This window comes from Nitrosomonas aestuarii (assembly GCF_003046585.1).
GTDB classification, from domain to species: domain Bacteria; phylum Pseudomonadota; class Gammaproteobacteria; order Burkholderiales; family Nitrosomonadaceae; genus Nitrosomonas; species Nitrosomonas aestuarii.
The window spans coordinates 1-57671 of the sequence record NZ_QAAE01000018.1 but is presented as its reverse complement, the minus strand read 5'-3'; the positions used below and the strand labels follow the sequence as shown (position 1 = coordinate 57671).

64 protein-coding genes, 1 other RNA gene and 1 pseudogene (1 of these 66 running past the window's edge) are annotated in these 57671 nt (G+C 43.4%); 37 read left to right on the top strand and 29 right to left on the bottom strand.

Translation table 11 applies throughout. The features are described from left to right. From C8R11_RS13075 to C8R11_RS13060, 4 genes are all read left to right on the top strand, one after another. Nucleotides 1-359, top strand: the 3' portion of a protein-coding gene (locus C8R11_RS13075) for an ATP-binding cassette domain-containing protein (protein WP_107796087.1). It extends 1591 nt beyond the left edge of the window; the window shows 359 of its 1950 coding nt (coding positions 1592-1950); the start codon falls outside the window, past its left edge; the stop codon is at nt 357-359. 99 nt (nt 360-458) lie between these two features. Next, on the top strand, nt 459-782 hold the full coding sequence (locus C8R11_RS13070; RefSeq protein ID WP_107796086.1) for a c-type cytochrome: 324 nt from the start codon (nt 459-461) through the stop codon (nt 780-782). A gap of 27 nt (nt 783-809) precedes the next feature. Then, nucleotides 810-1139 (top strand): c-type cytochrome, encoded by a 330-nt coding sequence (locus tag C8R11_RS13065; RefSeq protein ID WP_090702432.1) that lies wholly within the window; start codon nt 810-812, stop codon nt 1137-1139. A 671-nt stretch (nt 1140-1810) separates the two neighbouring features. Next, nucleotides 1811-2113, top strand: coding sequence for a hypothetical protein (locus C8R11_RS13060; protein ID WP_107796085.1), 303 nt, complete (start codon nt 1811-1813; stop codon nt 2111-2113). Nucleotides 2114-2180: 67 nt separating this feature from the next. Here the strand turns inward: C8R11_RS13060 and C8R11_RS13055 are convergent, their stop codons facing one another. The 3 genes from C8R11_RS13055 to C8R11_RS13045 all read right to left on the bottom strand — a co-directional run bounded on the left by C8R11_RS13055 (nt 2181) and on the right by C8R11_RS13045 (nt 5428). Then, nucleotides 2181-3767, bottom strand: a complete 1587-nt coding sequence (locus tag C8R11_RS13055) for an adenylate/guanylate cyclase domain-containing protein (protein WP_107796084.1) — start codon at nt 3765-3767, stop codon at nt 2181-2183. Between the two features lie 48 nt (nt 3768-3815). After that, entirely contained in the window at nt 3816-4616 is an 801-nt protein-coding gene (locus tag C8R11_RS13050) for an HDOD domain-containing protein (RefSeq protein ID WP_244907686.1), read from the bottom strand. A 149-nt stretch (nt 4617-4765) separates the two neighbouring features. Continuing rightward, nucleotides 4766-5428: a dioxygenase family protein gene (locus tag C8R11_RS13045; protein WP_107796082.1), complete on the bottom strand. Its 663-nt coding sequence runs from the start codon at nt 5426-5428 to the stop codon at nt 4766-4768. A 197-nt stretch (nt 5429-5625) separates the two neighbouring features. Between C8R11_RS13045 and gdhA the strand changes: the two genes are divergently transcribed. The 3 genes from gdhA to C8R11_RS13030 all read left to right on the top strand — a co-directional run bounded on the left by gdhA (nt 5626) and on the right by C8R11_RS13030 (nt 10497). Next, nucleotides 5626-6969: an NADP-specific glutamate dehydrogenase gene (gene gdhA, locus C8R11_RS13040; protein WP_107796081.1), complete on the top strand. Its 1344-nt coding sequence runs from the start codon at nt 5626-5628 to the stop codon at nt 6967-6969. Nucleotides 6970-7203: 234 nt separating this feature from the next. Continuing rightward, on the top strand, nt 7204-9168 hold the full coding sequence (locus C8R11_RS13035) for a lytic transglycosylase domain-containing protein (RefSeq protein ID WP_244907685.1): 1965 nt from the start codon (nt 7204-7206) through the stop codon (nt 9166-9168). A gap of 87 nt (nt 9169-9255) precedes the next feature. Next, nucleotides 9256-10497 (top strand): multifunctional CCA addition/repair protein, encoded by a 1242-nt coding sequence (locus C8R11_RS13030; protein WP_107796080.1) that lies wholly within the window; start codon nt 9256-9258, stop codon nt 10495-10497. 141 nt (nt 10498-10638) lie between these two features. Here the strand turns inward: C8R11_RS13030 and C8R11_RS13025 are convergent, their stop codons facing one another. The 4 genes from C8R11_RS13025 to C8R11_RS13010 all read right to left on the bottom strand — a co-directional run bounded on the left by C8R11_RS13025 (nt 10639) and on the right by C8R11_RS13010 (nt 15885). After that, nucleotides 10639-13395 carry a valine--tRNA ligase gene (locus C8R11_RS13025; RefSeq protein ID WP_107796079.1) on the bottom strand — a complete coding sequence of 919 codons (2757 nt, stop codon included), beginning with the start codon at nt 13393-13395 and terminating at the stop codon, nt 10639-10641. A gap of 152 nt (nt 13396-13547) precedes the next feature. Beyond that, on the bottom strand, nt 13548-13883 hold the full coding sequence (locus C8R11_RS13020; RefSeq protein WP_107796078.1) for a hypothetical protein: 336 nt from the start codon (nt 13881-13883) through the stop codon (nt 13548-13550). 25 nt (nt 13884-13908) lie between these two features. Continuing rightward, a complete protein-coding gene (locus C8R11_RS13015; RefSeq protein WP_244907684.1) occupies nt 13909-14346 on the bottom strand; it encodes a DNA polymerase III subunit chi in 438 nt (145 codons plus the stop codon). Between the two features lie 42 nt (nt 14347-14388). Then, nucleotides 14389-15885 (bottom strand): leucyl aminopeptidase, encoded by a 1497-nt coding sequence (locus tag C8R11_RS13010; protein ID WP_107796077.1) that lies wholly within the window; start codon nt 15883-15885, stop codon nt 14389-14391. A 534-nt stretch (nt 15886-16419) separates the two neighbouring features. Here C8R11_RS13010 and C8R11_RS17180 point away from each other — a divergent pair. From C8R11_RS17180 to serB, 3 genes and pseudogenes are all read left to right on the top strand, one after another. After that, nucleotides 16420-16734: an HDOD domain-containing protein gene (locus C8R11_RS17180; RefSeq protein ID WP_181258260.1), complete on the top strand. Its 315-nt coding sequence runs from the start codon at nt 16420-16422 to the stop codon at nt 16732-16734. Nucleotides 16735-17226: 492 nt separating this feature from the next. Then, nucleotides 17227-17700, top strand: a pseudogene (locus C8R11_RS13000) (GGDEF domain-containing protein); the annotation flags it as partial. A gap of 16 nt (nt 17701-17716) precedes the next feature. Then, on the top strand, nt 17717-18562 hold the full coding sequence (gene serB, locus C8R11_RS12995; RefSeq protein ID WP_107796074.1) for a phosphoserine phosphatase SerB: 846 nt from the start codon (nt 17717-17719) through the stop codon (nt 18560-18562). A gap of 30 nt (nt 18563-18592) precedes the next feature. Here the strand turns inward: serB and C8R11_RS12990 are convergent, their stop codons facing one another. Beyond that, a complete protein-coding gene (locus C8R11_RS12990; RefSeq protein ID WP_107796073.1) occupies nt 18593-20197 on the bottom strand; it encodes an NAD-dependent malic enzyme in 1605 nt (534 codons plus the stop codon). Between the two features lie 483 nt (nt 20198-20680). Between C8R11_RS12990 and C8R11_RS12985 the strand changes: the two genes are divergently transcribed. Together C8R11_RS12985 and C8R11_RS12980 are read left to right on the top strand one after the other, a co-directional pair. Then, nucleotides 20681-21106 (top strand): group III truncated hemoglobin, encoded by a 426-nt coding sequence (locus C8R11_RS12985; RefSeq protein WP_107796072.1) that lies wholly within the window; start codon nt 20681-20683, stop codon nt 21104-21106. Between the two features lie 127 nt (nt 21107-21233). After that, nucleotides 21234-22907: a sensor domain-containing diguanylate cyclase gene (locus C8R11_RS12980; protein ID WP_107796071.1), complete on the top strand. Its 1674-nt coding sequence runs from the start codon at nt 21234-21236 to the stop codon at nt 22905-22907. On the opposite strand, the gene C8R11_RS12975 is transcribed toward C8R11_RS12980, so the two are convergent. Further along, complete coding sequence (locus C8R11_RS12975; RefSeq protein WP_181258259.1) at nt 22904-23599, bottom strand: SH3 domain-containing protein; 696 nt, start codon at nt 23597-23599, stop codon at nt 22904-22906. The genes C8R11_RS12980 and C8R11_RS12975 overlap by 4 nt on opposite strands. Before the next feature lie 302 nt (nt 23600-23901). Continuing rightward, the gene (locus tag C8R11_RS12970) at nt 23902-24750 is read right to left on the bottom strand and encodes a cytochrome C assembly family protein (RefSeq protein ID WP_090702390.1); all 849 of its coding nucleotides are present in this window, start codon (nt 24748-24750) and stop codon (nt 23902-23904) included. A gap of 137 nt (nt 24751-24887) precedes the next feature. On the opposite strand from C8R11_RS12970, the gene ffh reads away from it, so the two are divergent. After that, a complete protein-coding gene (ffh, locus tag C8R11_RS12965) occupies nt 24888-26237 on the top strand; it encodes a signal recognition particle protein (protein WP_107796069.1) in 1350 nt (449 codons plus the stop codon). Nucleotides 26238-26345: 108 nt separating this feature from the next. Here the strand turns inward: ffh and C8R11_RS12960 are convergent, their stop codons facing one another. From C8R11_RS12960 to coaBC, 3 genes are read right to left on the bottom strand one after another with little or no spacing between them, the layout of a single operon-like run. Further along, entirely contained in the window at nt 26346-26798 is a 453-nt protein-coding gene (locus C8R11_RS12960; RefSeq protein ID WP_244907682.1) for a DUF192 domain-containing protein, read from the bottom strand. Continuing rightward, entirely contained in the window at nt 26798-27247 is a 450-nt protein-coding gene (gene dut, locus C8R11_RS12955) for a dUTP diphosphatase (protein ID WP_107796068.1), read from the bottom strand. Before dut ends, C8R11_RS12960 begins: the two co-directional genes overlap by 1 nt. A gap of 12 nt (nt 27248-27259) precedes the next feature. Continuing rightward, nucleotides 27260-28501: a bifunctional phosphopantothenoylcysteine decarboxylase/phosphopantothenate--cysteine ligase CoaBC gene (gene coaBC, locus C8R11_RS12950; RefSeq protein ID WP_107796067.1), complete on the bottom strand. Its 1242-nt coding sequence runs from the start codon at nt 28499-28501 to the stop codon at nt 27260-27262. A 164-nt stretch (nt 28502-28665) separates the two neighbouring features. Here coaBC and radC point away from each other — a divergent pair, with 164 nt between their 5' ends. The 3 genes from radC to rpmG all read left to right on the top strand — a co-directional run bounded on the left by radC (nt 28666) and on the right by rpmG (nt 29902). After that, nucleotides 28666-29340, top strand: coding sequence for a RadC family protein (radC, locus tag C8R11_RS12945; protein ID WP_107796066.1), 675 nt, complete (start codon nt 28666-28668; stop codon nt 29338-29340). Nucleotides 29341-29452: 112 nt separating this feature from the next. After that, nucleotides 29453-29689, top strand: coding sequence for a 50S ribosomal protein L28 (rpmB, locus tag C8R11_RS12940; protein WP_090701388.1), 237 nt, complete (start codon nt 29453-29455; stop codon nt 29687-29689). A gap of 57 nt (nt 29690-29746) precedes the next feature. Beyond that, nucleotides 29747-29902 carry a 50S ribosomal protein L33 gene (rpmG, locus tag C8R11_RS12935; protein ID WP_090701391.1) on the top strand — a complete coding sequence of 52 codons (156 nt, stop codon included), beginning with the start codon at nt 29747-29749 and terminating at the stop codon, nt 29900-29902. Between the two features lie 77 nt (nt 29903-29979). Here the strand turns inward: rpmG and C8R11_RS12930 are convergent, their stop codons facing one another. The 11 genes from C8R11_RS12930 to C8R11_RS12880 all read right to left on the bottom strand — a co-directional run bounded on the left by C8R11_RS12930 (nt 29980) and on the right by C8R11_RS12880 (nt 39381). Then, entirely contained in the window at nt 29980-31170 is a 1191-nt protein-coding gene (locus C8R11_RS12930; protein WP_107796065.1) for a DesA family fatty acid desaturase, read from the bottom strand. 446 nt (nt 31171-31616) lie between these two features. Beyond that, nucleotides 31617-32162 carry a pseudouridine synthase gene (locus C8R11_RS12925; protein ID WP_107796064.1) on the bottom strand — a complete coding sequence of 182 codons (546 nt, stop codon included), beginning with the start codon at nt 32160-32162 and terminating at the stop codon, nt 31617-31619. Nucleotides 32163-32207: 45 nt separating this feature from the next. Next, the gene (gene sixA, locus C8R11_RS12920) at nt 32208-32669 is read right to left on the bottom strand and encodes a phosphohistidine phosphatase SixA (protein WP_107796063.1); all 462 of its coding nucleotides are present in this window, start codon (nt 32667-32669) and stop codon (nt 32208-32210) included. 126 nt (nt 32670-32795) lie between these two features. Continuing rightward, nucleotides 32796-33083: a DUF167 domain-containing protein gene (locus C8R11_RS12915; protein ID WP_090701399.1), complete on the bottom strand. Its 288-nt coding sequence runs from the start codon at nt 33081-33083 to the stop codon at nt 32796-32798. 7 nt (nt 33084-33090) lie between these two features. Next, the gene (locus C8R11_RS12910) at nt 33091-33666 is read right to left on the bottom strand and encodes a YggT family protein (protein WP_090701402.1); all 576 of its coding nucleotides are present in this window, start codon (nt 33664-33666) and stop codon (nt 33091-33093) included. Between the two features lie 72 nt (nt 33667-33738). Next, a complete protein-coding gene (gene proC / locus C8R11_RS12905; RefSeq protein WP_107796062.1) occupies nt 33739-34578 on the bottom strand; it encodes a pyrroline-5-carboxylate reductase in 840 nt (279 codons plus the stop codon). Nucleotides 34579-34672: 94 nt separating this feature from the next. Further along, the gene (gene mutM / locus C8R11_RS12900; protein WP_107796061.1) at nt 34673-35524 is read right to left on the bottom strand and encodes a bifunctional DNA-formamidopyrimidine glycosylase/DNA-(apurinic or apyrimidinic site) lyase; all 852 of its coding nucleotides are present in this window, start codon (nt 35522-35524) and stop codon (nt 34673-34675) included. Nucleotides 35525-35557: 33 nt separating this feature from the next. Beyond that, nucleotides 35558-36409 carry a DUF4340 domain-containing protein gene (locus C8R11_RS12895; protein ID WP_107796060.1) on the bottom strand — a complete coding sequence of 284 codons (852 nt, stop codon included), beginning with the start codon at nt 36407-36409 and terminating at the stop codon, nt 35558-35560. A gap of 14 nt (nt 36410-36423) precedes the next feature. Then, nucleotides 36424-37782 carry a GldG family protein gene (locus tag C8R11_RS12890; RefSeq protein ID WP_107796059.1) on the bottom strand — a complete coding sequence of 453 codons (1359 nt, stop codon included), beginning with the start codon at nt 37780-37782 and terminating at the stop codon, nt 36424-36426. 69 nt (nt 37783-37851) lie between these two features. Next, nucleotides 37852-38595: an ABC transporter permease subunit gene (locus C8R11_RS12885; RefSeq protein WP_107796058.1), complete on the bottom strand. Its 744-nt coding sequence runs from the start codon at nt 38593-38595 to the stop codon at nt 37852-37854. 39 nt (nt 38596-38634) lie between these two features. Then, the gene (locus C8R11_RS12880; protein ID WP_090701415.1) at nt 38635-39381 is read right to left on the bottom strand and encodes an ABC transporter ATP-binding protein; all 747 of its coding nucleotides are present in this window, start codon (nt 39379-39381) and stop codon (nt 38635-38637) included. Between the two features lie 539 nt (nt 39382-39920). Here C8R11_RS12880 and C8R11_RS12875 point away from each other — a divergent pair. From C8R11_RS12875 to C8R11_RS12830, 10 genes are all read left to right on the top strand, one after another. Beyond that, a complete protein-coding gene (locus C8R11_RS12875; protein ID WP_107796057.1) occupies nt 39921-40604 on the top strand; it encodes an OmpA family protein in 684 nt (227 codons plus the stop codon). 81 nt (nt 40605-40685) lie between these two features. Beyond that, nucleotides 40686-42014, top strand: a complete 1329-nt coding sequence (locus C8R11_RS12870) for a TRZ/ATZ family hydrolase (RefSeq protein WP_107796056.1) — start codon at nt 40686-40688, stop codon at nt 42012-42014. Between the two features lie 53 nt (nt 42015-42067). Next, complete coding sequence (gene ubiG, locus C8R11_RS12865; RefSeq protein ID WP_107796055.1) at nt 42068-42772, top strand: bifunctional 2-polyprenyl-6-hydroxyphenol methylase/3-demethylubiquinol 3-O-methyltransferase UbiG; 705 nt, start codon at nt 42068-42070, stop codon at nt 42770-42772. A 27-nt stretch (nt 42773-42799) separates the two neighbouring features. After that, nucleotides 42800-43459: an HAD family hydrolase gene (locus tag C8R11_RS12860; RefSeq protein WP_107796054.1), complete on the top strand. Its 660-nt coding sequence runs from the start codon at nt 42800-42802 to the stop codon at nt 43457-43459. 78 nt (nt 43460-43537) lie between these two features. Beyond that, nucleotides 43538-43897, top strand: a transfer-messenger RNA (tmRNA) gene (gene ssrA / locus C8R11_RS12855). A 137-nt stretch (nt 43898-44034) separates the two neighbouring features. After that, nucleotides 44035-45723, top strand: a complete 1689-nt coding sequence (locus C8R11_RS12850) for a replication endonuclease (RefSeq protein WP_244907681.1) — start codon at nt 44035-44037, stop codon at nt 45721-45723. A 22-nt stretch (nt 45724-45745) separates the two neighbouring features. After that, nucleotides 45746-45970, top strand: a complete 225-nt coding sequence (locus tag C8R11_RS12845; RefSeq protein ID WP_244907680.1) for a hypothetical protein — start codon at nt 45746-45748, stop codon at nt 45968-45970. A gap of 69 nt (nt 45971-46039) precedes the next feature. Then, the gene (locus C8R11_RS12840; RefSeq protein ID WP_107796051.1) at nt 46040-46441 is read left to right on the top strand and encodes a hypothetical protein; all 402 of its coding nucleotides are present in this window, start codon (nt 46040-46042) and stop codon (nt 46439-46441) included. Continuing rightward, the gene (locus tag C8R11_RS12835; RefSeq protein ID WP_107796050.1) at nt 46438-46632 is read left to right on the top strand and encodes a MerR family transcriptional regulator; all 195 of its coding nucleotides are present in this window, start codon (nt 46438-46440) and stop codon (nt 46630-46632) included. Before C8R11_RS12840 ends, C8R11_RS12835 begins: the two co-directional genes overlap by 4 nt. Next, entirely contained in the window at nt 46608-47693 is a 1086-nt protein-coding gene (locus C8R11_RS12830) for a tyrosine-type recombinase/integrase (RefSeq protein WP_107796049.1), read from the top strand. The genes C8R11_RS12835 and C8R11_RS12830 overlap by 25 nt, the downstream gene beginning before the upstream one ends. 57 nt (nt 47694-47750) lie before the next feature. Here the strand turns inward: C8R11_RS12830 and C8R11_RS12825 are convergent, their stop codons facing one another. Continuing rightward, the gene (locus C8R11_RS12825; RefSeq protein WP_107796048.1) at nt 47751-47993 is read right to left on the bottom strand and encodes a type II toxin-antitoxin system ParD family antitoxin; all 243 of its coding nucleotides are present in this window, start codon (nt 47991-47993) and stop codon (nt 47751-47753) included. 223 nt (nt 47994-48216) lie between these two features. Between C8R11_RS12825 and C8R11_RS12820 the strand changes: the two genes are divergently transcribed. From C8R11_RS12820 to C8R11_RS17175, 7 genes are all read left to right on the top strand, one after another. Further along, a complete protein-coding gene (locus C8R11_RS12820) occupies nt 48217-48903 on the top strand; it encodes a hypothetical protein (RefSeq protein WP_107796047.1) in 687 nt (228 codons plus the stop codon). A gap of 2 nt (nt 48904-48905) precedes the next feature. After that, complete coding sequence (locus C8R11_RS12815; RefSeq protein WP_107796046.1) at nt 48906-49412, top strand: hypothetical protein; 507 nt, start codon at nt 48906-48908, stop codon at nt 49410-49412. Nucleotides 49413-49578: 166 nt separating this feature from the next. Continuing rightward, nucleotides 49579-49941: a CCCH zinc finger protein gene (locus tag C8R11_RS12810; RefSeq protein WP_107796045.1), complete on the top strand. Its 363-nt coding sequence runs from the start codon at nt 49579-49581 to the stop codon at nt 49939-49941. A gap of 27 nt (nt 49942-49968) precedes the next feature. Next, entirely contained in the window at nt 49969-50244 is a 276-nt protein-coding gene (locus C8R11_RS12805) for a hypothetical protein (protein ID WP_107796044.1), read from the top strand. 29 nt (nt 50245-50273) lie between these two features. After that, nucleotides 50274-50417 carry a hypothetical protein gene (locus C8R11_RS16255; protein ID WP_181258258.1) on the top strand — a complete coding sequence of 48 codons (144 nt, stop codon included), beginning with the start codon at nt 50274-50276 and terminating at the stop codon, nt 50415-50417. Then, on the top strand, nt 50407-51153 hold the full coding sequence (gene istB, locus C8R11_RS12800; protein WP_107796043.1) for an IS21-like element helper ATPase IstB: 747 nt from the start codon (nt 50407-50409) through the stop codon (nt 51151-51153). The genes C8R11_RS16255 and istB overlap by 11 nt, the downstream gene beginning before the upstream one ends. Nucleotides 51154-51211: 58 nt before the next feature. Beyond that, entirely contained in the window at nt 51212-51481 is a 270-nt protein-coding gene (locus C8R11_RS17175) for a Tn3 family transposase (RefSeq protein WP_107796042.1), read from the top strand. 44 nt (nt 51482-51525) lie between these two features. On the opposite strand, the gene C8R11_RS12790 is transcribed toward C8R11_RS17175, so the two are convergent. Continuing rightward, complete coding sequence (locus tag C8R11_RS12790) at nt 51526-52074, bottom strand: carboxymuconolactone decarboxylase family protein (protein ID WP_107796041.1); 549 nt, start codon at nt 52072-52074, stop codon at nt 51526-51528. Nucleotides 52075-52206: 132 nt separating this feature from the next. Between C8R11_RS12790 and C8R11_RS12785 the strand changes: the two genes are divergently transcribed. The 4 genes from C8R11_RS12785 to C8R11_RS12770 all read left to right on the top strand — a co-directional run bounded on the left by C8R11_RS12785 (nt 52207) and on the right by C8R11_RS12770 (nt 55294). After that, nucleotides 52207-53106 (top strand): LysR family transcriptional regulator, encoded by a 900-nt coding sequence (locus C8R11_RS12785; protein ID WP_107796040.1) that lies wholly within the window; start codon nt 52207-52209, stop codon nt 53104-53106. A gap of 725 nt (nt 53107-53831) precedes the next feature. After that, nucleotides 53832-54368: a carboxymuconolactone decarboxylase family protein gene (locus C8R11_RS12780; RefSeq protein ID WP_107796039.1), complete on the top strand. Its 537-nt coding sequence runs from the start codon at nt 53832-53834 to the stop codon at nt 54366-54368. 260 nt (nt 54369-54628) lie between these two features. Next, the gene (locus C8R11_RS12775) at nt 54629-54961 is read left to right on the top strand and encodes a Tn3 family transposase (RefSeq protein WP_107796038.1); all 333 of its coding nucleotides are present in this window, start codon (nt 54629-54631) and stop codon (nt 54959-54961) included. Between the two features lie 84 nt (nt 54962-55045). Next, nucleotides 55046-55294, top strand: a complete 249-nt coding sequence (locus C8R11_RS12770) for a type II toxin-antitoxin system RelE/ParE family toxin (RefSeq protein WP_107796037.1) — start codon at nt 55046-55048, stop codon at nt 55292-55294. Between the two features lie 183 nt (nt 55295-55477). Here C8R11_RS12770 and C8R11_RS12765 read toward each other — a convergent pair whose 3' ends face one another. From C8R11_RS12765 to C8R11_RS12755, 3 genes are all read right to left on the bottom strand, one after another. Beyond that, entirely contained in the window at nt 55478-56626 is a 1149-nt protein-coding gene (locus C8R11_RS12765; protein WP_107796036.1) for a hypothetical protein, read from the bottom strand. Nucleotides 56627-56733: 107 nt separating this feature from the next. Further along, entirely contained in the window at nt 56734-56883 is a 150-nt protein-coding gene (locus C8R11_RS16250) for a hypothetical protein (protein WP_181258257.1), read from the bottom strand. A 197-nt stretch (nt 56884-57080) separates the two neighbouring features. After that, nucleotides 57081-57671 (bottom strand): HAD-IC family P-type ATPase (locus tag C8R11_RS12755; RefSeq protein WP_146159114.1); only part of this gene is annotated, 591 nt, incomplete at its 5' end.

Here is a 57671-nt window from a genome sequence, read left to right as displayed (position 1 = left end):
CAAAAAAACAGGACAAACGGATTAAAGAAAAACAAGCTCAAGATGACACAAATGTTAAACAACCCCAAAGCCTATCAGCAAAAGAAAAAAAATTATCCAAATCATTATCACAAAACAAGAAACTCAGCTATCAAGAAACTCGGGAATTGATCGCATTACCTGATAAGATTGAAACACTGGAACAAGAACAGGCCAATATTGTCCAGCGCTTAAATATTGCAGATATTTACCAGAACAATCCAGACGAAGCAAAAATACTGCAAAAACGTTATTCAGTAATAGAAAAAGAAATAACCGATTGTCTTGCAAGATGGGAAGAATTGGAGTCAAAATCAAGTAAAATAAAAGGGGGGTTGTAACGTCAATTTCCCTATACACAACATGGACATAGTTCACAATTCATTGACCAAATTGAGTACATCGTTTAAAGTTCAACTTTTGAGAGGAGGAGGCTTACAATGAAACAAAAAACACTAATTAATTTATTACTTGCCTCGAGCATGCTGTTTGCATTTTCGAGTACAGTTCAAGCTGGTGACGCAGCTGCGGGAAAAGAAAAGAACTCTATGTGTGTGGGTTGCCATGGAATTGACGGTTACCGCACCGCTTTTCCAACAGCTTATAATGTTCCTAAAATCGGTGGTCAGCATGCTGAATATTTAATCAAATCACTTGAAGGCTATAGAAATGGCACACGCAACCACCCTTCTATGACCGCGCTTGCAAAAACACTTTCTGAGCAAGACATCAAAGATCTCGCAGCCTTTTACGCAGGTAATTAATTCAGTCATTTACATAAGGAACAAGTTATGAAGAAATGTATTATTGCCGCATTGAGTGGCGTTGCCCTGATAATATCGGGACAGGTAGTTGCAGCGGATATTGAAGCTGGCAAAAGCAAAGCTGCTGAAGTATGCGCCTCATGTCATGGCATTGATGGGAACAGTCCAGCACCTAATTTTCCACATATTGGTGGTCAGTACAGAACATATCTAGAAAAAGCACTGAAAGACTATAAATCCGGTAGTCGCACCGACCCAGTTATGAACGGTATGGTAGCAGCATTAAGTAATGACGACATTGAAAATCTCGCATTCTATTATTCAAGTCTGCCAGGCAAACTGAATTCAAACAGATAATAGTTATTCGGTATTCTCACGAATATCAGTATTTCTTATTATTGCTAGTGAACGCTGAATAATTCTGATATTTTTTTATTTTTGAATCAGCCAAGGTTCTTTGTCTAGTTTAGGAACGGGATACGTCAATCATGAAATGAGGTCGTGTCCCGTGTCTATTTATTATTTCCTACTGACATAGTATCTATCCCGAGACTAATACGTGGCAAAAGCAGACCAGAGAACTGCTTGCTTTTGATAACCAATCACAGTTGAGACAATTTAGTCAATAGTCAAGTCTATAGATATAGACAATTATTGCCTTGATCTGATCCGAATATCGTATTTCAGGGTGAATAATAATCACTATTGCCCTGTATACCGGATTAAGTGCGTAACATCTTTAAATAGTATAGGATAGATGATGTTTACCAGACACGTTAATATCAACTATAAATCAGAAATTTTCAATTATTACCTTCAGAATTTCCAGTTTTTTACTTCGTTTTCATCACCAACCGAAACGATTAAGCTAAGATCCTGATTTTGTGGGACAGAAAAGCAACAACTCAAAGTAAAAATTGTCTCAAGAAAGATTTTACATATGGCAAACAAGCATTCCGATAAAATCTTAAACACAGAAATTGCAAGCGATAGCCACTCAATTAGTCCGTTTTACATGGAAATTCAAAATGACAGATTTAAAATATGCCGGTATTGATCAAGACAAGAACAATGGTCTGACACACCTTGGCCGTATTGTGAGAGACGCTTGGGTATTCGGTATTCTGCCGGAAACAGAGACCTGCAAAGGCTGGGATTATGCGAAGATGCAAAATTTATATGAAAGAGTTTACGCTGCTTGGGAACCCTATGCGCACTTACCAAGCCGTCTACCTGAGGAATTACAAAACAAGCATACGCGAATTTATGATCAGGCGATTACAACGGCTAAAGAGAAAGGCTGGAACCCCGAATTGAATGATGAAGACTAAGCATCGATAAGTCATCTCATCAATTGAAAGAAAGATTACCAGACGGAGTATCGGCAACTGCACCCCTTTAATCTATTGAATACGCATAACAGACAGCCAGTTTTTCTTGTTTTCCTTTTACATTAATATAAAACGTATCGCCATATTTAAAATCCATTTTTTCTGCAAGTTCTATCGCTTCACGCATTCTTTCACTTATCAGCACGCCGTCAGGCTGACAACATTTCTCTATGCGTGATGCAGTATTCACAACATCTCCAATTGTTGTCCAGTCCAATCTTTCCGGAGTGCCGACATTACCAATAATGACTTTCCCCCAGTGAATCCCGATTCGTAACTGTAATTTAGGCTGTTCTGCACGCTGACGTAACAGATTGATATCATAAGAATGTTTCTGCATGTCAAGTGCTGCTATCACCGCATCATGTGGACTGCGAAATAACACCATAATGCAGTCACCCATAAATTTGTCGATATAACCACCATATTTCTTTACCGAAAAGGAAACTCTGCGCAATACTGAGTTGAGTATATGGATAATTGATTCTTCATTTTCATTTTGTTCGACAAATGAAGTAAAGTCCACAATATCACAAAAGAGCACTGCAATATTACATTCTTCGTTGCTGAGCAGATTACTGCCCAGCCTTACCACTTCTCTAGCTTTTTTTTCTACAAGCTGCGGGACGTAATTGCGTGTTATATTATGCACCCTTGCTTCATTCAAAATTCCTCCTTCAGAGAGGTTATCAATATTTCCTCCGTCCAGCGTTATTTTTTGCCATAATGTATGTATTATGGAATTATTGTCACTAAAACCACTGACATTAAAAAGTACCGATTTTTCAGTATTTTTGTGCATCTTAATACGAACTCTGTAGTTCTCAAACTTACCGTCAGGTTCCTGCAAAGCCATACCCCATATCACATCATTATAAAAATGTATGGAAATTGACCGGGCGAATATTTCGATTGACGCATTGCTTTCTTCCAGATTCAACTGAGCCAAAATGGATGGTGATATTGCTTGAATCGTTCCTATACTGGAAAAACAAACAACACTGTAAGATAGCTTTGAAAAAATTGCCTGAGTGCTATTCAACTCATTTTGTAGCGTCATCAAAGTCGGCGATACAACTGCTTGTTGCAGTACTTCATTTTTTACAAGCTTACCTGAGAAATTATTGGAACCCTCGAATATTTTTTGTTCCTGAAATTGGTATCCGAGTGTTTGAATCATTTTATTACTTAAAAGAAACGCATCACTGCAAAAGCTTGGCGCACTTATTGAGACAAAGGCGTCTTCAATATCGTGAAAAGATAACAAAATGTGAAAGTTATTTACTTCACAGAAATTAGCGATATTTTTGTCACCATGCTCAGCCAATTCACAATTGAATAATGCATTCAGATCAGTTTCGCTGTTGATGCCGCCAAAGCCAAAATCAACTTGAACGATTTGTTTAAACACATTTTGGTGCATGGCACTTACCAGATTTGTAACCAGCTGGTGCAGCAGAAAAAAGGTAGGCTCAATCAACTGTTCTATATGAAGTCGATTGAGAGACAAAGCAGTATGCTCTCTAATGTCATCCCAAACGTTTTGCTCTATAGAGGTGACGACAATACTATGAGTTGAGTTTGGTTCGGCCATTACAGCTATCAGTAAGCACTGTATTGTTTTTTTATATTTATCATTCCATCAAACGCACAAACGATAAATTTCGTTTTGAACTAATCGCTGCATGAATGACTCTTCCAACAAGTGAGCAATAAGCTTTTCGCCGGCACCCATACGCATCAATTTTTCTTTGCTACACGGAAGATCTGATGGAGATGCGCCGAAGCCCGCATCCTTTATCAGACTGTTAGCGATAGCAAGAAAATGTAACACCTTATCTTGCGTTTGATCAGGCAAAATCTGTTCCAGACAGATTGCCGTATAATTCTCAAAATACACGGGCAGCTTCCACTCCCAAATGGTTTGCTTACCGACATCGTAATGATCTATTTTTAGGAATTTTTGTTCTGCTTCGGCGCATGCGCATGGTTTTTCCAGAGCATAACCGAGTATTTTAATATAGCCATTTGGGTTATTGTAGAACAACAACACTTTTCCGATATCATGTAACAGACCCGCAACAAAAGCTTCTTCGCTGAGTTCTTTTTCACCCATTGCAATACATATCTGCTGACACGCAAGTGCTGTCAACAGAGAGTGCTGCCAAACATGTTTCTTAATCAGTTTGTTCTTAATCTGTGTAAAAATAGATCGCGAAACGGATAGAATTGCTAAAGAGCGTATAATATTTATACCAAGCAAATTGATAGCATGCGGAATCGTCTTAATATGTCTGCCCCGACTATACATGGCGGAGTTGGCCACTCGGAGTATCAGTGATACCGCCCCCTGATCGGAACGTAAAAGACTATCCATTTCTTGAAAACAATTATCAGAATCCGCATTGATTCCAATAATTCTGGCAAGAAAATCAGGTTGCACAGTGATAACTTTATAATTGATCGAGTCGAGTTTCATTTATAAAAGTGACAGAATAAATAACATGTATTACTCTATTTCGGCTTAAAATGCTATTTATTGACATTATAGAAACTGATATATCAATTAGAGCATACTGATTATTACAATGTTTAGTGTCCGCGCAACACAATATTATACGTGTAAGCCATCAAACCTTCATATCCTCCTGTCTCTTGAGCAATCATTGCCGCCTGTTCCGTTCTATTTTTGTTGTTAAATAATAAATCAGTCGCATTTAGCGATTCATCCGGGAAATACATTTGCGTGATCAGTTTCGGATACCCCTGCCTGGATATCTTGAAATGGATATGCGGAGGACGTGTCCATGTTCTTGTAGCCGGATAAGCGCCGGGCTTTACTGTTTTAATACGATACTGCCCATTATTGTCACTGTGAATAACAGCCCAGCCCTGAAAATACGGATCTAACGGCGCCGAATTAGAATCTCTTGGATGGTCATATCGACCTGCAGCATTCGCCTGCCAGATATCAATAACCGCATTATTTATTGGTTGACCGCTGTCATCCTTAATAAATCCGCTAATGACGATATATTGACCTTTTGCCGAACTGTTCTGACCCGCAACTCGAGTGAGATCAGCATCCTTATCTCGTTGGTCCGCGACCGGATAAAAAGGTCCCTCAACCTCCTGCGGCGTTGGAATGGTAACCATCTCACTCCAGCTTTCCGACGCGCCGAGCGCGCCCGTCACAGTACCCGCCATTCCCAACTTGATCAATTTTCTTCTGGATAATTTGTTCTTATCAGTCATCTCAGCCCCACCATGGCAATCATTTAAATATTACGACACAATGTACATCTTCAATCTTATTGTCATTAAAAGACAAATATAATTCAAAAAAACTGTTCTTTTCTCTTTTTTTTACAAAAATACTGTGCACCTTATGAATTTATTTGGCAGAATGAAGAGTTCAAGAATAACCTTTGTTAAACCGGGGAAATTAAAACATGAAATATAAAAGTTTTCAGGAATTCTGTAACTATGTCGCAGAACGTAATCCAGTTCAACCAGAATTTATACAAGCTGTTAAGGAGGTCATGGAAAGTTTGTGGCCTTTTATTAGTGAACACCCACGTTACGCCGAGCATGGCGTACTTGACCGTCTGGTAGAACCAGAGCGTGCCATCATTTTTCGTGTAGCCTGGGTCGATGATCAAGGTGAAGTCAAAGTCAACCGCGGTTATCGGATCCAGCATAGCTCAGCGATCGGTCCCTATAAAGGCGGCACACGCTTTCACCCATCGGTTAATCTTTCCATTCTTAAATTTCTTGCCTTTGAACAGACTTTCAAAAATGCTTTAACCACGCTACCGATGGGTGGCGGCAAGGGTGGATCTGATTTTGACCCAAAGGGAAAAAGCCCGGGTGAAATTATGCGTTTCTGTCAGGCTTATGCCAGCGAATTGTTCCGACATATCGGTTCGGATACAGACGTACCAGCTGGCGATATAGGTGTTGGTGGACGTGAAGTCGGTTACATGGCCGGCATGGTAAAAAAACTGTCTAATCGTTCTGATTGTATTTTTACGGGCAAGGGTCTAAGTTTTGGGGGCTCATTGGTACGGCCTGAAGCAACCGGATATGGAACTGTTTATTTTGCTCAAGAAGTACTCAAACATGCTGGCCGTTCGCTTGAAGACATGAGAATTTCCATTTCCGGTTCTGGCAATGTAGCGCAATTTGCCATTGAGAAAGCCCTCACGCTAGGCGGCAAAGTTGTCACCGTTTCAGATTCAAGTGGTACTGTTGTGGATGAAGACGGCTTTACTACCGAGAAACTCGCCATATTGTCCGAAGTCAAGAATCATTTATATGAACGCGTCGACGAATACGCCAAACGCGTCAACGCAACCTTTTTACCCAACACCAAACCCTGGCATGTGCCGGTCGATGTCGCCCTGCCTTGTGCGACCCAAAACGAAATCAGTGAAGAAGATGCACAATCATTGGTTAAGAACGGTGTCATTTGTGTTGCCGAAGGCGCCAACATGCCTTCTACCGCTGAAGCCGTTGAATGCTTCGAACAAAATAAAGTGCTTTATGCGCCAGGCAAAGCAAGCAATGCGGGTGGTGTCGCTACTTCAGGCCTGGAAATGAGCCAACATGCAATACGACTTGCCTGGACACATGATGAAGTTGACGCACGTTTATTGGAAATCATGCAGGCTATCCATAAATCCTGTCTGGAATATGGCAGCAAGCCTGACGGCAGCGTAAATTACGTTGATGGCGCGAATATTGCTGGATTCGTAAAAGTTGCTGATGCCATGCTGGGGCAAGGTGTTACCTGATCTGTTATCCCGGAAAGGTACTGAGTCGTAACATGCGCGAGTAAATCCAGCAATCAATTCACTCAGTACTTTTTTGAATTTCAGAATGCAAATACTCTAGCAAGTGCATTCGTAAATAATTGTAAAGATTGCTATGATTTATTAATAGTTGTCGAGACAACTCTATTTTGCTACGGTATTGCCGATACAACCTATGCAGTTTTTTAAAGCGGTTTCATAGCGTTCAGTTTCGATATGTTTAGTTTGTATCTTTATGCCATGATCAAATTCCTGACAAACATAATTTTTCTTTTTTATGCGTGTACGCTGGCAGCCAGCCAAGCTATTCCATCCAATCTATCTGGACTAGATAGTGATTTCATCGCTGCACGTAAAGCATTTCAACAAGGTAATGCCACACAGCTGGCCGATTACGCCAAACGCTTGAACCATCATGCACTGGCTCCATATGTCGAATATTATCAACTTCGTATGTATTTGCGATCGACCAGTATTGAAACGATACAGGCTTTTCTGGCGCGTCACGAAAACAGTTTGGTTGCCGAACGGTTACGTATTGACTGGTTAAGATTACTCGCCAATAATCAGCAGTGGAATCTTTTTGAAAACGAATTTGAGAAACTGGCAAACAAGGACAGCGAGCTGCTCTGTTACGCCTATCAGCACCGCGTTAAAACACATGATAATAACGCACTCAACGAAGCCCGCTTGCTTTGGTTTACTGCCAATAGCATGCCTGACAGCTGCACTCCTGTTTTCAACACATTAATTTCTAGAAAAATCATCACAGTCGAAGATATGTGGGCACGTATCAGACTGGCGCTGGAAGCGGGACAAACCGGCATGGCACGTTATATCAGCCGCAGCATACCTGTCGACGAAGCATTAAATATAGACGAACTCAATGCAGCGGCACAAAATCCACTTTACTATCTCAAAACACGCCAGGGCAAAATAAAAACACGTGCTGATCGTGAAATTGCTCTGTTTGCACTACTGCGCTTACTAAGCAATGATACCAATCCCGCGCTGGTCAAATGGTTGGAAATCAAAGATAAGCTATCCGATTCCGATCAATCCTATTTTTTAGGCAGACTCGGATACCGTGCTGCAATGCGGCATGATTCGCGCGCACTTGGCTGGTTTCAGGCAGCCCAGAATACTAAGAACCCGCATCCCCTGACAGACACACTACTGGCATGGCAAGTTCGTGCGGCACTTCGCTTAGAACGCTGGGACAGCGTGCTGGATAGCATACATCGCATGTCAGCCACAGAGCAGGCAGACAGTACATGGCAGTACTGGAAAGCACGGGCACTCAAGAAAACAGGCAATGTGTCCGGTGCCAACAGCATACTGATTTCACTTAGTAAGGAGCACAATTATTACGGACAATTGGCCAAAGAAGAACTAGGCACAATTCTCACTGCGGCAAAAGAATCCACTCCCGTCAGTAAAGAAGAAGTTATTGCCATGGAAAAAATGCCCGGCGTACAACGTACTTTGGCCTTTTACCGCTTGGATTTACGCACAGAAGCTTATAGAGAATGGGTGTGGACTATCCGTAATTTTAATGATCGGCAATTACTCGCTGCGGCTGAGGTCGCACGGCAACATGGACATTATGACCGTGCCATCAACACAGCCAATCGAACCATACAACAACACGACTTTAGATTACGCTTTCCAACACCACATCGCGAAACATTACAACCCATTTTGAAAGAACAAGCTATTGATGAAGCCTGGGTTTATGGTCTCATCCGCCAAGAAAGCCGCTTTCTGACCGATGTCACATCAAGTGCAGGTGCTAAAGGGCTAATGCAACTGATGCCGGATACAGCGAAATGGGTAGCCAGACAACTCGGCATTGTCAATTTTCAGCAAAATCTGGTCACACAAATTGATATCAACCTAAAACTCGGCACCTATTACTTAAAACATGTGCTTTCAACGCTGGATAATCAACCATTATTAGCATCTGCTGCTTATAACGCCGGCCCGGGACGCGCGAAACGCTGGCGAGACAACGATAAAAATCTGGAAGGCGCGATCTACGCCGAAACAATTCCTTTCAGTGAAACACGTGACTATGTAAAAAAAGTACTTAAAAACTCTGTCTATTATGCAAATGTATTGGAACATGATCACACTGCGCCGACGCTCAAGGATCGCCTGGGCGTTGTTTCAAAAAAATAATCAGTTACAGTAAAATGAAATACGCCAGATGTTCTTTGCATACAAGCAAACGCAATTTATTTATTTGTAATTCTTAGTTTTTCTACCTTGAAAATTTATTTGGTAGGCGGTTCAGTGCGAGACGAATTGCTGGGCCTGCCTGTAAAAGATCATGATTACGTAGTAGTCGGCAGCACGCCGGAAGAAATGGAACAATTAGGTTATCGTCCGGTTGGCAAGGATTTTCCGGTTTTTCTACATCCGAAAACCAAAGAGCAGTATGCGCTGGCCCGAACCGAACGAAAAATTTCGCGTGGTTACAAAGGTTTTGAAGTTTTCACCACACCGAAGGTCTCGCTCCAGGAAGACCTTGTCCGACGGGATTTAACCATTAACGCTATCGCCAAGGACAAAGACGGCAATATCATCGATCCATTCAACGGTGTTGCTGATTTAGAGGCGGGTATCTTACGCCATATTAGTCCGGCTTTCTCAGAAGATCCGGTTCGCATTCTCAGAATCGCACGATTTGCGGCGCGTTTCAGTTTCCGCATTGCACCCGAAACTCTCGCATTAATGAACGACATGGTACATAACGGTGAAGTGGAAGCGCTGGTGCCAGAACGCGTTTGGCAGGAAATTTCCAGAGGATTAATGGAAGATAATCCATCACGCATGTTCTACATGTTACGAGAATGCGGTGCACTGTCTCGTATTTTGCCTGAAGTTGACGTACTATTCGGCGTTCCCCAATCAGCACATACACACCCGGAAATCGATACCGGCTTACATACCATGTTGGCCATTGATTATTCCGCAACAAAAAATTACTCTCTACCGGTTCGTTTTGCCGTACTACTGCATGATCTCGGAAAAGGAACAACGCCACCTGAAGAATGGCCTCACCATATCGACCATGAACAGCGCAGTCTGCAAATTATTATGGATTTATCTGAACGTATCCGCATCCCCAAAGAGTCACGTGATCTTGCCATATTGGTCGCACAATTGCATGATAAGGTGCATCAGGCAGAAGCACTCAATGCAAAGGCTATTGCCGACCTGTTGCAGGCTGTTGATGCTTACCGCAAACCGGATCGTTTTGGAGAATTTTTACTGGCCTGTGCTTGTGACTTTCATGGTTTCCCCGGTTACGCTAACAGAGCTTATCCACAAACAAGGTTATTACACAAAGCGCTCGCCGCAGCACAGAGCATTAACGCTGGCGAAATTGCAGCAGCCCTTCGTGAAAGAATCAACGATAACACGTTACTATCCACCGCCATCAATACCAAAGTACGTGAAGCACGTATCGCCAAAATAAAGCAAGTACTAAACAAAACCGATTAACCTTGAGTGTTCCGTTAAAGTGATACTTACAGAATACTGACTAGAAACTGAGACATCTAAAAAGTGCAAGAGCTGTCCTTGAAATATTCTCAATAACAGCTTACTTATTCACAAGATAGCATTTTCCTCGCTCAAGCATGATTAATGCAACTTTTGCAATTGTTCGTTCAGACTGTCCAGTTTTGTATTAAAGCCTGTCAATCGATCTTTTTCTTGCGCCACGACAGCTGCCGGCGCGCGCTCGACAAAATTAGGATTTGACAACTTCGTTTCAGCCTTGGATTTTTCTGCTGCTATTCGCGCCAGTTCTTTCTTCAGACGTTCACGCTCAGCTTTAACATCAATTTCTATTTTCAGCATGAGCCTGAAATCACCCACAATGGATATCGGCGCATCGACGTCTGGCAAGACATTCTGAATTTCAATATCTGACAATTTAGCCAAGGATATGAGATAAGGTGTATATTCAACCAACGTCTGCGCATTACCGGTGGCCAGCAATGGTACTTTTTGTGCCGGTGACAAGTTCATTTCGCCGCGCAGTGTGCGGCAAGCATTCACAATTTCCTTGAGTAATTGAATTTTCTCAATTGAATTCTGGTCAATTTTTACCGGTTCTGCAAGTGGATAAGGTTGACACATGATGCTAGCACCACTTCTCCCTGCAAGGGGCGCCACTTTTTGCCAAAGTTCCTCAGTGATGAAAGGAATAATCGGGTGTGCAAGACGTAACATCACTTCGAGCACACGCACCAATGTCCGGCGTGTTGCATGTTGCACTGATTCGCGGTCACTGCTCAGCTGAACTTTCGCCAATTCAACGTACCAGTCGCAATATTCATCCCACACCAGTTCATAGATTTCTCTTGCCGCCAGATCAAAACGATAATTTGCAAAATATTTTTCTATTGCATCTTCAGCTTGTTGCAAACGACTGATGATCCATTTATCCGTATTCGAATACTCATACTCCAGACTGGTATCCAACCCTGTATTCTTCCCTTCGCAGTTCATCAGCACATAGCGGGTCGCATTCCATAATTTGTTGCAGAAATTACGATAACCCTCACAACGTTGCAGATCAAACTTGATATCTCGCCCATGTGAAGCCAGACTGGCAAAGGTAAACCGCAGCGCATCCGTACCAAAAGCCGGTATTCCGTTGACAAAATGTTTACGGGTATTTTTTTCGATAGACACTGCCTGTTTGGGATTCATGAGTCCTGTTGTACGTTTAGCAATCAGATCATCAAGCGATATTCCGTCAATCAGATCAAGCGGATCCAGCACATTCCCCTTGGATTTACTCATCTTATGACCTTCCGCGTCTCGAATCAGGCCAGTAATATAAACCTCTTTGAATGGTACTTTACCTGTAAAATGCAGCGACATCATCACCATACGCGCCACCCAGAAAAATATAATATCAAAGCCGGTAATCAAAACAGATGTCGGCAAGAAGGTTTTTAATTCTTGAGTATCGTCAGGCCAACCCAACGTTGAAAAAGGCCACAACGCAGATGAAAACCACGTATCCAGCACATCCTCATCCTGCTTCAATTCTGTTTTACCGGACAGTTTCTGTGCTTCTTCCAAGCTATGGGCTACGATAATATTGCCGTCTTCGTCATACCATGCAGGTATACGATGCCCCCACCAAAGTTGACGCGAAATACACCAGTCCTGAATATTTTCCAGCCATTGGTTGTAAACGTGTGTCCAGTTTTCCGGAGTAAATTTCACTTCACCGGTTGCCACCACATCCAAACCACGCTTGGCCATGCCTTCCATGGACACATACCACTGGTCAGTCAGCATGGGTTCGATAATAGTATTGGTGCGATCACCTCTTGGCGCCATCATTTTATGTGGCTTGGTCTCAATCAGATAGCCATTGATATCAAGATCGGATACGATTTTTTTTCTTGCGTCAAAACGATCCATGCCTTGATATTTTGACGGTGCAAGGTCGTTGATTTTGCCGTCCAACGTAAAAATATTGATAGGAACCAGTTGATGGCGTTGTGCCATCTGATAATCATTAAAGTCATGCGCCGGTGTAATCTTGACGCAACCGGTGCCAAACTCTGGATCAACATAACTGTCCGCGATAACCGGAATACTGCGTTCACATAATGGCAGTCGCACATGTCGCCCAATTAAATGCTGATAACGTGAATCTTCAGGATGCACTGCAACCGCAACATCACCGAGCATTGTTTCCGGGCGGGTAGTTGCCACAGTAATGGTCTCATCTATAGTAATCGAACCATCAGCTTGTTCAAGTGGATACCGAATATGCCATATCGAGCCATTTTCCTCTTTAGATACGACCTCTAGATCAGATACAGCGGTCTGTAAAACCGGATCCCAGTTAACCAGCCGTTTGCCACGATAAATTAGTCCTTCACGATAAAGACGAATAAACACTTCAGTGACTGCACTGGATAATCCCGCGTCCATGGTAAAACGCTCACGTGTCCAGTCACAGGATGTACCCAATCGTCGCATCTGACGAGTTATAGTCGAACCTGACTCTTCTTTCCAATGCCAGACACGCGCTAAAAAAGCATCTCGTCCGAGATCACGACGATCAATACCTTGTTGATCGAGCTGGCGCTCCACTACAATCTGGGTTGCAATCCCGGCATGATCGGTACCCGGTTGCCAGAGTGTATTTTCACCTTTCATACGATGATAACGGGTTAACGCATCCATCAACGTATGCTGAAATGCGTGCCCCATATGCAATGTTCCGGTCACATTCGGTGGCGGCAACATAATGCAGTATGCATCGGTGTGTTCGATATGATTTGGCTTGAAATAACCGGCCGACTCCCAGACTGAATACCACTGGTGCTCTATTAGTTTGGGATCAAAGCTTTTCGCAAGTTCCATGTATTTAAAATAAGAATAGGTTGTCAGTGTTTAAAAATACAAAACAAAAAACCTATTATTATAAAGGAATAACGTGTGATTTGCGTACACTACCTCATAAAACGACATACACGCATCCGAACGTGCCGAGCGCAAACAAAGTCGCTTAAGCTTTAAGTGTCCAATAAAACTTTTTCCTGTACGACAATACGATTTTCAAGTGCATGCACCAAAGCCAGTCTATCCGATGGTTTAAGGTCTATTTTCGCATCAATCAGCGCAGCATCCAGCAGCAAACGCAATGGAGACAGTTCATCAAATTGCGCTTGCAAACTTTTCGATCGCAAGGTGACGCTTTCAGTCAAAACGGGTATTTTGTCAATATCTAGAACGTCTTCTGCAGCAATAATCGCACTATCATAATGATGGTACTTATCGACCAAGAAGTTAAATTTCTCCAGAACCCTGTCATTATCTTCGTCCACTTCTGTTTTGACTGTATCAATCATATGTATCACATATAAGATATCAATATTAGCCTGCTGTTTCCGCCAGATTATGGTGGTACAGCTCATATCCGGCCTGTTTATAAAAACGATAACGCGCACGTGCCGAAAATTTATCCTCGGGAGACTGCCCAGCGACCTCAATCACGCGCTTGAATTGATCAAAAGCAGACGGACAGTGTTCATGCAGATTCACCAACATGTCAAATGTATGTTCATTAACTATCCTGTTACTCAGGACAATCGGCGTTGCATTAACCAGCGTTTCATTTTCATCAATATAGCAGTGCGGCAAAAAACTGGTTGACTGAAAAGTCCAAAGTAGTTTATCCAGTTCATCCAGTTTATCTGCGTCAGGCGTATACACAATCACTCTGTTATCTTGATTTAATGCTTTGGCACACAATCTGCATACCACCCGCAATCTGTCAGCAGCACCCGAGTAAAAATATATTGCTGTCATCATCCAACAAGTGACTTATCATACAAGAAAATAACCAAAAAGACGCTATTTGGACATGTTTGCTTGTGACATCAAAAATTGAGTCAATAACGGCACAGGTCTACCGGTAGACCCTTTCTCTTTGCCTGACTTCCAGGCCGTACCCGCTATATCCAGATGCGCCCATTGATACTTCTTTGTGAACCTAGACAAAAAGCAGGCGGCAGTAATGGTGCCACCCGCACGACCACCAATATTAGCCATATCTGCAAAGTTACTCTTCAACAGATCCTGGTATTCATTCCATAAAGGTAATTGCCACACACGATCAGCCGCCTCCTCGCCTGCTTTGAGCAACTCTTGGGACAATGTTTCATCGTTACTCATTAAGCCAGTTGCCACATTTCCCAATGCAATCACGCATGCACCGGTCAGGGTGGCAATATCAATTACGGCTTTTGGTTCGTAACGTTCCGCATATGTTAGAGCATCACATAAAATCAAGCGACCCTCGGCATCCGTATTCAATATTTCAATAGTCTGGCCGGACATGCTCGTCACCACATCCCCAGGTTTTGTTGCACTGCCGCCAGGCATATTTTCAGTTGCTGGAATAATGGCCACAACATTGATGGGTAAATTCATTTCGCCAATGGCTTTCATTGTTCCAAGCACACTTGCAGCCCCGCTCATATCGTATTTCATTTCATCCATTTCAGCCGCTGGTTTCAATGAAATACCACCAGTATCAAAAGTAACACCCTTACCCACCAAAACAATCGGTTTTTCTTTCCTCCCCTTTCCCTGATATTCCAGTACAATCAATTTTGCCGGTTGGTGGCTACCGCGGGCGACAGCCAATAATGCCCCCATCCCCTGCTTCTCCATATCTTTCTTATCCAAAATCGTGGCCTTGAATTTATATGTTTTAGCAAGTTCTTTTGCCTTATCAGCAAGATAGGTAGGTGTGCAGATATTGGGCGCCAGATTACCCAGATCCTTGGTCAAGCTCATTCCGTGTGCTATAGCAGCGCCTTGTTTGAGCGCTTCTTCCCCGATCGACATATCAATGCGGTCACGAATACAGATTGTTATTTTGCGCAAAGCATTATTGCCTTCATCCGGTTTACTCTTCAGCATGTCAAACCGGTAACTGCAATCAACAGAGAGCCGAGCAAGCTGTGTTACTTTCCAGGCAATATCACGTTCATGAACGGATATATCCGTCAGATAAAATGCGCAATCTGTGGTGCCCGTGTTTTGTAATGCACGAAATGCCGCTTGAACAGCGTTTATAAACGCGCTGTCTTTAAACTCCTGCTCTTTACCTAAACCGACTAGCAACACGCGCTTGCACAACACGTTTGGAACCTTATGCAACAACAAGGCCGTGTTGGCTTTTCCTTCCATATCACCCTGACTGAGAATACTTTTAATATAACCCTCAGAAAGATTATCCAGGTCTTTCGCAGCATCCGTCATTTTTTTTGACTCGAAAACACCCACCACCACACAAGCACCACGCTGCTTATCCGGGGTCGCTACTTTTATCACCAAATCCACGTTTTACTCCTTGTTATCGATAATCTTATTATTACTTGAAATTTTTTAAACACCCTAAACAGCTTGAACATATATTGATATAAATCAAGGTATTTATAAACAACTATAACACTTCATCGCTCATGATTGAAGAAGTGTAAAGTACGTCCTTATAATACTCATGGCATTGTGGTTCTTTACTAAAAATGAACAAATGACACTATCCTTCAATATACCCTTTATTTCATATTGTTATGATAAAAAGTAAACAGTTAAATCGCCAACGACATCAACAAAATATTGTTAATGCTCTCCACGAGTGATTTAACGCCAAAAAGATGTTGTTAGAGTAATGTATTCAGGCGGAAAACAAGTTGGCACCTATCGTCATCAACATAGTACTGATGTGTACCTGAAGCAGACAGGTTTCAATCAAGCAATAATGTTCAAAATTCAATAATAATCTTTAACTCAATCAGAGTCATGCAGAATGACTAACAAAAAATTGGAAGCCATAATTAACACAAACACAGATCCGATAAAATTGTTACATCTTTGCAAGACATTATCCACCTTGCGCCGGGTGTCGCCAATGATCCTGATACCGATATATTGACAGTATGTGGATACACTTCGCTGGATCCTGTGTTTTCAGAAAAAATACTTAAAACTGCCTACTCTCCTTTATTTATAATCAAAAGAACTGCAACAAATATAAGGCAGGCCGTCAACATATTAGAGACACATAATGTTATTGTAATTGTATTATCTTTTTCTCTCTCCAGCTCTTTAATCCAGAATGCGGAGCAATATAGCAAAACATTTGTCAACAATAAATCTGGCGACATTTCAGTACATTGCACTTGCTAGTCGCGCGCTTGGTGAACGTGAAATTTTAGGTATCCGGTGTGATGAACTTGGATACAAACTGCTTTAGCAGTTGCATATCCCGAGTCATATTGCAATAGCCTGTACAGTCAGCCATAACAAATCAGAGTTATTACAAAAAAACCGACTCTGCATGTCTGTGTTGCCATATCACAATATATTGCCAGTTATATTATTAATCTTCAAACTATCGAGAAGATGACTGAGTTACTCAAAGAAGAAGCGCGGTCATGGCTTAAGACTGGAATCCCTTCTTGTTAGAGTTATAGACAAAATGCAAGAAAAACTCCATGCTATTGAAGACTTGTTCGATATCAGTGTATTCCAGCCTGCAAAAGCATCTGATATCATGTCTGAATTTAAAGAGTTGCTTACAATGCACAACTTAGTCAAATGCAGGAATTAGAGCAAAAATCGCAGTGCGACGGCCTTACGGGCCCACCTAACGGGCGCGTATAATCGAGGTTTTTAGAAGAAGTTATTCAACTTGAATTTAACCTATATAAACAACTCGGCGCACCATTGACCATTGCCCTGCTAGACTTGGACCATTTTAAAGGAATCAATGATATTTATAGGCACGCTACGGGCAATACCTTGCTGTTCTGCGTAGCATATACGACTCATAAATTGATTCGTCATAACAATCATCTGTGTCGATACGGCGAAGAAGAATTTACAATGATTTTCCCTGGCATGTTATTAATGGAAACTGAGAACGCTATCAACCGCATAAAAGACGCAATTTCACGCATTTCATTCACATCAGAAGATAATCCTGTTTTTAATGTAACAGCATCGGCAGGTGTTGTGGCTCTTAAAAACCATTCAAATAGTTTCAGTTCCCTACAAGACATGCTGAAAGCAGCAGATCAGGCGCTCTATACTGCAACAATGGTCGCATTCGCGTATTTCTATGGCACAATACGCTTAATCCTTAATAATTAAATAACAAAAACAGCATATGCATTTAATCATACAGGGTTCTGAAATAGAGAACCATGACCTAAGAGAATTGGCAAAACTGGCCTGTGCAGATCAAATTGAAAGAATTACAGGACAAGCTTTCAGACTTAAAAACGCATCACAAAAAGATGGCATCGCACCTTACTGTGCCAAAGTAAATCTTGATTTCGCATTCGTCGATTCCGCACAGTATCTGTCCGATTTCAAACTGATTGCGATGGATATGGACTCAACACTACTGGCTATTGAATCAATTGATGAAGTCGCCGACATCCATCATGTTAAACCACAGGTTGCCGAAATCACACTTAAAACAATGCGGGGAGAAATCAGTTTTGAAGAAAGCCTGACACGGCGAACAGCACTACTTCAAGGACTGCATTCCGACGCACTCCAAAAGGTCTATGACGAACGTGTGCAATTAAGCCCCGGCGCTGAAATCATGCTAAAAAAGGCTAAAAATTCTGGCCTAAAAACCATGGTCATTTCTGGCGGTTTTACATTTTTTACCGACAGAATCAAGGAAAAACTGCATTTGGACTTTGCAGCCGCCAACACACTCGAAATACGAGACAACCAACTTACCGGAAAAGTATTAGGAACAATTTTAGGTCGGGAAGGTAAAGCCGAGGCTTTAAAAAATATATGCAGCGAACTCGGCATTCATCGCGAGCAGGTCATTGCTATCGGTGACGGCGCTAATGATTTAGACATGATGGCAGAGGCAGGTATGAGTATAGCTTACCACGCAAAACCAATCGTACAGGAAAAGGCAACCTACTCAATCAGCCATGTCGGTCTGGATGGCGTTCTTAATTTGTTCAGTGAAGAAAATCTCGATTAGCGAGCAGCATAATAAGCCCTATCATCTTATCTAATAATTGGGATCATACATAAATGACCGGATGTATTCTTCCAGATTCTCCGGCAACTCTTCATCAACAAGCGCTTCTTTTATGGCAACCTGACAAACAGCTTTCGCAATTTCCCTGGAAACTTCGCGAACACGCACAAGAGATGGGTACACCGCTCCTTTAGCGATTTCCTCTTCGGTCACCAGATTAGACAGCACTTTTGCAGCTGACAGAAACATATTTGGCGTGATGAGTCGTGCAGAACTGACACAGACACCGAGACCAATACCTGGGAAAATATAGGCATTATTACCCTGCGCCGGCTCATAGCATTGATTTTTATAGCATACTTTTTCAAATGGGCTGCCACTTGCGAAAATAACACGTCCGTCGCTCCATCTGTAGGCCTCCTCTGCCGTACATTCGGTATGCGATGTTGGATTCGATAATGCAATAATTACAGGTCTCTCATTAACCGCTGCCATTTGCCGCACAACTTGTTCGGTAAAAGTGCCGGCTACCCCTGTGGCGCCAATCAGAACATCAGGCTTGATATCGGCAATTGCGTCAACAAAATCACAAGGCACATGCGCGTGTGCATATGGCTGGATTCGCGGTTTGATGTTTTCATTTGTCGACACAACCAGCCCCTTCCTATCGATGAACCAGAGTCTTTCACGCGCTTGCTGCTCGCCAAGTCCTTGAGCACGAAAGGCTGCCACCATTAATTCAGCTGTACCACCCGCCGCAGACCCCGTTCCCAGAAACATAATCGTTAAATCTGAAAACTTCTTTTTTGTAATACGGCATGATGTATAAACACCTGCCAGTGTCACTGCGGCTGTACCCTGAATATCATCATTAAAACAGCGCACTTCCGTTCCATAATTGTCAAGAAAACTAAACGCGTTTGGCGTCAGAAAATCTTCAAATTGAATCAAAGCCTTTGGAAATCGGGTTTGCACTGTACGCACAAACTCATCAACTAGTGACAAATAGGCTTCCCCTTCCAGGCGCGCAAAAGGATATCCCAAATAGAGTGGATCTTCACGCAATGATTGATTATTTGTGCCCACATCCAGCATAACAGGCATGCAATGAGCCGGTTGAATTCCGGCGCAGGCAACATATAATGCGACTTTACCAATCGGAATACCCATACCATTAGCACCCAAATCACCCAAGCCTAAAATCCGTTCTCCATCTGTAACTACGATGACACGAATATCTTTCTCAGGCCAGTTTCCAAATACGTCCCCGATTCCCCCACGATCTTCCGGCGTAATATAAAGCCCCTGTGGTCTTCTAAAAATATGAGCAAATTCTTTGCAGGCCTCTCCGACCGTCGGCGTATAAACCAATGGCAGAATTTCTTCCATATGATCTATCATGGTCCGATAAAACAGCCTTTGATTACGATCCAGCAACGCGCTTAAAAAAATATACTTTTCAATATTATTGTTTTTACGTCGCATGTTTTCGAGTGCGCGTTCTTTTTGTTTGCTGATACTGGCCACATCGTAAGGCAGCAACCCACGCAAACCAAACCGTATACGCTCTTCCCGCGTGAATGCAGTTGATTTTGTGCAGGCCGGATCATCTAATAACGTTTTACCTACCTTCATATTGCCGTCCTCTAACCAATTTTACCTAATTTTAATTGCTCAATTTTTCGTTGCCACGTTGCCAAATATATTGACATATTTCTTTGCAGGTAACTACAGATGGTACTACTATCACATGCTCGTTTACACCAACTTTATCATTCATCCTTAGTGCAATATGATCGACTATACGAGTCTACCTTGCCGCACACACTAGCTATACAAGCCTGCTATTGAACTTCTTATACATTTCACACTCGATATTGTTTAATCACGACACGGGCAAGCGATAGCATTATGTTTATATCCAGCGCAGACAATATAATAAAATTTCAACAACCAACATGCTCAGTCAATGTTGGACAGTCAGACCTTCGTTAGTTAAACTTGCCAGACTGACGAACTGCTTAATTTTACCTTTATTACATGGCAGCTCTTTTGAAAAACTTTTACTTAATTTAAACAAGCTTCTTTTCTTATTAATCAATTTTATTAATCTTAAATATGAGCCAATCACCTTTTCCAATACCAAGCCCTGACTTATATACTGAAGAAGAGATCTCAAAACTCGTGCATGAATTCTATGGCAAAGCCAGAAAAGATCCTTCGCTCGGACCAATTTTTGAAGAGCATGTTATCGACTGGGATGCACATTTTGTTCAAATGATCAACTTCTGGTCCGCTCAATTACGAGGCACAAGCCGATTTCGTGGCGCCCCCATGCCAAAACATATTGCATTACCTGAGTTATCAGCCAAACTGTTTGAACGCTGGCTTGCACTTTTTAAACAAACAACCCACGAACTGGGTAACACTGCACTTGAACATCACGCCAATACTATCGCCACATTTATTGCAAACAGACTCTGGCAAGGCTATCAAATGAGCCACTACCCTGACAGAGAGCCGGCTGCACTGCATACTGGTTAATTGTTTTCGATTGATCGAATGATTAAAACGACTTTTTCGTATCTTTTTCTACATCTTTTTCTAAAATTGACACTGTAAAATCAAATGATAAAGGACGTTTAACAATTTTCCTGAGCAGGATAGTCTATTGAAAAGCATCAAAAGCAAGATTTTTGTTTTCGCTTTATTATCAACGCTGATTCCTTCACTTGTACTGGGGTTACTTTCGTTTCATCTAAATGAAAATTTAATCAAAGATAATGTCAAGCGCGAATTGCGTATTTTAGCCAGTCATGCCAGTCATGAGCTTGATGCTTGGGTTAATCAAAATATCCATGAAGGAAAATCACTAACCTCGGCTAAAATAATCATCGATGCGCTTTCCACCGCTGCCAACCTTCAAAATGGCTATATTAAGGTATCACCAGAAATTCTCACGCACTACCTAAGTTCCGTTCATAAAAAACTTGAAACCATTCTGGAACTGACCGTAGTCGATATTAACAAAAATGTTTTCGCGAGCAGCTCTGATCAACATATTCTTACAGAACCATTAAAAAACCTTTGGCTGGACAGCAACACATCGCACCAGCCACTGGTTTCACCGCCACTTTGGAGTGAGCAATTTGAAACTATCGTAGTCAGTATCGCTTTACCCATCGTCTCCTATGATGATTATATTTTGGGTCAGTTAGTACTTACCTATGATTTGCAAAACATCAAGCCTTTATTAAAAGGTTCAACAAAGTCACCTCGTGGTGAAATTTATTTATTTGATTCGAATGGTAGTGCGCTGCTAGCCACTCACACTGACGTGTCATACCCATCTTTTTTTGACTCAAGAACTTTCCAGTATTTGCGGAATAACCCGGGAGAATCCCTGACTTTCCGGAGTTTTTCACAAAAAAATGTAATAGGACTGGCATACAAGGCAGAAACTCTGCCAGTTACCATAATTGCTGAGAAAAATCATAAAGATGTTTACGCCGCGTGGACAAAACAGCGCAATCTATATTTTATCTTGGTAAGTGTATCAATTTTCATTGTCGCCATTATTGCAATTTACCTCGGTCACTCCATAGTCACGCCACTGCAGCGTTTGATTAATGCAACAGGACAGATTGTCAAAGGCAACCTCGATATTTCTATAACTGTTGCTACACGACAAAAGGATGAAGTTGGAAAGCTCGCACAAATGTTTAATTTGATGACGGAAAAACTGCGTCGGAGTCAGACAAAAATTTTAGCTGCCAACAAGACCATGCTACAAAAAAATCAACAACTGGAAAAATTATCTATTACTGACGGACTGACGGGATTATACAATCGAAATAAACTCAACCAGATTATTAGTGATCAACTTTTAAGATTTCAACGTAACAAGCGGCCCTTTGCCGTACTCATGATTGATGTCGATTATTTCAAAGTACTCAACGATAAACTTGGTCATGTTATCGGTGATGAAATTTTAGCAGCTACTGCGGGCACCTTGACGCAATCCATTCGAAGCATTGATTTTGCCGCTCGTTATGGTGGCGATGAATTCATTATTATCTTAACTGAAACTACCGTTAAAGAAGCCGTCATTACTGCAGAACGTATTCGCTCTCAAGCTTCCGAAATACACTGCAAAACAATTGACAAGATTATTAATATTACACTGAGTATTGGAATTATACAGTCTGAGCCGAAAGATATCTCTCCCACCGCCCTTATTTCACGCGCTGACCAAGCACTTTACGAAGCTAAGCATGCCGGCCGCAACCAAGCCTATACTATCAGTCCTGACACTGAATACGTCGCAAGTTTAAATTCGGATTAATGCTTCTTGTCCAACATAGTTTCAACCAATGTATTAAATATCCATCCCTCTCTATCATCGTCTGTTTGAACCATCAGCCAATTCCCCTGATAGGCATTCGCTGTCAGAACAGTACCTTTTTCTAACACATCGATAATTAACGCATGCCTTCCGGGCGCGCGGCGTAAATTAGCATCAGCTATCGCCAACAACATAATCGGCGTATTAAATCTAATCGTAACACGATTAGGAAGAGCACGATCCTGATCCGCAATCATATTCATAAACTCAAGCGCTTGAGAAGCATAATACGTTGCGTTGGCATAGTTGTCGCGCCTGTAGTAAAAAACTGCCATATCCAGCAATCGTTTTGCTTGTTCATACAGGTCTGTGTCAGATGGGATTAGAATCGATTGCTGTTTGATATATGCCATAGCAACTTCCGCTTCCGCAATCAAAGAAGCCGAACTCGGTTTTGTTGCCAGTCTGCGTAACCTTACCTGAGTATGGGCTATTTCTTTACTGGATGCTTGTATGATTTGTGTCTGATCCTGCTCTCGGGCGCTGATTTGTTTGATCAGTGCTTCCTTTTCGGCTAGTTTTTCCGCCAATTGCTCTATTATTATCCGCATACTATCAATTTGCTGCTGATGCACGCTAACTGGTATCTGCTCTATATGCTGTTCTGTTAGCGGCTCGGGCGGTTCTTTCATAGCCACGCATCCCGACAAAAAGATGCTTGACAAAGCATACAAATATATACTGAGACGAGAATTATTCACTATCGTTGCAAAAAACAATGACAGGGTCTGTTGTATTAACAAGCGCATAATGAATTACTTAAAAACATGATCAATCGGAACTGCTGCTAACAACCTGAACTGTTATTGCGCATGAGTTTTGCTAAAAATTATAACTCCCCGATCATACGACAAAGAAAAAAATCAAGGCAATGCTTTTTATGTCACTTTAGACAATATATTAAATCCAGTATTACACAATTTGCATCCTGAATTTAACGATTCAATACAATTTCCAAAACAAATTTACTGCCGACATAGGCAAGCAGCAACATGGCAAACCCTACCAACGTCCAACGTATTGCAATCCTGCCTCGCCATCCATAAAATTGCCGCCCAATCAACAATGCGGCAAATGTTCCCCACGAGATAAAACCAAATAACGTCTTATGTGTAAATGTCAGAGGCTGGCCGAACACTTCTTTGGAGAACACAACACCACTGAGCAGCGTGAGCGTCAATAATATAAACCCAACCCAGATGATATTGAATAACAGCTTCTCCATTGCCAGCAATGGCGGCAAATTAGTTAATAGTGAATGTGCTACTGGATGATGCAACTGGCGCTCAACAATCGTCATCAATGCCGCATGCAAAGCCGCAATAGTTAAGAGACTGTACGCCATCATCGCGACAACCAGATGCGCCCTAAATGCGGGCAATTCAGTGTTCTCCAATGGTTTTAACGATGGAAAAATTAACGGCAGCACAACTGCTACAGCAGCAGCAGCGGCAATTGGTGCAAGTAATGTCTGCATTCCCTGGTAGCGGCTAAAAAACCCTGAAAACCAGTAAATTAATGCGGTTAACCATACAATCAACGAAATCGCGCTACCGAATCCAAGATTTAATCCTGCACCTGAAAAAATAGACTGATAAAGTATTATAGCATGCAGCATTAATGGAAACAGCATGGTGTAATGAATGCGCCGGGCAGCGGCTGACGATTTATTATCCTCTTTATTCTTAAATGACGAAGATTGATAATGAATATTACGCCATATCAACCAACCCACCAGTATATAAAGCAAAAATGTCGCAAGATAAGTTAAAATGTCAAGCATCGATATGATCATAAAAAATATAGACAGTTGTTAAGTCTACATGGCGCTTAAACAAATTCAAAGTATCCACCAGCATATTTCGTAAATTTTGCAAAGCAGCATTATCTACATTAATTTATTTTACTGAGGTTCCTAGCATGTTTGAAAATCTGACAGGTCGTCTTTCCGATGTCATTAAAACACTCAAAGGTGAAGCGAGACTCACTGAAAGCAACATCCAGAAAGCGTTGCGTGAAGTGCGTCTGGCTTTACTTGAGGCGGATGTCGCTTTACCCGTTGTAAAAGACTTAATTGCGCGCGTCAAAGAAAAAGCGATTGGGCATGAAGTCATGGGCAGCCTGACTCCTGGGCAAGCCTTTGTTGGCGTTGTTCATCAAGAACTCATATCCATCATGGGCGGCGAGAAGGAAGACCTCAACCTCTCCACAACGCCCCCTGCAGTCATATTAATGGCCGGTTTGCAAGGTGCGGGCAAAACCACCAGTAGCGGAAAACTCGCAAAATGGTTGATAGAACAAAAAAAGAAAAAAGTTTTGCTGGTATCTTGTGATATTTATCGCCCTGCCGCCATTCATCAACTGGAACTGTTGGCAACACAGACTGGTGCTGATTTTTTTCCAGTACAGAATGGACAAAAACCTGGCGAAATTGGAGCAGCTGCATTGGATTATGCCCGTAAACATCACCATGACGTGCTGATTGTTGATACTGCTGGCAGACTGGGCATTGATGAAGCAATGATGAACGAAATCAGCGAACTCGAGACGCTGCTCAATCCGATTGAAACCTTGTTTGTTGTTGACGCCATGCAAGGTCAGGATGCGGTTAATACAGCCAAAGCATTTTCGGAGGCATTACCGCTCACTGGAGTGGTTCTGACCAAACTTGATGGTGATGCACGTGGCGGTGCTGCACTATCTGTCAAACATATAACAGGAAAACCCATCAAGTTTACAGGCATTGCTGAAAAACTAACCGGTCTGGAAACATTTCACCCAGATCGCATGGCCTCCCGAATTTTAGGCATGGGCGATGTCCTTGGTTTGATTGAAGAAGCACAGCGTAGCACTGATGAGCATGAAGCCAAAAAACTCATGCAAAAAGTCAAATCAGGCAAAGGATTTGATCTTAATGACTTTAAAGCACAATTTCAACAAATGAAAAAGATGGGTGGCATGAGCGCCATGCTTGATAAACTGCCCGCTCAATTGAGTCAGGCAGCGCAGAATGTGAATGTGGATGATAAGGTTATCAATCGCACCGAGGCCATTATTAATTCCATGACACAACAAGAGCGTGTCAAGCCGGAGATACTCAAGGCTTCACGTAAAAGGCGTATCGCAGCAGGTGCAGGTGTTTCGGTACAGGAAGTCAATCGACTTCTATCTCAGTTTGATCAGGCTAAAAAAATGATGAAAATGATGAATAAAGGTGGCATGTCAAAAATGATGCGAGGATTGAAAGGCATGTTCCCACGCATGCGTTAATCCTATATCAAGTACAAAGGGCTATTACGGCCAGTGCCCTTCGCGCCACGCTTGAGAAAGGTAACAGTTCTTAAACGCTGCACTTCTCACGACCTAGTAAATGGAATTTTAGTTTGCCGCAGGCGCATGTTCAAGTCCGGAAACCAGATCGCCTGCGCTTATTTTTCTGCTTGCAAACCAGCCGCTACTCATCTCCAGCGCATATTTAGCCGGACCGGCTGAGCGATGTGCCACGAGCGAATCGGGTTCCATGTCTGCAATATTGATGATAGTACCTTTTTCATCAATAAAAGCGACACTTAACGGTAATATCGTGTTCTTCATCCACATGCCGTAATACGCGCTTTTTGGAAACACAAAAAGCATTCCGGTATTTTCGGCCAGCGATTCCCGGAACATCAATCCTTGCGCACGTGTACGATGCGTGGTCGCCATCTCCGCAGAAATCATGTATTTTGATATTTGCAGTGAAATTCGTGGCAGATCTGAAGCATGCGTATGCATAGAATGCGCCATGAACATCATGAGACAATAATTGATTAAAACAATCAAACGCATCATTAATGCTTACCCGTGCTGCCAAAACCATCTTCCCCGCGTTGGCTCTGATCAAAATTTTCCACAATATTAAAACCAACCTGCACAACAGGCACCACGATCAACTGCGCAATACGCTCCATTGGGTCGAGCGTAAAAGATGCCTGTCCCCTATTCCAGCAGGAAACAAAAATCTGTCCTTGATAATCCGAGTCTATTAAGCCGACAAGATTACCTAAAACAATGCCATGTTTATGGCCCAGACCAGAGCGTGGCAGCACCATTGCTGCCAGTCCGGAATCTGCAATATGAATCGCTATACCCGTTGGAATCAAAATTGTTTGCCCCACATTAATGATCTCAGTTTGATCAATACATGCGCGCAAATCCAAACCAGCCGAACCAGGAGTGGCGTAGGATGGCAGTTGATTTAGTAAACGTTTATCCAGAATTTTTACATCAATTTTCGTCATTTCAATGCCTGACTAATTTTTAAGTTGTTGTGTATATAACAATGCTATATGTTTGATCAATTGCCTAGCCTGGACTAGTTTGGACGCCTTCCTGAGACAGTGCTTACCTGCTTCATCGAACAGGATTAACGTTGCTTCATCCGCACCCATTGTTTCCTGCGCTAAATTAGCGACCACCAGCGGCAATTTCTTGTAACGACGTTTTAGCACTGCATTCTTTTCCAAATCGTCTGTTTCAGCCGCAAAACCCACACAAAATGGCGGCTTTGATAAATTGGCGATATGTGACAGAATGTCTGGGTTTGGCACCAACTCCAGTATCAATTTTTGATCGGATTTTTTGATTTTGTTTTGACTGACAGTAGCCGCTCGATAGTCTGCCACAGCTGCTACGCTAATAAAAATATCCGTGTGCATTCGAGTGACTTCTTCATTGACCGCGTTCAGCATTTCCTGCGCACTCAGCACATTGACCAACCGTGATACGGCAGGCGCTTTCAAACAGGTAGGGCCTGATACCAATGTCACCCTGGCACCAGCTTCCAGCGCAGCCTGAGCAATTGCATACCCCATCTTTCCAGAGCTGATATTCGTGATTCCCCTGACAGCGTCGATTGCCTCATAAGTAGGCCCGGCTGTGATTAATACATTTTTGCCTTGTAACTGACTGGCTGATAATATTTCCGTCTGCATTTCCTGTAGTGCCATCAGTAACGCGTCAGTTTCCAGCATTCGTCCTGGGCCAACTTCACCACAGGCCTGTTCTCCATCTGCAGGTCCAGCCACGATAACGCCGTCATCTTGCAACCGGTTGATATTACGCTGCGTAGCCGGATTCTCCCACATCTGTCGATTCATGGCGGGCGCGATCATCATCGGGCAGTTGCGCGCTAAACAAAGTGTCGATAGCAAGTCATCTGCCAGGCCACACGCCAGTTTAGCAATAAAATCAGCGCTTGCAGGGGCAATCAAAATCATCTCTACATTTCTGGAAAGGTTAATATGTGCCATATTACTTGTCACATTTGCCTCCCACAATTCTGTAAATACAGGCAGCCCGGTCAGCGACTGAAAAGTGGCTGGTCCGACAAAACGACACGCTGATTTTGTCATGACAGTCTGCACGACAACGCCCTTTTGTGTGAGCAGGCGTGCCAATTCCGCCACTTTATACGCCGCCACACCACCTGTTACTCCAAGCAGAAGCTTTTTTACATTTACAGTAAAGGAACGTGCATTGTTTTCGTTATTCATCTAATCGGAGAATTTTCAGTATTTAAACACTCAGAAACCGAAGTCTAACTTAAAAACAGCATAATCATGCATGCCTAACGACAATTTTAAAATTTTCATTCAATCACGCAAAATACAATGCCGTAATATTTGAAAACCCCCGATCTAAATTATATTGTATTATTATGGCAATTACTGATTGGCCCATCACTGAACGCCCACGCGAAAAGCTTGTAAAAATAGGTGCCAAAAACCTTTCTGACACTGAGTTACTTGCAATTTTCTTACGCACGGGTATTGCAGGAAAAAGCGCAGTTGATCTTGCAAGAAATCTGCTTAACCACTATGGCAGTCTCTCAAACCTTTTCTCTGCCGACAAGACGTCGCTTTGTAACTTTCCAGGCGTAGGGATTGCCAAATATACACAATTACAAGCTGTTCTTGAGATGTCACGACGTACACTGGGCGAAAAGCTGGAACACGGCAATGCATTAACTACGCCTCAGCTTGTTCGGGATTTTCTGTATCTGCATCTTTCCAACAAACCACACGAAGTTTTTATGGGTATCTTTTTAGATGCAAAACATCACATGATTACAGCGGAAGAGCTGTTTAGCGGAACATTGACTCAAGCGAGTGTATATCCACGCGAAGTCGTCAAACGTGCATTACATCATAATGCCGCTGCACTTATCTTTGCACACAACCATCCTTCTGGAATTGCCGAACCCAGCCATGCTGACAAAGCATTAACAAACACATTAACAAAAGCGCTTGATTTAATCGACATTAAAGTCCTAGATCACTTCATTGTCGGCAAAAGCGAAATATTATCATTTGCTGAGCAAAATTTAATTTAGACTTGAATTTTTTAACGATTTTAGGGGAATCAAACGTCCAAATATATATATTTGAGAAAAAACCCAAAATCGGGATATAATGAGCGTTTTTGTAATTTCGGGGTGCATCAACATGGCACGAGTATGTGAAGTAACAGGTAAAAAACCGTTGACAGGGAATAATGTATCCCACGCTAATAATAAGAACAAGCGGCGTTTTTTACCAAATTTGCAAAGACGTAGATTCTGGCTTGAAAATGAAAATCGATGGATCAATCTGCGCCTATCGAATGCTGCATTACGCACAATCGATAAAAAAGGAATTGATGTGGTCGTAGCTGAAATGCGCTCGCAAGGTAAAAACATTTAAGCTATCAAATCTATTCATTATCTCATTTGATTTAGTCAAGAATAAGGAATCCACCCAATGCGCGAGAAAATTAAGCTTGAATCATCAGCAGGAACTGGACATTTTTATACAACCACAAAAAACAAACGTGCAAATCCTGAGAAACTTGAAATCAATAAGTTTGATCCGGTTGCGCGCAAGCATGTCAAATACAAGGAAACAAAATTAAAATAATCGTTTTAATATTTTAATTTGAATATAAAAAAACCCGCATTAAGCGGGTTTTTTTATTTACATGATCGATTTAACTTTTACGCATAGCAACGCAAACGTTGAGAGAAAGATCTCAGCACTTCAATACCGCTTTCTTCTGCACGTTTACACCAGTCCTCCAGTTGCTTGACCAGCTCATCTTTTGACGCACTTGATCGCTGCCAGATCGCAATCAACTCTTCTCTCATGTTGTAAACCGTATCCAGTGTTTTAGTGTTGCTTAGGACTTGGCTCAATGTCTCCCGCTCATGCGCTTGTAACGTTCTAGCATCGGCCAAAAGCCAGCTTTTAAGCGTTGATTTATCAATATCATAATGTGCTATAGATTCTTTCAAATGCACTATTTCTTCTGCAAAGGTAGCTTTTAATGACTTGGAATACTTCGCCAGCACCTCATAACGATGCGAAATAACTGCATGTAATGTATCCAGATCACACTGCGTTTTACTTTTATTCAAGCGTAATTTAGGCGCAACCTTTTTGACTTTTGCTAACCCCATCATTTCCAAAAGTCGGATATATAACCAGCCAATATCAAATTCATACCACTTATTAGACAAACGTGCAGAAGTTGCATAAGCGTGATGATTATTATGCAATTCTTCTCCGCCGATCAAAATACCCCATGGCACAACGTTTCGACTGGCATCTTCAGCCTGAAAATTACGATACCCCCAGTAATGCCCAACACCATTGATTACACCTGCTGCAAAAATTGGTGCCCACATCATTTGCACAGCCCAAATGGTAAGCCCTATCGGACCAAACAGAATCACATTGATTATCAACATCAAAGCAACACCTTTTGCACTATGCTTATCGTAGACATTACGTTCCATCCAGTCATCAGGTGTACCATACCCATAACGATCCAACGTCTCCTGCTTCTTCGCTTCTATGCGATAAAGTTCGGCACCTTCAGCCAATACTTTCTTAATGCCATAGACCATTGGACTATGCGGATCATTACCGGTCTCACACTTCGCATGATGTTTACGATGAACGGCTGTCCATTCTTTTGTAACCATCCCGGTTGTCAACCAAAGCCAAAAGCGAAAAAAATGGCTGGGGATAGCATGCAGATCCAAAGCCCTGTGAGCTGAATGACGGTGCAAGTATATTGTGATACTGGCAATTGTAATATGCGTCAGAACCAGTGTAACTACAATATATCCCCACCATGGCATATCTACGATACCTGAAATTAAATTAAGAAAATCTGAAATCATATAGAGGCAATCCTTCTAAAAACCTGTAATTTGTATAAGCAAATTCTAATCAACATATCTAATCCTAAAAGCCTAAATCATGACCATGACATTCAATAACATCATCAAGAAACAACTCATGCTGATTAAACGAATTTCGTCAGTAAACAATTAAAAACCAACGATATTAAGGACAAAATAGCTGTTCATAAAATTTAACAAAATCAGAACAGCGCTTGCAAAAAAACCTTCGTTATGCATCTTAACACTTTAATGACCATGACAGTAAAGATTTGTTGCAAGATTGTTGCAAGATTGTTGCAAGATTCTAAATCACAGTCTTTGAAAAACTCAAACAGAACTTAGCAGTGAAGACGTAAAAATCACTCAATTTCATACACATGCGACAAGCTAACATAAACCCAGATAAAGCTTTGCTCGAAGTAAAGGCAATAATAAAGCATACTTTAAGCAGTATTCAGCAAGTGCCAGCCCCCCGGCGCGATATCTGCTATGGTGTAACCGCCAATTGCAAATCGTATTAATCTCAATGTTGGATATCCGACAGCAGCGGTCATGCGTCGCACCTGACGGTTCTTGCCTTCCTTGATACTTAATTGCAGCCATGTCGTCGGAATATGCTTACGAAAACGTACAGGAGGTATCCTGGGCCAGAGATCCGCAGGCTCGTTCATCAAATTGGCTTTTGCCGGAAGCGTTATATAATTTTTAACAGTAACTCCCCGGCATAATTTCTTCATGGCTGTCTGAGTAGGAACACCTTCAACCTGGACCCAGTATGTTTTAGGCAATTTATATTTTGGATTACTGATTTGATTTTGCAGGTCTCCATCATCAGTTAATAAAACCAAGCCTTCACTATCAACATCCAACCGCCCAGCTGGATAAAACCCGGGCAAAGAAATATAATTCTTAAGTGATACATGCCCCAATTCCGCGGTAAACTGACAAATAACCCCGTAAGGTTTATTAAAAAGTATTAGACGAGACATATTAAAATAAAGATCTAAACCTTAAAAATTGACGGGCTTAAAAACTTAAAGCATTTCCGGATATTTAACTGTACATAATTCTGCTACAAACGCACTTTCTTGCTTTTGGCAGGTAATCCACCAGATCGCACCTTGATTGAAAAACAGGCCTGAAGGCATGGTGGATAACAATACACATACTGTTTCGCTCAGTGTGGGCTGATGTCCAACGACCACAACTGCACATTGCGCATAAGGCCAGTCGGCTGCGGCCAATATTTGATTTACACTTGCACCAGGTGCAATCTCTTGCACGATATCAAAATCATGACACAACGCCATCGCGGTTTGCCGCGCTCGTTGTGCAGGGCTTGTTAAAACCAAGGTATTTTCGGGTAGTTTCGTCTTCAACCAGCCTGCCATCGTACGGGCCTGACTCAAACCTCTTTTTGTCAGTTGACGAGACATGTCAGAGACACCCGGAACACCCTCTTCAGCTTCGGCATGACGCCACAGTATGAGTTCCATATGCGTTCAGAATCAATAATATTGATCAATTAATAGTTGATTGTTATTAAATCCATCATGTGCGACAACGCAGCTTTACTCCATTTTGAACACGGCAATAAAGTTAAGGAGGAATGCAGCAGACTGTCAAAAACGAAGCAATGTATCAGGAGAATGTCTGGGCTGTACAATTAAAACCACTTTCCGCCTCGACTTTTCTCCTTGCTGTAATACAACCTGATTACGCGGCACTGCAAAACATTCCGCAAGATATTTTAGCAAGGCAGCATTGGCCTTGCCTTCTATTGGCGCAGCCGCGAGTTTTATTTTCAGTGCACCGCCATGCAATCCAACGACTTCAGTTCGTTTAGCACCCGGCTGAATGTGTAATGTTAAAACAAAATTACGTGCATTATCACGCTGAAACCAACTCATATGGCTGTCAGTCAAGCATCAACCTGACTTCCATGTGCACGCCCGCCACAACCATAAGTAATAATTGAATGATAATCAGCACAAATAACGGAGAAAGATCGACATTCGCAATTGGTGGAATACGGCGACGGAAAACAGACAAAAATGGTTGTGTAAACGTATTCAACAATGGTGCCATGGGGCTAAACGGGTTAACCCATGAAATAATAGCCTGGGCAATAATCATAAATAAAACGATATACAGCGTTATTTTAATGATTTCGATCATGCCCAACAATCCCATAACACCGATTGCAGTCAATATATTTGCCCCGAAATCGAAACCTTGATAAAGATACACGCTGGTCACAATGACGCACTCAGCCAGCCACGCCAATACCAGCGTTGACATATCAAGGCCTCTCCATCCAGGAATGACGCGGCGCGCAGGACGCACAATAAAATCAGTAACCGCAATCAGAAACTGCACAATATTATTGTAATAAGGTACGCGCAATAACTGAAAATAAAAACGCAACAATAACGCTAGAGAAAAAAGCCCCAAAATAGTTTTTAATAGGAATATCATAATCTCGTTAATCATCAGTCGCTCCAAATTCCCTGTAGGATTTAATGTTAATTAAGTGCTTTGGGTACATCGATATTAATTTTAAACTTAAAGCTTACTGAATTCGTCACTCATCTCCCGAGAGCGGACATTGGCCGCATTAATAGCCGCAATAATCTTACTTTTAACCTCATTCATATCCATCGACTGAATCGCCTGCTGCGTCGTTCCACCTGTCGAAGTGACTCTTGCGCGCAAAACCGCTGCATCTTCACTGCTCTCATTAGCAAGCTTTACCGCACCGCAAAATGTTTGCAGTGTGAGTTGCCTGGCTTCATTCGCTGTCAGACCCAATTCCATTCCTGCCTGCTGCAATGATTCAATAAAATAAAACACATATGCCGGACCACTGCCGGAGATCGCGGTTACAGCATGCAACATCTCTTCATCCTCAACCCAAAGTACAGCCCCTACTGCCTGCATAATCAACTCGGCAGCCTGCCTGTCCTGGGCACTCGCATTCGATGAAGCGTAGAGCCCTGTCACTCCGGCGCCCACCAGCGACGGTGTATTGGGCATAGTACGAATAACCCGCCTGTAACCATCCAGCCAGCGCATAATGTCCGTCGTACGAATACCTGCCGCAATAGAAATCACCAAGTGTTGATCAAGCATGCCTTTCAATTGCTGCGCAACTGCATGCAATTGTTGCGGCTTAACAGAAAGCACAATGACATTATCCGCCCCACCTGCTCTATCAGATGGACAAGGTGTTATGCCATTCGCCAGATCAGCTGCGGTTAAGACGCCAAACCGCTCACTGATCCTGATGCGGCTCTCATCATTTATTTCAATTACGCAAATTTGATCAGCTGCATAACCCTGTTTCAACAAGCCACTGATCAGGGCGCAAGCCATATTACCGCCACCAATAAATGTAATCTTCATTATTCGCTTTTCTTTGAAATCATTATCACTAAATTATCCCCAAAGACAAATAGGGCAAACTCGAACACAAATCTTAGATGCCAATGCTGCGCAACTAATGTTGGCAAACCGGACAATAAAAACTTGAGCGTTGATTCTGTTTTATCTGTTTTATCACCGAACCGCATTTTCTACAGGTCATGCCGGCGCGCCCATAAACCAAGTATTGTTGTTGAAAATAACCCGGGTTACCATCGCTGTTGACAAAATCACGCAAGCTGCTGCCACCTGCTTCAATTGCTTTTTGCAAAACTGCTTTAATATTCTGCACAAGTTTCTCGTAGCGGGAAAGCCCTATTCTGCACGCAGCCGTTCGCGGATTGATCTTTGCATGAAACAATGCTTCATTTGCATAAATATTACCGATACCAACAACCACTTGATTATTCATCAATATTGATTTGATACTTGACTTTCGAGCACGTGTACTTTCATATAATCGTGTTGCGCAAAAATCCGGAACCAACGGCTCCGGCCCCAGGTTAACGAGCAAGGGATGCTGCAGTATGTTTCCCGACTGCCACAAAACAGCACCAAAACGACGCGGGTCTCTGAGCCGCAATATAGTGTGATCTTCTACAATCAGATCAAAATGATCATGTTTTCCCGGCCGGTCAACAAGAGAATCTCCTGATTCAGCCCATGGCATACTACCGTTTGATAGCAACCGCAAGCTACCCGACATACCCAGATGCAAAATCAACGTACCGATTCCACACTCGAACAAAAGATATTTTGCTCTCCTGGTAATCGCATGAATTATTTTCCCTTTTAGTCGGTCATTCAGGTCATCAGGTATTGGCCAGCGTAGTCTTGGGTTACGAATGACTACCCCGGTAATGCGGCGCTTTTCCAGGTACGGTGCAATGCCAAGGCGCGTTACTTCTACCTCTGGTAATTCTGGCATTGACTCATATTATATAGAGATTGGCACAATGGCTTAATCAGCCTTGACAGCATACGGACTCAGTAATCGGCGACTAACCGAGTCTGAGAAATAATAACCGACCTGCTCACCACTTCTTAGAAACACCGCACCGGAATTACTTTTGAACACATCAATCCTAATTTGCCGTCCATCCTGCAGGATTATTGTTATTACAGTCTGAATATCGGAATGATCCCGCAGATCAGTTACCAGTTCCGTTGCCTGATGGAATCGCCAAAGATTGGCCCAGCTTTCCAGCAATGTATGGGTCAAACTGCCTGAATTCTCTGAAACAGCAGCCCATTGACCGTTTTGCTGACGAATAACCACACCATCCAATTCAAATTGAACAGGTATTTCATCATCAGCTAATAATTTCGCACTGACCAAATCCAATGGGCTTGCTGGTATCCATATCGCATAACGGGGAGAAACCAGATATATATGGTCATTGATGGCCAAATACTGTTCGTTTGTAACAGGCGCCAATCCGCCAAAAACAAAATGATCGTCATCAAAATACAATTCAATACCAGGATGATCCAGATTGAAGCCTTCCGGATCTTTCAATGGAAAGCGCTGCCGACTATTTGCAGACAAAACATGCAATATTTTCTCGACAAGCGCTGTATCTGCTCTGGCCGAATATGGTTGTACCAGATGCCAGATGTCAGTAATACGCCGCAGTGCTGCTTCTTGTCCATGCCGAACAATACGAATCGTCTGCACCGATTCGGGCTTTCGCAAAGAAACCGAGTATGCTTCATCATTTTCTGACTGAAACCGAGGTGTCAAATAAAGAAAAATCGCCAGGCCAATGACGGTAACCAGCATAATCAAATTAAGTTGTGAATGATAAGTCATGTTTAATTGCGTACTTATTTAACACTTCTCCGGCGCCACCAGATAACAACACCGCTTAACACAAAAATTCCCGGCAAAAAGAACAAAAAAACAATTACGATAGCGGTCAATGTAGTTTCGCCGAGCACCAAATAACTGTCTTGCGTTGCACGCGGTTGAATGGTAATCATTGCTTCATCACCGACCAGCCAGTTGACAAGATTAATGCCAAAATCCAGATTATTACCATTTCCCAAATAGGTATTTGCCAGAAAATGGCCACTCCCTACGACAATTACACGTTGCTCGCGATCATTAACGAAACGGGTCAGTGCAACCGCGACAGTAACCGGTCCGGCAACATCTTCATCCGGATCAAATACAAACGCTTTATCCAGTGGATTTTTTTCCACCCAACCATTTTGCGCGACTTCTACAAGCGGTATGGTGCGCCATTGTTCATTTTCATTAAAAGCAATCTGGCGCGCAAATGGAAAAACTGTAATATAATCAAAACCGCGTGTAATTTCATGCTGTCCATAATTGATACCCAATGCAAATGTTATGGGCGCTTTTAGCTGTTCGGCCTGAGGATCAATCACAAATCCAGGTGTTAAAATCAAGCGTAATTTCTCAGTCAGCGGCAATAATCCCTTTAATGATTCCTGATCAACCAGCCATAACAAATTGCCGCCCGCATCAATGTAATCCAGTAATTTATCCACTTCGCCGGGAAGCAGGTCCGTTTGCGGCGATGCGATGAGCAGCATACTCGCATTAGCCGGAATGTTGGAAACAACCGCCAGATTAAGCGGCTGGCTGACAAATCCATTCATGCGCAACTGTTGCCCAAAGTCCCCCAAATCATAATTGGCAACGCCTTCCAAACTGCGCTCTCCATGGCCACTTAACGCCATAATCAATTTCTCTTCCGGGCGCGCCAAACGCATCAGCGCTTGGGTAAATGCCTGCTCATTGATGGTCGTCAGATGCGCTTGTCTTTGTTGAAAATTGATTACCATCTCGCCATTGACTTTCACGCCGGCTTCTTTTGCCAGGTTCGGGTGCTCTGTCGGGTCAATGAATGTCAGTGATAGATCCGGTTTGACGCGTTGATAGAGTTGTACAAAATTATGAATGATTTCGCGTATATCACCTAACTGTACGTGCTGCTCTGTCGCATAAACTGTTACCTGCACCGGGTCTTCCATTTTTTTCAGTATTTCGATGCTGGTTGGACTCAGGCTATTACGGCCACTCTGACTGACATCCCATTGTTTGCGCGTTTCAAACGCCCAATAGCCCAGTAACGCAAATAAGGATAACAATAACACTACAAAAATGCTCTGTTGTACTTTCAATTGAAAACGAAATTTTTTACTCGCTTGCATCATTGCTTTAAGTTTATCCCATCAACTCGATGTCAAGTCTTGATCAAGTCGAACACATTCTTCAACAGCCTGTTAACCATACAACCGTTCTCCATCCAAACGACGCACGGTCAACAATAAAAATAATGACGTAAATAAAATGAAATACACAACACTCAACGAATCAAGCAACCCGTTATTAAATTGTTCAAAATGTTTGAATATTGAAAAATAGTGTATCCATCCTTCATAATCGCTGGCAACCAGATCAATTAACCAGAAGCCCACCAGTACGCCCAACACGCCTATCGCAGCAATGACGGGTTGCGCAGTCAAGCTGGAAACATAAAGTCCCAGTGCAACAAAACAACAAACCAACAAAAATAATCCCACAGCACCGCTGATCAACAAACCAAAATCCAATGTGCCACCTGCCAGCAATGTCATGGATAATGCAACAATAAGAGCGATAATACTCAACAAAAATACCATGAGACCGAGAAATTTACCCAAAACAATTTCGGTCACCGATATGGGCGCAGAAAGCAGTAATACTAACGTATGATTTTTGCGTTCCTCAGCAAGTTGACGCATTGTCAGCAACGGCGTAATCATTAACAGTAAAATTGCAGCCAGGGCAAATACTGGCATAACAATAATCTCTGTAAAGCCTGGTGGATTAGCAATTTGCACCAACTGAGGCTGCACTTGCAGAAATGCATCCAGCCGACCCAGAAAAACCCATGTCAACAGAATCTGTACCAGGGCCAGCAGTATCCAGGCTAATGGTGAAGAAAACAGCGCTCGCAACTCTTTATGGGCTACAGTAAAAATCATGACGGTTTTTTAAAAATGTGTTCTCAGTGTCTGCTGAGCTTATTGGACAGGCACGGTTTGTTGTGTCAGTTGAGTAAACACAGTTTCCAAATTGATCCCTTTTTGTTTTAATCCAGCCAGTGTTTCACTCAACACCATACGCCCCTCATGCATGATGTGCACCCGGTCGCATGCCCATTCAACTTCAGACAGGATATGCGTTGAAAGAATAATACTGCAGGATTTCCTCAAATCCTGAATTAATTCGCGTAGTTCACGCATCTGGTTCGGATCCAGGCCCACGGTCGGCTCATCCAGAATGATAACATCCGGTTCATGAATAATTGCCTGGGCAATACCAACGCGTTGCTGCAGACCTTTTGACAGAGTACCGATCAATTGCCTGCCCCGATCAGGCAGTCCACAGCGTATTTTACTGCTTTCCAGCAAATGGGGTATGCGCTGTTTTTCAACGCGATGAAGACGCGCGACAAACCGCAAGTATTCATCCACTGTCATATCAAAATACAATGGCGGCATCTCGGGCAAATAACCCAGGTATGCTTTGGCTTCTCGAGGATTATTCAACAAATCAACACCACAAATTTCTATACTGCCAGCACTCGGCGCCAGATTTCCAGTAATCATACGCAAAGTTGTTGTTTTACCGGCTCCATTGGGGCCCAGCAATCCAAGTACTTCACCTCTCCTTAATTCCAGCGTGATGTTCTGCACAGCCTGATGATTGCCATAATTACGCTGCAAATGCTTTGCTGACAAAGTCAATGGTACTGGTTCATTCGTCATATTAATGTATTCTTTGCGTGAATTAAATCCGTTACAACGCACAATATCAATTACACTTCATGGGCGCCATTAAGGGCAAACTGTGTGAGCAGTATTTATAGCACAAAGCCAACACGACAGCACAAGTGTATATAGTATTTTTGATGATGATTACAGCATGATTCAGTTATCAAAGTGTACGTATTATTTTTCCTGAAGATGCTGTTTAAATTTGACAAAGCGTAATACAAGCCCAAGCTGAAAAAGATACTGTATGATTATTGCTACACAATTTAGTCCAATTCACCCTTCAACAGCTTTCGTTATACACCAGACAATTACAATAATGTTGTTTATATTCAATAATATATCATTTTTTGTTGCAATAAAGATACACCTGAATTTGACAAAAATCTGAATATAAACTCATAATCGCGTCAGCACATCATACGTGGAAAGAAAATAAATGGTGGGACGGCATTTTGTTATTTAGTTTTTAAAGACAAAAAACAAATAGCAAATAATCTAAATCTGAAGTTTTCACTTAAAAGGATAACAGCATGAATAAATTGTCAGCCAAGAAAAAACTGATTGGAATGATTCTACTGCCAGCGTTCTTCTCCGGCGCTGTAGTAGCGCAAGAAACAGGCGCATATCATGATCACGACACCAACGTCGCACAACCAAAGGGCTACGCATCTGAAGCAAATGATGGTGACGTATGGCGCAACTCAAACAATCTTGGTAACCATTGCTGGCGCACAGGATACTGGGACGAATCGTTGGCTATAGTAGAAGGTTGCGATGGTTATGAGAAAGTAGCAGAGGCAGAACCAGCACCTGCTCCAGCACCACCACCTGTAGCACCTCCTGAAAAACTGACTTTCTCTGCCGACGCGTTATTTGACTTTGACAGCGCCACATTGAAACCGAACGGCAAAGTTGCACTGGACGAATTTGTCCGTGGCCTGGAAGGTGTCAATTTTGATGTAATCGTCGCCGTCGGGCACGCCGATAGAATCGGTAATCCAGACTATAACCAAAGACTGTCAGTACGTCGTGCTGAATCCGTCAAGGACTATTTGATGTCTAAAGGAATACCTGACAGCCGTATCTTTACAGACGGCAAAGGCGAGACACAACCGGTTACCGGTGATACATGTCAAGGCAAAACAAGCCGTGCGCTCAAAGAATGTCTGGCACCTGATCGCCGCGTTGAAATTGAAGTTGCTGGTACGCGCTAAGAATACAGCTCACGCAAAGCACTTCATTTAATGAAACACTAGAGCCCTGCACCAAGCAGGGCTTTTTTATGCTTTTTCTTTATGCAAGATACAGTTCATATCGATACATTGATCGAAGCCCGCTGGATTATTCCGGTCGATGCACAGCAATCCGTCCTAAACCATCATGCCATTGCCATCAATCAAGGCAAAGTTATCGGTATCCAGCCCATTAATAATGCACACTCACGATTCAAAGCCAGAGAAATTATTGCTTTAAATAATCACGCATTAATTCCGGGGTTGATTAATTTACATACCCATGCCGCGATGATACTGATGCGTGGACTTGCTGACGACTTGCCCCTCATGGAATGGCTTAAAAAGCACATCTGGCCAACAGAGAGCCGCCATGTTAATGCTTCTTTTGTACTTGACGGCACACGCCTGGCTTGTGCTGAGATGCTCAGAGGCGGCATTACCTGCTTTAACGACATGTATTTTTTTCCTGAAGCCAGCGCACAGGCGGTACTTGATAGCGGAATGCGCGCCTCACTCGGTATGATTGCCATCGATTTTCCAACAGCATACGCCAATGATGCCGACGATTATCTGGCCAAAGGCATGGCATTGCGCGACAGACTGCATTCCGAGCCATTATTGTCATTCTGCTTTGCGCCGCACGCGCCTTATACCGTCAGCGATAAAACGCTTACCAACATCCTGACTTATGCAGAACAACTTGAAGTACCCATACATATACATCTGCATGAGACATTAGACGAAATCAATCTCAGCATTGAATCCCACGGCGTGCGTCCTATCGAACGCATGCACCAACTCGGTCTGCTAAGTCCGGGCTTGATAGCGGTGCATATGGTGCACCTCACCGACAATGAAATCCGGCTCATAAAACAGCATGGCTGCCATACAGTTCACTGTCCCTCATCAAACTTAAAGCTTGCCAGCGGTTTTGCACCTGTCACATCACTGCTGGACAACAACATTAATGTCGGACTCGGCACTGACAGTGCCGCCAGCAATAATCGTCTGGACATGTTTGAAGAAATGCGCCTCGCTGCTTTGCTGGCCAAAGCTTCAACTAACAAGGCAGACGCCCTGCCCGCCCACCAGGCGCTTGAAATGGCCACAATCAATAACGCCAGAGCACTCGGCATTGATGAAATTACTGGCACTCTGGCATCCGGCAAAGCCGCCGACATTACTGCCATTGATTTCTCCGACTTACATCTTTCACCCTGCTATGATCCAGTTTCACATCTTGTATACGCAGCTGGACGCGAACAGGTGAGTCATGTCTGGGTAAATGGTAAAATGCTGCTTGAAGATAAAAAATTAACAACCCTGGACAGCACACAATTACACAATCGCGCTGTCTACTGGGAAGAATGCATCAAATCCACTGCATAATCTGACGGATACTGGGAACGGGCTTAAGGACAAATACAATCAAAGGAATCGACATGAAAGACGACGGCATCAATGCAGACCCATTGGAACTGGAGAAATTCAGTCAACTGGCGCACCGCTGGTGGGATCCCAACAGTGAATTCAAACCGCTGCATGAAATCAATCCATTGCGCATGAATTACATTGAAGGACTCGCCGGACTTAGTGACAAAATCGTATTAGATGTCGGCTGTGGCGGCGGCATTCTCTCCGAAGGCATGGCTACGCGGGGGGCAACCGTCACCGGTATTGACCTGAGTGACAAAGCGCTCAAGGTCGCCAAGTTACATCTGCTGGAAACTGGCCAGCAGGTAGAATACCGTAAAATCACAACCGAATCTCTAGCCAAAGAACAACCGCAGCACTACGACATCGTTACCTGCATGGAAATGCTCGAACATGTGCCAGACCCGATGAGCATCATCCGCTCCTGCGCAAAACTCGTCAAACCCGGTGGCTGGGTATTCTTTTCCACCATCAATCGCAACCCGAAATCCTATCTATTCGCCATCATCGGCGCGGAATATATTCTTAAACTGCTGCCACGCGGCACACATGAGTACGCCAACTTTATCAAACCATCTGAACTTGCCCGCATGGCGCGTAATGCCGGACTTTCAGAAGAGAAACTGATCGGCATGACCTATAACCCATTTACAAAAGTATACGCATTGGGACAGGACACCGACGTCAACTACATCATGGCTTATCGTGCTTGATCTACCGAAATTCACAAGACATGCGGCATGTTATTAAGCGCTGTATTTTTTGATTTTGACGGCACGCTCGCCGATACAGCACCGGATCTCGGTCATGCGCTCAACCGTCAACGTACCAACCGTGGTCTCAATCCACTGCCCATCGAGCAAATCCGCACACAGGCTTCAGCAGGTGCACGCGGACTGCTTGGACTCGGATTCAGCATTAAACCTGAAGACCCGGGCTATTTTGAAATGCGCGAAGAATTTCTCGAATTCTATACGCAACGACTCTGCCATGAGACTTGTTTGTTTCCCGGCGTGGAAACACTACTTGAACAACTGAATTTACGCGGCCTGCCCTGGGGCATTGTCACCAACAAACCAGCCCGTTTCACCTACCCGCTTATCGAGCAGCTGGGCCTGCAACAGGGTGTCGCCAGCATCGTCTGCGGCGACGAAGTCACACACACCAAACCACACCCCGAACCGCTACTGATAGCCTGCGATAAAATCAACGTCTCCCCAGCCGAGTGTATTTACCTGGGTGACGACCTGCGCGACGTCAAGGCCAGCCTATCCGCCGGCATGGAACCCATTATCGCTCGCTACGGCTATCTCGGAAACGGTCAGCCGCCCGAAACCTGGGGAGCACGCCACATCATCGACAAACCACAAGACCTGCTCGCCTATATTCCTGCCAAGTGATAGAATGCACAAGTAAGCAAAGTTGAACTTTTGCAGTTCATTACTATCTTAGAAACACCACAAAGAATTTAGCATGCCGGGGACGATCTGGCTTCGACGTGGGTTGCAAAGCAGCGTAGGGCATACCGAGGATCAGATTACCTCGTAAATCCATCTGAAAACAATAGTCGCAAACGACGAAAATTACGCTTTAGCCGCTTAAATGGCTAGCCTCTGCACCGATGGGCCTCAACGTAGGGTCTGGCAACAGACAGCAGAGTCACTAACGAGGATCGCGCTCTGCAGGGTTACTTTGCAGGACGTTAAACTTAAGGTAACTAGCCTGTCATCAGCCTGCCGGTTGGCGGTTGCCAGGTTAAATTAAAGAACACGGCTAAGTATGTAGAACTGCCTGTAGAGGGCTTGCGGACGCGGGTTCGATTCCCGCCGTCTCCACCATCTTCCGGTCTAACACAGACCAACCTAGACCAACTAAGACCCATATAAAACAGGGTCTTAGGACCGGTCCACCCAAACAACATTTAGTCTCGACTGGTCTTCATTGGCCTCGATTGTGGCACAAATTTGACACAAATTTGACACAAGTCGTCCAGGCGGATGAACTGACTGCCAACTTCGGCACACCCGATTGCAGGCAATTCAGGCGGCATGTTTTTTCTGTCCTCTCCCCTATCGCCGGTGACCTGGCATTACGCTATGCCAAAATTTCAGAACAGCATAACTACGAGCAGGCAAACCATGAACTTGAAAAAATTCACGATAGCCTGTGCATTAACGATCTGAATCTATGCGCTGGCGGGGACGAACTTTTCAATGCTGCAAAAAAGTCAGCCAAAAAATGCACAAATGCACGGGAACGCGCAAAAACCGTTGAAGAAGCTTATCAAGCCTGTGCACGGATCGTTCAACACTACCGAATTAAACCGCCGGAATGGAAAGCTGAAAAACCGGAACCCGCATTGAACCGCATGTGCTGTCCGATCTGGTGGCACCGTAAAATTCAGGTTTTACGCCTGCGTACCATTGAAACCATATCCCGCAATATTGAACTGGTGACCCGTTACCGCTCAGCCTATGCAAGCGATTACGCCGTTAATATCAAGCGCAAGCAGAAAGAGAAAAACCGCCAGTATCTGGAATCGACTTTCATCAGTAATGAAGTCGGCGAACAGTTTTCCTTGCAGGAATTATCAGATCGTTCCGTTTCCAATCCGGCAATCCGCCGCGCTGAATTGATGGTGCGCGTCAAAGGTTTTGAAATGGTCGCTAATCATCTGGGCCATGTGGGCGAATTCTATACACTGACAACCCCTTCACGCATGCACGCCAGCCTGCACAGTGGCAAAACTAATCCGCGCTATGACGGCACGACTCCACTGCAAGCGCATGAATACCTGACGCACCTTTGGGCATTGATCCGTGCTGAATTGCACCGCCGCGAAATTCGGCCTTATGGTTTCCGTGTTGTCGAACCGCACCATGATGGTACACCGCATTGGCATTTTTTGTTTTTCATGCCGGAAGAACACTGTAAAACGGTTCGCGAAGTCATGCAGTATTACGCCCTGTTGGACAATGGGAGTGAACCCGGCGCATTGAAACACCGATTCAAGGCCGAGGCCATCGACCCACAGAAAGGCTCGGCTGTGGGTTATATTGCCAAGTACATTGCCAAAAACATTGACGGTCATGCGCTGGAACAGGATTTATACGGTAATGATGCACAAACAGCCGCTGAACGAATCACCGCATGGGCAAATATATGGGGCATACGCCAGTTCCAACAAATCGGCGGCCCAAGCGTTACCGTATGGCGTCAATTGCGAAAACTAAATCACACTGATGATAAGGAACTTGAATCTATCCGCAAATTCGCTACCGCCAGCGATTGGGCTGCGTTCATGCTGGTAATGAGAGGCCCGACGCTACCCGTCCGGCAGCACCCAATAAAACCTCTTTACGATCACAGCCGGACACTCAACCCAGAAACCGGGGAAATTATATCTGTCCAGCATAACCGCTACAAAGACGAAGCAGCCAAACGGGTTGCAGGCGTCGTTTTTAATGGCAAAAACTTTGATGCAAGAATGCATTTCTGGATGGTTTTAACAGGCAACAGCGAGGACGTGACATCACGCGGCGAGGCGCGAGCCGCGCCCGCGTCATGTCATGCCGCAGCTGTTAACCTTGGACCTGTATCAATAACTGTACCGGACACAATTCATCATGAAAAATCAGCATATGAAAGCAAAATTATTCACTGAAAATTTAATAGAAAATAAAATCATGAACGAATTTAGCCTTGAAGAAGCCGTCTCTTTAATCTACCGGCTCGCCACTCTAAAGAAAAATGCAGTCGCCAACAAAAAACCGGATATTACCCAAATCGGACATATCTGCGGCGTTTTAACCATGAACGACCAGATTGAGATCGTCATCAAGTTCCACGATGAACTCAGACAATTCACCAAAGAAGAATTCATGTCTAAGGTTGTTTTATACGATAAATAAAACTATTGACTTTTAAAGTAAGTATACTATTATACGAGTCATTACTAACTTTCATAATATATACTGACTATGACAGACAACCCTAAACAATTACTGGTTTTGAACGAAGAAGACGAACAGATCATATTACACCAGATGCGGGAATTCAGAGGTATCGGCACAACTCTGGAAAGCGCCCTGGGTGCATTAATACTCGGCCAGTATTTTGGCTGGCGCGTCCTTAAGTTGCTCCATAACCCTGCAACCTATCGCCGGTACGAAAAAGCACTGGGCATTGAGTTCAAAAAGGTATGCCCTGAAATTACCGAAATGGGCAAGAAAAAAAGTATTGGTTACGCCATCACCGAAAAACTCGGCAGCTTCTGGGCCGTTGTGATGGGTAAACGCAAAGTCCCTGAAAAAGGCATGATCGCCAACAAGGAAGAAGTTAACAAAGCGGTTGATCAGATTGATAAGGAGGACAAGAAATGAATCACTCCGAACATATCAAAGTAACCATCAAAAAATTCTCTGAACTGACCGGCCTGACTGAGAACGCTATCCGCCAATACATCAAAAAAGGGCAATGGAAATATAAAATCCACTGGCACAAAGCGCCAAACGGCAGAATATTCATCAACGCAAAAGCAGCTTACGCATGGATCGAGGGCATCGGGGCATAACCATTCGTGGCAATAGCGCCCAAATTGCATTCACCTATCAGGGTGTGCGATGCCGTGAATCTATACCCATGCCGCCAACCAAAGCCGCACAAAAAGAACTGGTTCTCAAACGGCAAGCGATTTTGTACGAAATCAAAACCGGCAGCTTCGACTATTGCAAACACTTTCCTCACAGCAAGAAAGCAAAGGAATTCCGCAAAACCCGGCCCGACCAATATACCATCGGTGAAGCCCTGAAAAACTGGTTACAGCGTAACCAATCCAGATGCCAGCCCAGCACACTGCACGATTATTCCAGCGCAATTTATCATCACCTGATTCCCGTCTTTGGCGAACTGGTTATTTCGGAATTGACCGCAATCAAGGTTAAGGCATTTCTTGCTGATCTGTCCTGCTCCAACAAAAGAAAAAGCAATGTACTGATTCCGCTACGTCGGGTATTTGATGAACTCTACCATGATGAAATCATCGACAAAAACCCACTTGAACGCGTAAAAAATCTTCCAGCCAATACAAGAGAACCGTTACCATTCAATACTGATGAAATTTCCAGAATCCTGCAAGAACTCACAGGGCAGGAAAGAAACCTGATTCAGTTTGCATTTTATTCCGGCCTCAGAACTTCCGAGCTGATCGCCCTGCGCTGGCAGGATGTCGACTTTGAGAAAAACTGCATTTATGTCCGCTTTGCCAAAGTGCGCGGCCATTTAAAATGCACCAAAACAAAATCAGGGAAACGGGATGTAACCCTGCAACCCCAAGCCAGAGAAGCTTTACTCAACCAACAAGCATTAACCGACAAACATAACGAAATAGTTTTTCATGACTCACGCACTAACCAGCCGTGGAAAGGAGACCAAGCCATCCGCAAGATTGTCTGGACACCTGCATTGAAAAGAGCAGGCATCAAATACCGAAACCCCTACCAAACCCGCCACACTTTCGCTTCCATGCTGCTATCAAGAGGTGAAAATCTAATGTGGGTTGCCCAGCAAATGGGGCATAAGGATTGGAGTATGATTATTAAGGTTTATGGGCGGTGGATTCCGCAATCGAAATGAACGACCAATCAAGAGCATATCAGCTTTTACCTTTTGGGTATATGTGAATGATCCCATCTAATCTTCACTATCCAGATCATCCAGAATGCTTTGCAATAAATAATCAGACGTACCGCTTTGCTCACCTTCAATTAAAGTATGGCGCAGTGTTTCCAGACTGTTTCCGCGCTCCTCAAGCAAGCGAGGCCCTGTTCGTATCACTACGCTGGCCGAGCCATAACGCCCGGTTTCAACTTGGTGCGCCAGAAATTTCTCAAAATGCTCACCCAATTTCACATTTGTGTTTTTTTGTGCAAGCATAACAACCTCCGTATAAAAATTGCCGACAATTAACTATAATATTTATTGGTATTTTGCAACACATTACCTCCGAGATGCTCGGACTTATTACTCGAGTGGGAATTTAGATTTCTTTTAATTTATACGCCATGTTTTAATTCAGTGCAATTTATTATTTCTTGTAGGAGAAACGAAAAAAATGCAATTTCACAGATACATAATAGGAATTCTTCTAAATAAAAAGATGTTTAAATTGTCCTCAGCCGGTGGAGCCTTAATTGATGGATTGCTTGATCTTAAAGACAACGAAACACGATTAGGGGAAAAATATTTTTCATTAGTAAACATATCAAATAATCCCGATGAACCATTGATTGCACTTATTGATGAAAATAAAACCAATAATCTTATTATTCAAGCTGACAAAGTAGTATTTAAAAAAACATCATTCGGTGAAGTCTCTGCCGTAAGTACTGACAAAGCACATCAAGAATTTGAAATATTATGGAAAAAAGCCGATAGCATTTTGCAATTTTCCGCCATTCGTCGCATTGGAATCGTTGGTCAGTTTAGGTTTAATGAGACCAGTGAAAACTCTGGTGCAAATGATCTTATAAAAAACCTTATTAAACTATCCCCCCCTACACACTCCGGCAGATTTCATCTAACTTATGAAAATCGACAGCTTAACCCGGACAATTCAATACCAGATAAACAAACAGGTGATTACTGGAACACAATTTATACATACTACTTGAGTGAAAATGATGAAACTCCTGAAAATGGAAAAATTAACGCGAACATAGATGTCCAAAAATACTACAACCCAGCCAAATCCAATTTAATGTCTGAATTAAAAAAAGTAAAGGAGCAATTTATCAAAGAAAAAAAGGTATTTAGAGATTCTTTGAGAACAATGGGATTTGAATAGTTATGGCAAGAAAAGGCAAAAAAAATTTTGGACGAGTGAATAATGACATACAAGTCAAAAAAGGAATTATTAAAGCCGATTCTCAACCAACAGAACCACAAAAAGATGACGAAAAAGAAGAATACAAAAATTATAGGACTGCTGAACGCTCTAAAGTACCTGCGGAAACTCCATTTAGTAAAGAAATTATCAATTGGTTAAGCAAATGGAGTCCTTTAGCAGGTTGGATTATCATAATTAGTGCTGTAATAGCTGCTTATTATTCGTTTAACAATAACATCGAAAATGCTAAAAAGGATATAAATAATTTATATGAAGGATCGATAAACAATAAAAAATCTATTCATAATATTGAAAAAGAATTAGTTAAAATTGATACTGATAACAAACACATGGATTCAAGGCTTATAAATTTAGGTGACAAAGTCAATGAAGTTAATTCAAATCTCAAACAAATCGAAATTGAGCACGTAAAACAAAAACTAATGTTAAAGCAGAATAGAGATTAATTCTTTATGAATAACTAAGGATAACGGCCCAATTGAAAAACATAATTTGGTGCTTTATTAAAGAAAAAGTCTGTGATTGAAACTTAATAGATTTCTGTGAAGGATTAGGATAATCAAAACGAATACCTATTACCTAAAATGTTCAATAATTTATAGACTGTAGCCAATGCGAGGACAAGTTAATTGTAAACTTATTGGTGGCCCACAAGGCGACTTAGAACTTACGCTTTCTACTATAGCGTGCAAAGAGCGCATCTCATTGATGGGTGATGTTTGGGTAGCACAAGGGTTGAATGGCGGGGTTCTGATAATGAAAGGTTCGATACCGCCAAGCGCGCCGTGGTTGACTTATATTCGCGATATTTATGAGAAAGTCAAACTGGACAAACCCGGACTCATAACTTATCAGTTTGTTTGCACTGAGGAAGTAAATCGATGTGAAAAGATTCTTGAAGGAAAAGATCGTCGCTGCCGCAACGAGGCAGTCCAAGATGAACGTTTTTGTAAGACTCATATAAAAAATATATGACACAAAACAGTAAAAAGGAGAGCTTAAGTGATTGATATATCAGAAATAGACCAAGGTTCGATTCCCGCCGTCCAATTAGAAGGGCCTGGATATTCTCCGGGCCCTTTTTCTTTGCCCCAAAGCCCACACTGCGCGGCACTTCGGCCTTATGGCTTGCGGGCAACCTCCCAGCTAAATCAGTCAGATTGTGCATTTTCGCTGCCCAAACTGTCTCTGTTCTCTGTTTTGCCTGCGGGTAGTCTCGGGGGGAAACCCTGTATTTATGCGGCTTTGCGGGGCGAGGGTTTGCAGTCTGTGAACTGACACTTGAATCCGGCGTTGTCAATGCCAGTGTGCTGCAAAATGCGATTAGACGTCTGATTGAACCGATTCGTCCCAAGGCACTGAATACCGGCGATACCTTGCAATTGACCGCTGAGCCGCTGGCAGATTACCAGCGTTACGATCATTTACTGGGAAGTCAACATGTCCACTGATCTGCTTACCCAACTCAAAGCATTGCATCTGTATGGCATGGCAGAAGCCTGGTCTGAATTAATCACAGAAATGCCGCAACGCAAGCAAGTATCGCCGGAAGTCACATTAAGCCAATTGATCAACGCCGAAATTGCCGACCGCCAACTACGCAGCCTGAAATACCAGATGAAGGCAGCAAAGTTTCCAATTCACCGCGATCTGGTGAAATTCGACTGGGATGAAACAGCACTTTCACGACAGCAGATAGAACAACTGTCAACGGCCGCTTTTATGGATGAAGCGCATAACCTCATCCTGTTCGGCGGTACCGGTACCGGCAAAACCCATTTGGCCACAGCACTGGGCGTTGCCGCTATTCATCACGGCAAACGCATACGATTCTTCAACGCCGTGGATCTGGTCAACCTGCTGGAACAGGAAAAACAACTGAATAAAACCGGTAACCTGGCAAAAAGACTCATTCAGGTGGACGCCGTCATCCTCGATGAACTGGGCTATCTGCCTTTCCCGGAATCGGGCGGCGCACTTCTGTTTCACTTGATCAGCCAATTGTATGAACGTACTTCACTCATTATAACGACCAACCTGAAATTCAGTGAATGGGTACAGGTTTTTGGTGATGCCAAAATGACCACTGCATTGCTGAACCGCATTACGCATCATTGTAACATCCTGGAAACCGGCAATGATTCTTACCGTTTCAAGCATAGAAAAAAATGTATAAACAACGATTAGCCAACTAAGCAAGGTGGAAACTTTTCGACGCCGATGACTGGAAAATTTTTAATGCCGATTGACAATTTGGTTACAGCAGAATAATTCCTGTAGCAGCCTAACCCTTATTATCGCCTGTATTATTTATTGGCAAGCAAGGAAATACACCGCGTCATTCAAATCTCCACACCGCCGGAACATATTAACCCTAGCGCTTATCAGCAATATAAGTTCCGTTTCTTGGAAAAATGTCATTCTATACGGTGAATACATTCTCAACAGAAACAGAGTCGTGCAGCAAGTATATCCTTGGACCGTATTTCCGTACAAATATGCACAGTATCCTTAAAGGGAAGATGTAGGGTGACGGGAGGCGCACCCTACTAAGCGAGACTACGCTGCGAATCTGCCAACTGTTGGAAAATCAATTTCAGTTCCAAGTACTTCATTGATATAGTTTGTTAGCGTATTCAGTGCGACATGGCCGACAATTTCGACAATTTCTGCATCGCTGTATCCAGCGTCACGAACAGCCTGTACATCAGCGTCAGATACTTGGCCGCGGTCCTTGGTGATTTTCGCTGCGAAACCGACGGCAATTGCGGCTTTAGCATCGTTGGATGTGCCACGACGGTTTGCTTCAATTTCTTCTGCACTCAGTTTAGCCAAGTTGGTACCAAGATAGTTATGCGCAGCAAGGCAATAACCACAACCGTTGATTTCAGCGACAGCCAATGCAATCCGCTCACGCGTTGGCGCGTCTATTGAACCACTGGCAAGCGCGCTGTTCAGGCCCAAGTAGCCTTCCAGGGTTTGTGGACTGTTTCCGATCAATCTGAACATATTAGGAACAGTCCCCAACAGCTTGTTGACTGCTTCGAGAGAAACTTTTGACGCTTCCGGTGCGGCGTCGATGGATACCGGGGTTGGGATTCGAGACATGTTTTTCTCCTAGGTTTATTAAAACTGAGGTTTCAATATACAATTAATTTGTATCGAAATAATTAGACAAATTAAGAATATTCTATTACCTTGGGTGAAAGAATAGAGGCAAACGATTAGCAGGCTCAAACAGTGGACAAACTTGAAACAATACGGGTGTTTTTGGAAGTGGCCGAAGGCCAGAGTTTTGTGGCAGCAAGCCGTAAGCTTGACTTGTCCGCGCCTGCTGTCACTCGTTCGATTGCACAGCTGGAGCACGCCTTGGGTGTACGTTTGTTCAATCGAACTACTCGACAGGTTCGCCTTACTGATTCCGGTGCCCGGTTTTTCGAAGACGCCAAGAAAATCCTGGAAGATCTTGAGCAAGCTGAAGCTGCCGCATCAGGAAGTTACGCCACTCCCAAAGGTGTTTTATCTGTAACTGCGCCCGTTTTATTTGGGCAAAAGCATATAGCGCCCATTTTGACGGAATATCTGGAACAGAATCCATCTGTCGAAGTGAGAGCAATATTCTACGATCGCGTTGGTAATATTCTTGACGAAGGACTGGACGTGGCGATCCGGATCGGACATCTAAAAGATTCAAGCTTATATGCAACCAGAGTTGGGAGTACACAGCGGATTGTGTGTGGTTCGCCTGGCTACTTCGATAAACATGGTGTACCAGAACATCCTGAAGACCTCGCTAACCATGAAATTATTCTTGCGTCCACAGTCGAGCCATCGACGACGTGGCGGTTTGAATCGCCTACTGGCAAAATCTCTGTAAAAGTTTCCCCGCGTCTTTATTGCAGCCAAAACGGTTCTGCTATTGAAGCTGCTAGACAAGGCTTTGGTATTACACGTTTGATGTCCTATCAGGTAGGTGATGAGTTTCAGAAGGGGTCATTGAAACGCATATTGCAAGACTTTGAAGCAGAAGCTCTTCCCGTGAATATTATTCATCTTGAAGGGAGGCAGGCTAACGCTAAGATCAGGTCGTTTATCGATCTGGCTGTTGCCCGCTTAAAGGCTAATCCCCACATCAACTAACAGTTTTAGTTTCACTCATAGCGATAGGCCTTCGATTTATTTCGCCAGGATAATGAAAACTAAATCTCTGACCGTTCCTATTATCGTGATCTCAGCATTTAAATGGTTTTTTCATGAATTCTCAGGTGATCAAAGATCAAAACAGTTGAGGATTCACCGTCAGCCGCTTGCGTGGTCTTAATCCAGTGGAAATTGTGCGTTGAAGATAAAGCGTGTAAGAACCCGCGAGAAGGTGCTTTAGGCCATCCGCTATACCAATATCTATTTGGCTTATCTGTTTGTGCTCCCTTTGTATGGTGCCCATTCAACAGAGTGGAACGGAATTTGAGAATGGTAAAGATTAAACAAAATGTTTCAGGTTGTTTCTGATCAAAAGTCAACAAAGGATATAACCCACTTGTCGCATACAGATTGCTTTGGCAGGCGGAGTTCATGAAATGTGGGGTGAATAGTGACCTTTTAATTTACCAAATGGATGAGTGTGTTTATTTCAATATCTGCAATGAATAATTGTAATGATAACCAATTATTAAACGGCCGCTGAATTATATAATTTTGGTAACTGACGAGTGAACACTATTGCGGGAAATTTCTGAAACCGATTTTGAAGCAAGTGTTTTTCATTTGTCAGTTATCACTTATTTTTAGATGCTGGCGTCGATGTATTAGTCGTTATACGCATCGTTGTAGCTGGATTCTGGTTATCATTTTTTAAGGAGGCAACAATGGCACGTATCGAAATAAATTCAAACTTTGAAAATGGATCCAAGGAAATTCTGGATCGTGTGATGGAACTGCGCGGACAAGTACCCAATATCTTCAAGACAGCCGCACATTCACCGGCTGCCCTGGGATTCTTGCTAGATGGTTACACCGCCCTTGGTCGTAGTAAAATATCCGCTCAGATCAAGGAAAAAATTGCGTTGAGGGTCGCAAGTCTTAACGACTGCGATTACTGTGCTTCAGCTCATGCCGCTATGGGCAGAAGATTGAAATTTGATGAGAATCAAATTCATGATAGCCTTAAAGGCATTGCAGTGGATCCCAAAACTAAAGCGGCCTTGACTCTCAGCGAACAAATTATCGAGAAGCAAGGCAAGCTTTCAGATGACGAACTGGCTAATGCAAGGGATGCCGGTTTTAGCGACGCAGAAATACTGGAAGTTCTAGCTGTGACCTGTATCAATATTTTCACCAATTATTTCAACCACATTGCGGGAACGGATCTGGATTATCCATTTGTTTCGGCTTCAGGAAAATAATGCCTGACAGGCTGTGATTAAGGACAAAGTCAGAGAGGTATTACTACTGACCCGGAAGGGATTCTAAATCTAAACCAGTCAATCGGCATTTAAGTTTTTAAATGCCGATTGACAAAATTCAAACTAAACCCAAATTGTTTAGCGACAGAGCTGCCAATAAAAAACCCACCGAAGTGGGTTCAAGGATTGCTACCATGGGTTCATCTGCATAAAGGCACCAAAAGTCCCATAGGATTTGTTTATTCTTGAGAGTTATCAGCATGCTCGTTTCTGAATTGTTTTGTGCGGTCTGGCAGAAAATATCGGTAGAAAGCGGTGCATCCAATATGGAGCTGGTCGATCACATCACCAACGAAAGGGGAGAGCAAGAGATCGCTGAGGCCTGCAACCGGCTCATTAAAAACAGCATCATCTGCTGGAATTATCACTATCTTGCCCACCAGCTTGAAAAAGCAAACAATGAAGACGAAAGAGAAAATCTACGCCAAATTATCATGCGCCATTCACCTATGACATGGGTACACATCAATATGCTCGGTGAGTACGATTTCTCAGATGAAAAACTTAAAGATTCCATCGTAATTCACCTCTGAAACCAGCCGCCTAAATCATCAATCAATTCGGGAGAACTAAAAACGCCAAAAAAGCTGTAACATCACATCAATGTCCAAATCTCTATGGGACTTTTGGTACCTGTATGCAGATGGAACCTTCATACAGCTAACCGGATTCGTGATGCGGTGAAAAAACTGCCAGACCATCCGCTGATTGGCCGTCCTGTTCATGATATTGTAAGTCCCTTATTCAGGGATATTTTTATTACCTTTGGTCAGTCAGGTTACTGGCTTCGATATACCATCATAGACGATGCGATTATGATTGTTAGAATCTGGCACGGACGTGAAAATAGGGAAACACCAAAATAATCATACAGAAAGTAACTCCTTAACTTCGGCATTCTGGTGTCCAGCTGTCCGGAGCCACTTCATGATCAATCATCCGTGCACTCCGCATCGGGACAAGCGCCTGCTTCTGCCCACAAGGGGCACGTTTCGTTGCGCGAGGATGGGAATTGAAGTCAAACTGGTTCTTGCTTGGAATAGGGCTGATTAGAGAGATTTGGTATAGAGGCGATAGGTTTTGTATATGCTGGCCGTCGACAGGCGTATCATATTCTGCACATCAACATTTAGCTCTAATATCCAGCTCATTTCAACATCGTGTATGCCACGCGGGCGCATCGCCCCATAACAGGCCTCAAACATCGACAGCATCAGCGCGCTGCCAGAGCGTTTCTTCTGGATATCCTGGCGAATGCCCATCAGCGGGATGCGCGCAGATTTAACTCCGGAAACCTTTAACCGCCACAAAAGCTTTGCCCAGTCGAACGGGAAAAGCCGTCCATCCAGGTCGTGCGCCGCTTCGTTCAGGTTCGGCAGCATAAGGACAAAGCCCTTGGCCACGCCATCCACTTCACCAAACCAGAAACCGGCTGGGTCAATCAACAGCTTCATCTCTCTTGCCATGTGCTGGACCTGGGCATCCGAATACGGAATATAATTCCAATTGTTTGACCAAGCATCATTGAAGATATCCATGGCAAGCGTGATCTCCTCCTCGAAGGCATCCTTGCGCATTGGGCGGATGTTCAGGCTGGAGGACTTGTTGATATAGGCCTGCATCTTTTCAACTATGGGTGGGCGCGGATAGCCGTCCTTGGTGTTGCCAAGAAAGGCATAAGTGTCCATCGCCTTGGCATAGCCTGCTGCTTCCATACCTACCGGATAGCGCGCCGCACCATGGGGCATCATCATCATCTGCGGGGTATCAAAGCCATCGACCAGCATGCCGCATTCTTCGTTCACGGAGAAATTATAGGGCCCTCCGATCGTGGTCATGCCTTTCCCGCGTAACCAGTCTTCGGCCTGTTTCAACAACATGGGCTGGGCGTCGGGATAAGCCACATCGGTATCCAGAAACCCAAAATGCCCGCTGCCATCCTTGTGTACTTCCAGATGAACATGGTTTACAAAGCTTGCAATCCGGCCAATCACCTTGTCCCCGGCCTTGGCTAGCCAATAGGCTACATCCAGGCGGGCAAGTCCCACATTCTTCTTGGGGTTGAACTGCTCTTTTTGGAGCATCCGCAACGGCGGACGCCAAGTCGGCTCACCCCGATATAGCCGATAGGGCAACTCCATGAATGCGGTCATATCCGCCGGGCTGGTTGCCTGAACGATGCGTAGCCGATCTGTCATTGAGCCCGGCCCTCTGCGATCAAAGCGCTAGGCCTAGCTTGAACTGGCATTCTCTTGACCGAAGTTGGTAGAAGTTTCAGACAGGTATCCGCGTATCAAGCGATTTTTCACGGGATCGTTTTCTCCAAACCAAATGGCATGACATGGATTTCTTGTTTGTCAATTTCATCGAGTAATTGGTCATCTTCTGGTTCTGTCGCATAAGCTGGAAATATTAGAAATGACACAATAGAAAAAGATATAAACAGCTCTTTCACGTCATACTCCACTGTTTCTTCGGTAAAAAATAAAACAATCAATTCGTTTTTCTGCTCTCTAGGTTAGATAGTTTTTTGGCAACCCGGTTGATGATATTATTCAAAAGCTGAACACTGGCTGAATATGCAGAAATAAATTCAAATTTTGGGGTGGAAAGCTTTGTAGTTAGGATGCCCATCTCACATCAATGCTCCGATCACAACCTGATTAATCGAAGCCGCAAGGCATTGACTATTACGCTGACCGATGACAGTGACATTGCTGCAGCGGCGATGATGGGTGAAAGCAAGACAGCAAAGAGCGGATAAAGAATACCTGCAGCAATAGGTACGCCTGCCGAATTGTAAACAAAAGCAAAAAATAAGTTCTGTCGTATATTTCGCATGGTAGCTACAGACAGTTTGCGAGCACGCACAATACCCATCAGATCGCCTTTAAGCAAGGTGACGCCCGCGCTTTCGATAGCCACGTCTGTACCCGTGCCCATGGCTATGCCCACATCAGCAGCGGCCAGCGCAGGCGCATCATTCGTGCCATCTCCAGCCATGGCGACAATACGTCCTGTATCACGCAGTTTATTAACAATCTTGCCCTTATCCTCGGGAAGAATTTCGGCTTCTACTTCTTCAATGCCCAGTCTTTTGGCCACAGCTTCAGCGGTACGGCGATTATCGCCAGTGAGCATAACAATATGGATGCCCTGTTTCTTAAGCTGATTGATTGCATCCGGTGTTGTCTCCTTAACAGGATCCGCAATCGCCAGAATCCCCGCTACTTGACCGTCTAC

Bases quoted from the DNA above. Each gene is read 5' to 3' on its own strand.
- dut (WP_107796068.1), bottom strand. From the start codon at position 27,247: ATGACGAAAATTGATGTAAAAATTCTGGATAAACGTTTACTAAATCAA.
- C8R11_RS12830 (WP_107796049.1), top strand. From the start codon at position 46,608: ATGGATCGAGGGCATCGGGGCATAACCATTCGTGGCAATAGCGCCCAA.
- C8R11_RS13070 (WP_107796086.1), top strand. From the start codon at position 459: ATGAAACAAAAAACACTAATTAATTTATTACTTGCCTCGAGCATGCTG.
- C8R11_RS12790 (WP_107796041.1), bottom strand. From the start codon at position 52,074: ATGTCTCGAATCCCAACCCCGGTATCCATCGACGCCGCACCGGAAGCG.
- C8R11_RS12890 (WP_107796059.1), bottom strand. From the start codon at position 37,782: ATGATGCAAGCGAGTAAAAAATTTCGTTTTCAATTGAAAGTACAACAG.
- proC (WP_107796062.1), bottom strand. From the start codon at position 34,578: ATGAAGATTACATTTATTGGTGGCGGTAATATGGCTTGCGCCCTGATC.
- istB (WP_107796043.1), top strand. From the start codon at position 50,407: ATGTCCACTGATCTGCTTACCCAACTCAAAGCATTGCATCTGTATGGC.
- C8R11_RS12990 (WP_107796073.1), bottom strand. From the start codon at position 20,197: ATGAAGGTAGGTAAAACGTTATTAGATGATCCGGCCTGCACAAAATCA.
- C8R11_RS12840 (WP_107796051.1), top strand. From the start codon at position 46,040: ATGACAGACAACCCTAAACAATTACTGGTTTTGAACGAAGAAGACGAA.
- coaBC (WP_107796067.1), bottom strand. From the start codon at position 28,501: ATGAATAACGAAAACAATGCACGTTCCTTTACTGTAAATGTAAAAAAG.
- C8R11_RS13065 (WP_090702432.1), top strand. From the start codon at position 810: ATGAAGAAATGTATTATTGCCGCATTGAGTGGCGTTGCCCTGATAATA.
- rpmG (WP_090701391.1), top strand. From the start codon at position 29,747: ATGCGCGAGAAAATTAAGCTTGAATCATCAGCAGGAACTGGACATTTT.
- C8R11_RS12970 (WP_090702390.1), bottom strand. From the start codon at position 24,750: ATGCTTGACATTTTAACTTATCTTGCGACATTTTTGCTTTATATACTG.
- C8R11_RS13025 (WP_107796079.1), bottom strand. From the start codon at position 13,395: ATGGAACTTGCGAAAAGCTTTGATCCCAAACTAATAGAGCACCAGTGG.
- C8R11_RS12975 (WP_181258259.1), bottom strand. From the start codon at position 23,599: ATGAAAGAACCGCCCGAGCCGCTAACAGAACAGCATATAGAGCAGATA.
- ffh (WP_107796069.1), top strand. From the start codon at position 24,888: ATGTTTGAAAATCTGACAGGTCGTCTTTCCGATGTCATTAAAACACTC.
- C8R11_RS12780 (WP_107796039.1), top strand. From the start codon at position 53,832: ATGGCACGTATCGAAATAAATTCAAACTTTGAAAATGGATCCAAGGAA.
- C8R11_RS12770 (WP_107796037.1), top strand. From the start codon at position 55,046: ATGGGACTTTTGGTACCTGTATGCAGATGGAACCTTCATACAGCTAAC.
- C8R11_RS12765 (WP_107796036.1), bottom strand. From the start codon at position 56,626: ATGACAGATCGGCTACGCATCGTTCAGGCAACCAGCCCGGCGGATATG.
- mutM (WP_107796061.1), bottom strand. From the start codon at position 35,524: ATGCCAGAATTACCAGAGGTAGAAGTAACGCGCCTTGGCATTGCACCG.
- serB (WP_107796074.1), top strand. From the start codon at position 17,717: ATGCATTTAATCATACAGGGTTCTGAAATAGAGAACCATGACCTAAGA.
- C8R11_RS12775 (WP_107796038.1), top strand. From the start codon at position 54,629: ATGCTCGTTTCTGAATTGTTTTGTGCGGTCTGGCAGAAAATATCGGTA.
- C8R11_RS12925 (WP_107796064.1), bottom strand. From the start codon at position 32,162: ATGTCTCGTCTAATACTTTTTAATAAACCTTACGGGGTTATTTGTCAG.
- C8R11_RS12870 (WP_107796056.1), top strand. From the start codon at position 40,686: ATGCAAGATACAGTTCATATCGATACATTGATCGAAGCCCGCTGGATT.
- ubiG (WP_107796055.1), top strand. From the start codon at position 42,068: ATGAAAGACGACGGCATCAATGCAGACCCATTGGAACTGGAGAAATTC.
- C8R11_RS12880 (WP_090701415.1), bottom strand. From the start codon at position 39,381: ATGACGAATGAACCAGTACCATTGACTTTGTCAGCAAAGCATTTGCAG.
- C8R11_RS12810 (WP_107796045.1), top strand. From the start codon at position 49,579: ATGCGAGGACAAGTTAATTGTAAACTTATTGGTGGCCCACAAGGCGAC.
- C8R11_RS13020 (WP_107796078.1), bottom strand. From the start codon at position 13,883: ATGATTGATACAGTCAAAACAGAAGTGGACGAAGATAATGACAGGGTT.
- C8R11_RS13045 (WP_107796082.1), bottom strand. From the start codon at position 5,428: ATGACTGATAAGAACAAATTATCCAGAAGAAAATTGATCAAGTTGGGA.
- C8R11_RS13055 (WP_107796084.1), bottom strand. From the start codon at position 3,767: ATGGCCGAACCAAACTCAACTCATAGTATTGTCGTCACCTCTATAGAG.
- C8R11_RS12910 (WP_090701402.1), bottom strand. From the start codon at position 33,666: ATGATTAACGAGATTATGATATTCCTATTAAAAACTATTTTGGGGCTT.
- C8R11_RS12835 (WP_107796050.1), top strand. From the start codon at position 46,438: ATGAATCACTCCGAACATATCAAAGTAACCATCAAAAAATTCTCTGAA.
- C8R11_RS13015 (WP_244907684.1), bottom strand. From the start codon at position 14,346: ATGATGACAGCAATATATTTTTACTCGGGTGCTGCTGACAGATTGCGG.
- gdhA (WP_107796081.1), top strand. From the start codon at position 5,626: ATGAAATATAAAAGTTTTCAGGAATTCTGTAACTATGTCGCAGAACGT.
- radC (WP_107796066.1), top strand. From the start codon at position 28,666: ATGGCAATTACTGATTGGCCCATCACTGAACGCCCACGCGAAAAGCTT.
- C8R11_RS12930 (WP_107796065.1), bottom strand. From the start codon at position 31,170: ATGATTTCAGATTTTCTTAATTTAATTTCAGGTATCGTAGATATGCCA.
- C8R11_RS12875 (WP_107796057.1), top strand. From the start codon at position 39,921: ATGAATAAATTGTCAGCCAAGAAAAAACTGATTGGAATGATTCTACTG.
- C8R11_RS12915 (WP_090701399.1), bottom strand. From the start codon at position 33,083: ATGAGTTGGTTTCAGCGTGATAATGCACGTAATTTTGTTTTAACATTA.
- C8R11_RS12895 (WP_107796060.1), bottom strand. From the start codon at position 36,409: ATGACTTATCATTCACAACTTAATTTGATTATGCTGGTTACCGTCATT.
- C8R11_RS13035 (WP_244907685.1), top strand. From the start codon at position 7,204: ATGTTTAGTTTGTATCTTTATGCCATGATCAAATTCCTGACAAACATA.
- C8R11_RS12960 (WP_244907682.1), bottom strand. From the start codon at position 26,798: ATGATGCGTTTGATTGTTTTAATCAATTATTGTCTCATGATGTTCATG.
- C8R11_RS12845 (WP_244907680.1), top strand. From the start codon at position 45,746: ATGAACGAATTTAGCCTTGAAGAAGCCGTCTCTTTAATCTACCGGCTC.
- C8R11_RS12820 (WP_107796047.1), top strand. From the start codon at position 48,217: ATGTTTAAATTGTCCTCAGCCGGTGGAGCCTTAATTGATGGATTGCTT.
- C8R11_RS13060 (WP_107796085.1), top strand. From the start codon at position 1,811: ATGACAGATTTAAAATATGCCGGTATTGATCAAGACAAGAACAATGGT.
- C8R11_RS12860 (WP_107796054.1), top strand. From the start codon at position 42,800: ATGTTATTAAGCGCTGTATTTTTTGATTTTGACGGCACGCTCGCCGAT.
- C8R11_RS12885 (WP_107796058.1), bottom strand. From the start codon at position 38,595: ATGATTTTTACTGTAGCCCATAAAGAGTTGCGAGCGCTGTTTTCTTCA.
- C8R11_RS12815 (WP_107796046.1), top strand. From the start codon at position 48,906: ATGGCAAGAAAAGGCAAAAAAAATTTTGGACGAGTGAATAATGACATA.
- rpmB (WP_090701388.1), top strand. From the start codon at position 29,453: ATGGCACGAGTATGTGAAGTAACAGGTAAAAAACCGTTGACAGGGAAT.
- C8R11_RS12985 (WP_107796072.1), top strand. From the start codon at position 20,681: ATGAGCCAATCACCTTTTCCAATACCAAGCCCTGACTTATATACTGAA.
- sixA (WP_107796063.1), bottom strand. From the start codon at position 32,669: ATGGAACTCATACTGTGGCGTCATGCCGAAGCTGAAGAGGGTGTTCCG.
- C8R11_RS12825 (WP_107796048.1), bottom strand. From the start codon at position 47,993: ATGCTTGCACAAAAAAACACAAATGTGAAATTGGGTGAGCATTTTGAG.